This window comes from Mycolicibacterium novocastrense, from assembly GCF_001499835.1.
GTDB lineage: Bacteria > Actinomycetota > Actinomycetes > Mycobacteriales > Mycobacteriaceae > Mycobacterium > Mycobacterium novocastrense.
Genome location: NZ_LQIH01000006.1, coordinates 56,681 through 113,063, shown reverse-complemented (window position 1 = coordinate 113,063; position 56,383 = coordinate 56,681). Strand labels below are relative to the sequence as shown.

At 67.6% G+C, this 56,383-nt stretch carries 57 protein-coding genes and 2 pseudogenes (2 of these 59 cut by a window edge); 17 read left to right on the top strand and 42 right to left on the bottom strand.

Features of this window, described 5'->3' with window-relative positions; genetic code table 11:
• The 3 genes in view from AU072_RS06835 to AU072_RS06825 are tightly spaced (at most 19 nt apart) and all read right to left on the bottom strand, a layout consistent with a single transcriptional unit that may run on beyond the window.
• Window positions 1–359, bottom strand: the start of a protein-coding gene (locus AU072_RS06835) for an MMP endo-(1,4)-3-O-methyl-alpha-D-mannosidase (protein WP_064413122.1). 688 nt of this gene lie to the left of the window's left edge; only the first 359 of its 1,047 coding nucleotides appear in the window; the start codon lies at window positions 357–359; its stop codon lies beyond the left edge, outside the window.
• A 19-nt stretch (window positions 360–378) separates the two neighbouring features.
• Entirely contained in the window at window positions 379–1,110 is a 732-nt protein-coding gene (locus AU072_RS06830) for a class I SAM-dependent methyltransferase (protein ID WP_064413073.1), read from the bottom strand.
• Entirely contained in the window at window positions 1,104–2,339 is a 1,236-nt protein-coding gene (locus AU072_RS06825) for an MMP alpha-(1->4)-mannosyltransferase (protein ID WP_064413072.1), read from the bottom strand. The genes AU072_RS06830 and AU072_RS06825 overlap by 7 nt, the downstream gene beginning before the upstream one ends.
• 222 nt (window positions 2,340–2,561) lie before the next feature.
• Here AU072_RS06825 and AU072_RS06820 point away from each other — a divergent pair, with 222 nt between their 5' ends.
• From AU072_RS06820 to AU072_RS06800, 5 genes are all read left to right on the top strand, one after another.
• The gene (locus tag AU072_RS06820) at window positions 2,562–2,963 is read left to right on the top strand and encodes a DUF3224 domain-containing protein (protein WP_064413121.1); all 402 of its coding nucleotides are present in this window, start codon (window positions 2,562–2,564) and stop codon (window positions 2,961–2,963) included.
• Between the two features lie 199 nt (window positions 2,964–3,162).
• Window positions 3,163–4,521, top strand: a complete 1,359-nt coding sequence (gene mycP / locus AU072_RS06815) for a type VII secretion-associated serine protease mycosin (protein WP_064413071.1) — start codon at window positions 3,163–3,165, stop codon at window positions 4,519–4,521.
• Entirely contained in the window at window positions 4,518–5,915 is a 1,398-nt protein-coding gene (eccE, locus tag AU072_RS06810; protein ID WP_064413070.1) for a type VII secretion protein EccE, read from the top strand. Before mycP ends, eccE begins: the two co-directional genes overlap by 4 nt.
• A gap of 21 nt (window positions 5,916–5,936) precedes the next feature.
• Window positions 5,937–7,469 (top strand): PPE domain-containing protein, encoded by a 1,533-nt coding sequence (locus AU072_RS28760; protein ID WP_064413069.1) that lies wholly within the window; start codon window positions 5,937–5,939, stop codon window positions 7,467–7,469.
• Window positions 7,466–7,795 (top strand): YbaB/EbfC family nucleoid-associated protein, encoded by a 330-nt coding sequence (locus AU072_RS06800; RefSeq protein WP_120270965.1) that lies wholly within the window; start codon window positions 7,466–7,468, stop codon window positions 7,793–7,795. Before AU072_RS28760 ends, AU072_RS06800 begins: the two co-directional genes overlap by 4 nt.
• Here the strand turns inward: AU072_RS06800 and AU072_RS06795 are convergent.
• The 4 genes from AU072_RS06795 to AU072_RS06780 are packed head-to-tail and all read right to left on the bottom strand — an operon-like array spanning window position 7,792 to window position 10,900.
• Window positions 7,792–8,289, bottom strand: a complete 498-nt coding sequence (locus AU072_RS06795) for a TIGR04338 family metallohydrolase (protein ID WP_064413068.1) — start codon at window positions 8,287–8,289, stop codon at window positions 7,792–7,794. The genes AU072_RS06800 and AU072_RS06795 overlap by 4 nt on opposite strands.
• On the bottom strand, window positions 8,286–9,062 hold the full coding sequence (locus AU072_RS06790) for a DUF2786 domain-containing protein (protein WP_064413067.1): 777 nt from the start codon (window positions 9,060–9,062) through the stop codon (window positions 8,286–8,288). Before AU072_RS06790 ends, AU072_RS06795 begins: the two co-directional genes overlap by 4 nt.
• A gap of 9 nt (window positions 9,063–9,071) precedes the next feature.
• Window positions 9,072–10,025 (bottom strand): alpha/beta hydrolase, encoded by a 954-nt coding sequence (locus AU072_RS06785; RefSeq protein ID WP_407937589.1) that lies wholly within the window; start codon window positions 10,023–10,025, stop codon window positions 9,072–9,074.
• A 35-nt stretch (window positions 10,026–10,060) separates the two neighbouring features.
• A complete protein-coding gene (locus tag AU072_RS06780; protein WP_064413065.1) occupies window positions 10,061–10,900 on the bottom strand; it encodes an alpha/beta hydrolase in 840 nt (279 codons plus the stop codon).
• A 16-nt stretch (window positions 10,901–10,916) separates the two neighbouring features.
• Between AU072_RS06780 and AU072_RS06775 the strand changes: the two genes are divergently transcribed.
• Window positions 10,917–11,939 (top strand): sigma-70 family RNA polymerase sigma factor, encoded by a 1,023-nt coding sequence (locus tag AU072_RS06775; RefSeq protein ID WP_064413119.1) that lies wholly within the window; start codon window positions 10,917–10,919, stop codon window positions 11,937–11,939.
• Between the two features lies 1 nt (window position 11,940).
• Here AU072_RS06775 and AU072_RS06770 read toward each other — a convergent pair whose 3' ends face one another.
• On the bottom strand, window positions 11,941–12,861 hold the full coding sequence (locus AU072_RS06770) for a DUF8686 domain-containing protein (RefSeq protein WP_064413064.1): 921 nt from the start codon (window positions 12,859–12,861) through the stop codon (window positions 11,941–11,943).
• A gap of 153 nt (window positions 12,862–13,014) precedes the next feature.
• Between AU072_RS06770 and AU072_RS06765 the strand changes: the two genes are divergently transcribed.
• Window positions 13,015–14,139 carry an NDMA-dependent alcohol dehydrogenase gene (locus AU072_RS06765; RefSeq protein ID WP_064413063.1) on the top strand — a complete coding sequence of 375 codons (1,125 nt, stop codon included), beginning with the start codon at window positions 13,015–13,017 and terminating at the stop codon, window positions 14,137–14,139.
• Here the strand turns inward: AU072_RS06765 and AU072_RS06760 are convergent.
• The gene (locus tag AU072_RS06760; protein ID WP_064413062.1) at window positions 14,114–14,578 is read right to left on the bottom strand and encodes a MarR family winged helix-turn-helix transcriptional regulator; all 465 of its coding nucleotides are present in this window, start codon (window positions 14,576–14,578) and stop codon (window positions 14,114–14,116) included. The genes AU072_RS06765 and AU072_RS06760 overlap by 26 nt on opposite strands.
• Window positions 14,579–14,645: 67 nt before the next feature.
• Here AU072_RS06760 and AU072_RS06755 point away from each other — a divergent pair, with 67 nt between their 5' ends.
• Both AU072_RS06755 and AU072_RS06750 read left to right on the top strand, forming a co-directional pair.
• Window positions 14,646–15,407 (top strand): pirin family protein, encoded by a 762-nt coding sequence (locus AU072_RS06755; protein ID WP_064413061.1) that lies wholly within the window; start codon window positions 14,646–14,648, stop codon window positions 15,405–15,407.
• On the top strand, window positions 15,385–16,689 hold the full coding sequence (locus AU072_RS06750; protein ID WP_064413060.1) for a PQQ-dependent sugar dehydrogenase: 1,305 nt from the start codon (window positions 15,385–15,387) through the stop codon (window positions 16,687–16,689). Before AU072_RS06755 ends, AU072_RS06750 begins: the two co-directional genes overlap by 23 nt.
• On the opposite strand, the gene AU072_RS06745 is transcribed toward AU072_RS06750, so the two are convergent.
• Window positions 16,686–16,979 (bottom strand): GlsB/YeaQ/YmgE family stress response membrane protein, encoded by a 294-nt coding sequence (locus AU072_RS06745; protein WP_064413059.1) that lies wholly within the window; start codon window positions 16,977–16,979, stop codon window positions 16,686–16,688. The genes AU072_RS06750 and AU072_RS06745 overlap by 4 nt on opposite strands.
• A gap of 223 nt (window positions 16,980–17,202) precedes the next feature.
• Here AU072_RS06745 and AU072_RS06740 point away from each other — a divergent pair, with 223 nt between their 5' ends.
• Window positions 17,203–18,228, top strand: coding sequence for a phosphodiester glycosidase family protein (locus tag AU072_RS06740; RefSeq protein ID WP_235629965.1), 1,026 nt, complete (start codon window positions 17,203–17,205; stop codon window positions 18,226–18,228).
• On the opposite strand, the gene AU072_RS06735 is transcribed toward AU072_RS06740, so the two are convergent.
• From AU072_RS06735 to fadD5, 18 genes and pseudogenes are all read right to left on the bottom strand, one after another.
• Window positions 18,225–20,726 carry an alpha/beta hydrolase family protein gene (locus tag AU072_RS06735; protein WP_064413057.1) on the bottom strand — a complete coding sequence of 834 codons (2,502 nt, stop codon included), beginning with the start codon at window positions 20,724–20,726 and terminating at the stop codon, window positions 18,225–18,227. The two genes, AU072_RS06740 and AU072_RS06735, sit on opposite strands and share 4 nt — an antisense overlap.
• A gap of 143 nt (window positions 20,727–20,869) precedes the next feature.
• Window positions 20,870–21,634: a fructosamine kinase family protein gene (locus AU072_RS06730; protein WP_064413056.1), complete on the bottom strand. Its 765-nt coding sequence runs from the start codon at window positions 21,632–21,634 to the stop codon at window positions 20,870–20,872.
• Window positions 21,635–21,637: 3 nt separating this feature from the next.
• Window positions 21,638–22,468, bottom strand: coding sequence for an SDR family NAD(P)-dependent oxidoreductase (locus AU072_RS06725; protein ID WP_064413055.1), 831 nt, complete (start codon window positions 22,466–22,468; stop codon window positions 21,638–21,640).
• Window positions 22,469–22,477: 9 nt separating this feature from the next.
• A complete protein-coding gene (locus AU072_RS06720; RefSeq protein WP_064413054.1) occupies window positions 22,478–23,161 on the bottom strand; it encodes a YoaK family protein in 684 nt (227 codons plus the stop codon).
• Window positions 23,162–23,176: 15 nt separating this feature from the next.
• Window positions 23,177–24,037 carry a hypothetical protein gene (locus AU072_RS06715; protein ID WP_064413053.1) on the bottom strand — a complete coding sequence of 287 codons (861 nt, stop codon included), beginning with the start codon at window positions 24,035–24,037 and terminating at the stop codon, window positions 23,177–23,179.
• Entirely contained in the window at window positions 24,004–24,555 is a 552-nt protein-coding gene (locus AU072_RS06710) for an Rv1363c family protein (protein WP_064413052.1), read from the bottom strand. Before AU072_RS06710 ends, AU072_RS06715 begins: the two co-directional genes overlap by 34 nt.
• A complete protein-coding gene (locus AU072_RS06705) occupies window positions 24,552–25,526 on the bottom strand; it encodes an RDD family protein (protein WP_064413051.1) in 975 nt (324 codons plus the stop codon). Before AU072_RS06705 ends, AU072_RS06710 begins: the two co-directional genes overlap by 4 nt.
• On the bottom strand, window positions 25,523–26,164 hold the full coding sequence (locus tag AU072_RS06700) for an Rv1363c family protein (protein WP_064413050.1): 642 nt from the start codon (window positions 26,162–26,164) through the stop codon (window positions 25,523–25,525). The genes AU072_RS06705 and AU072_RS06700 overlap by 4 nt, the downstream gene beginning before the upstream one ends.
• Complete coding sequence (locus AU072_RS06695) at window positions 26,134–27,699, bottom strand: MCE family protein (protein ID WP_064413049.1); 1,566 nt, start codon at window positions 27,697–27,699, stop codon at window positions 26,134–26,136. The genes AU072_RS06700 and AU072_RS06695 overlap by 31 nt, the downstream gene beginning before the upstream one ends.
• 127 nt (window positions 27,700–27,826) lie before the next feature.
• Window positions 27,827–29,391 (bottom strand): annotated as a pseudogene (locus tag AU072_RS06690) (MCE family protein).
• A gap of 3 nt (window positions 29,392–29,394) precedes the next feature.
• Window positions 29,395–30,549, bottom strand: a complete 1,155-nt coding sequence (locus tag AU072_RS06685; protein ID WP_064413048.1) for a virulence factor Mce family protein — start codon at window positions 30,547–30,549, stop codon at window positions 29,395–29,397.
• Window positions 30,546–32,174, bottom strand: coding sequence for a virulence factor Mce family protein (locus tag AU072_RS06680; RefSeq protein ID WP_064413047.1), 1,629 nt, complete (start codon window positions 32,172–32,174; stop codon window positions 30,546–30,548). The genes AU072_RS06685 and AU072_RS06680 overlap by 4 nt, the downstream gene beginning before the upstream one ends.
• 11 nt (window positions 32,175–32,185) lie before the next feature.
• Complete coding sequence (locus AU072_RS06675) at window positions 32,186–33,754, bottom strand: virulence factor Mce family protein (protein WP_064413046.1); 1,569 nt, start codon at window positions 33,752–33,754, stop codon at window positions 32,186–32,188.
• Window positions 33,751–34,782, bottom strand: coding sequence for a virulence factor Mce family protein (locus AU072_RS06670; RefSeq protein WP_064413045.1), 1,032 nt, complete (start codon window positions 34,780–34,782; stop codon window positions 33,751–33,753). Before AU072_RS06670 ends, AU072_RS06675 begins: the two co-directional genes overlap by 4 nt.
• The gene (locus AU072_RS06665; RefSeq protein ID WP_064413044.1) at window positions 34,779–35,990 is read right to left on the bottom strand and encodes an MCE family protein; all 1,212 of its coding nucleotides are present in this window, start codon (window positions 35,988–35,990) and stop codon (window positions 34,779–34,781) included. The genes AU072_RS06670 and AU072_RS06665 overlap by 4 nt, the downstream gene beginning before the upstream one ends.
• Before the next feature lie 4 nt (window positions 35,991–35,994).
• Window positions 35,995–36,864 carry an MlaE family ABC transporter permease gene (locus AU072_RS06660; protein ID WP_064413043.1) on the bottom strand — a complete coding sequence of 290 codons (870 nt, stop codon included), beginning with the start codon at window positions 36,862–36,864 and terminating at the stop codon, window positions 35,995–35,997.
• A 1-nt stretch (window position 36,865) separates the two neighbouring features.
• Window positions 36,866–37,663, bottom strand: coding sequence for an MlaE family ABC transporter permease (locus AU072_RS06655; protein ID WP_064401098.1), 798 nt, complete (start codon window positions 37,661–37,663; stop codon window positions 36,866–36,868).
• Between the two features lie 212 nt (window positions 37,664–37,875).
• Window positions 37,876–39,447 carry a fatty-acid--CoA ligase FadD5 gene (fadD5, locus tag AU072_RS06650; RefSeq protein WP_407937590.1) on the bottom strand — a complete coding sequence of 524 codons (1,572 nt, stop codon included), beginning with the start codon at window positions 39,445–39,447 and terminating at the stop codon, window positions 37,876–37,878.
• 233 nt (window positions 39,448–39,680) lie between these two features.
• Between fadD5 and AU072_RS06645 the strand changes: the two genes are divergently transcribed.
• Complete coding sequence (locus AU072_RS06645; protein WP_234787620.1) at window positions 39,681–40,373, top strand: GntR family transcriptional regulator; 693 nt, start codon at window positions 39,681–39,683, stop codon at window positions 40,371–40,373.
• A 246-nt stretch (window positions 40,374–40,619) separates the two neighbouring features.
• Window positions 40,620–40,958 carry a hypothetical protein gene (locus AU072_RS06640; RefSeq protein ID WP_064413041.1) on the top strand — a complete coding sequence of 113 codons (339 nt, stop codon included), beginning with the start codon at window positions 40,620–40,622 and terminating at the stop codon, window positions 40,956–40,958.
• A 10-nt stretch (window positions 40,959–40,968) separates the two neighbouring features.
• Here the strand turns inward: AU072_RS06640 and AU072_RS06635 are convergent, their stop codons facing one another.
• From AU072_RS06635 to AU072_RS06620, 4 genes are all read right to left on the bottom strand, one after another.
• Window positions 40,969–41,409 (bottom strand): SRPBCC family protein, encoded by a 441-nt coding sequence (locus AU072_RS06635; protein WP_064413040.1) that lies wholly within the window; start codon window positions 41,407–41,409, stop codon window positions 40,969–40,971.
• A gap of 16 nt (window positions 41,410–41,425) precedes the next feature.
• Entirely contained in the window at window positions 41,426–41,866 is a 441-nt protein-coding gene (locus AU072_RS06630; RefSeq protein WP_064413039.1) for an acyl-CoA thioesterase, read from the bottom strand.
• Between the two features lie 52 nt (window positions 41,867–41,918).
• Window positions 41,919–42,608, bottom strand: coding sequence for a class I SAM-dependent methyltransferase (locus tag AU072_RS06625; RefSeq protein WP_064413038.1), 690 nt, complete (start codon window positions 42,606–42,608; stop codon window positions 41,919–41,921).
• 80 nt (window positions 42,609–42,688) lie between these two features.
• Window positions 42,689–43,732, bottom strand: a complete 1,044-nt coding sequence (locus AU072_RS06620; protein WP_064413037.1) for an alpha/beta fold hydrolase — start codon at window positions 43,730–43,732, stop codon at window positions 42,689–42,691.
• 57 nt (window positions 43,733–43,789) lie between these two features.
• Between AU072_RS06620 and AU072_RS06615 the strand changes: the two genes are divergently transcribed.
• Window positions 43,790–44,896 (top strand): alcohol dehydrogenase catalytic domain-containing protein, encoded by a 1,107-nt coding sequence (locus tag AU072_RS06615; protein WP_064413036.1) that lies wholly within the window; start codon window positions 43,790–43,792, stop codon window positions 44,894–44,896.
• A 3-nt stretch (window positions 44,897–44,899) separates the two neighbouring features.
• Here the strand turns inward: AU072_RS06615 and AU072_RS06610 are convergent, their stop codons facing one another.
• Together AU072_RS06610 and AU072_RS06605 are read right to left on the bottom strand one after the other, a co-directional pair.
• A complete protein-coding gene (locus AU072_RS06610) occupies window positions 44,900–46,696 on the bottom strand; it encodes an acyl-CoA dehydrogenase (protein ID WP_064413035.1) in 1,797 nt (598 codons plus the stop codon).
• Window positions 46,693–47,376 (bottom strand): TetR/AcrR family transcriptional regulator, encoded by a 684-nt coding sequence (locus AU072_RS06605; protein ID WP_064413034.1) that lies wholly within the window; start codon window positions 47,374–47,376, stop codon window positions 46,693–46,695. Before AU072_RS06605 ends, AU072_RS06610 begins: the two co-directional genes overlap by 4 nt.
• A 135-nt stretch (window positions 47,377–47,511) precedes the next feature.
• Here AU072_RS06605 and AU072_RS28440 point away from each other — a divergent pair.
• A pseudogene (locus AU072_RS28440) lies at window positions 47,512–47,625 on the top strand (CAP domain-containing protein); the annotation flags it as partial.
• On the opposite strand, the gene AU072_RS06600 reads toward AU072_RS28440, so the two are convergent.
• Genes AU072_RS06600 through AU072_RS06580 form a run of 5 tightly spaced genes read right to left on the bottom strand, consistent with a single transcriptional unit; the run spans window position 47,622 to window position 51,722 of the window.
• A complete protein-coding gene (locus AU072_RS06600; RefSeq protein WP_064413033.1) occupies window positions 47,622–48,149 on the bottom strand; it encodes a DUF2231 domain-containing protein in 528 nt (175 codons plus the stop codon). The pseudogene AU072_RS28440 and the gene AU072_RS06600 overlap by 4 nt on opposite strands.
• Window positions 48,150–48,192: 43 nt before the next feature.
• On the bottom strand, window positions 48,193–48,810 hold the full coding sequence (locus AU072_RS06595) for a DUF3159 domain-containing protein (RefSeq protein ID WP_064413032.1): 618 nt from the start codon (window positions 48,808–48,810) through the stop codon (window positions 48,193–48,195).
• Between the two features lie 28 nt (window positions 48,811–48,838).
• Window positions 48,839–50,272 carry an NAD(P)(+) transhydrogenase (Re/Si-specific) subunit beta gene (locus tag AU072_RS06590; RefSeq protein WP_064413031.1) on the bottom strand — a complete coding sequence of 478 codons (1,434 nt, stop codon included), beginning with the start codon at window positions 50,270–50,272 and terminating at the stop codon, window positions 48,839–48,841.
• A complete protein-coding gene (locus AU072_RS06585; RefSeq protein WP_064348579.1) occupies window positions 50,269–50,607 on the bottom strand; it encodes an NAD(P) transhydrogenase subunit alpha part 2 in 339 nt (112 codons plus the stop codon). Before AU072_RS06585 ends, AU072_RS06590 begins: the two co-directional genes overlap by 4 nt.
• Window positions 50,607–51,722, bottom strand: coding sequence for a Re/Si-specific NAD(P)(+) transhydrogenase subunit alpha (locus AU072_RS06580; RefSeq protein WP_064413030.1), 1,116 nt, complete (start codon window positions 51,720–51,722; stop codon window positions 50,607–50,609). Before AU072_RS06580 ends, AU072_RS06585 begins: the two co-directional genes overlap by 1 nt.
• 114 nt (window positions 51,723–51,836) lie before the next feature.
• Here AU072_RS06580 and AU072_RS06575 point away from each other — a divergent pair, with 114 nt between their 5' ends.
• Window positions 51,837–52,787 carry a DUF4436 domain-containing protein gene (locus tag AU072_RS06575; RefSeq protein WP_082681026.1) on the top strand — a complete coding sequence of 317 codons (951 nt, stop codon included), beginning with the start codon at window positions 51,837–51,839 and terminating at the stop codon, window positions 52,785–52,787.
• A 69-nt stretch (window positions 52,788–52,856) separates the two neighbouring features.
• On the top strand, window positions 52,857–53,996 hold the full coding sequence (locus AU072_RS06570; protein WP_064413029.1) for an acyl-CoA dehydrogenase family protein: 1,140 nt from the start codon (window positions 52,857–52,859) through the stop codon (window positions 53,994–53,996).
• Here AU072_RS06570 and AU072_RS06565 read toward each other — a convergent pair.
• Both AU072_RS06565 and AU072_RS06560 read right to left on the bottom strand, forming a co-directional pair.
• Entirely contained in the window at window positions 53,993–55,174 is a 1,182-nt protein-coding gene (locus AU072_RS06565) for a sensor histidine kinase (RefSeq protein WP_064413028.1), read from the bottom strand. The genes AU072_RS06570 and AU072_RS06565 overlap by 4 nt on opposite strands.
• Window positions 55,175–55,184: 10 nt before the next feature.
• Window positions 55,185–55,835 (bottom strand): response regulator, encoded by a 651-nt coding sequence (locus AU072_RS06560; RefSeq protein ID WP_120270969.1) that lies wholly within the window; start codon window positions 55,833–55,835, stop codon window positions 55,185–55,187.
• Window positions 55,836–56,017: 182 nt separating this feature from the next.
• On the opposite strand from AU072_RS06560, the gene AU072_RS06555 reads away from it, so the two are divergent.
• Entirely contained in the window at window positions 56,018–56,260 is a 243-nt protein-coding gene (locus AU072_RS06555) for a hypothetical protein (protein ID WP_064413027.1), read from the top strand.
• Window positions 56,261–56,314: 54 nt separating this feature from the next.
• Here AU072_RS06555 and ahpD read toward each other — a convergent pair whose 3' ends face one another.
• A protein-coding gene (gene ahpD / locus AU072_RS06550; protein ID WP_064413026.1) for an alkyl hydroperoxide reductase AhpD crosses the window boundary here: on the bottom strand, window positions 56,315–56,383 show its 3' end. Its footprint extends 465 nt past the window's final position; the window shows 69 of its 534 coding nt (coding positions 466–534); its start codon lies beyond the right edge, outside the window; its stop codon occupies window positions 56,315–56,317.

Genomic DNA, 56,383 nt, shown 5'->3' with positions numbered 1-56,383 from the left:
GTGACCACCGGCCACATCGTCTCCGCGAACCGCCGGTCACCGGTGACCAGTACGTGGTGCCAGACGCCGGTGGCGATGTAGGCGCAGAAGTTGCTGTCGCTGTTGGCGTCTTCGATCACGCCGTTGCGCAACTGAATGGGCCATGATCCGTCGGGGCGCTGGTGGGTGCGCGACCACTCGAACGCCGCGCGGGCGGGTTCCAGCAATCCGGCGACGGTCAGCGCCATCGCGTTCTCGATGTGATCCCACGGATCGGTGTGGCCACCGTCGAACCAGGGCAGCGCACCCGAGGACTCCTGGGTAGCGGCAATCGATTTCGCGGTCTGGCGGCACTGTTCGGGTGTCAGCACCCCGGGGATACCCGGGACGCCTTGGAGCTCAGGCGTTCGCACCGGCGCCCACCGGTTTGGTGAAGTACAACGCGACGCTCTTACCGATCAGCGGGTTGAGCAGCGACTCGGCCGTCCTGGTCAGCCACGGACGGCTCATCATGTCCCACACCAGCATCCGGTGGTACGCCTTTACCGCCAGGTGATCCGAATTCTCGGTTCCCACCGCGCATTTGAGCCACCAGTACGGGGAGTGCAGTGCGTGCGCATGATGCGTGTGCTCGAGCCGCAGGCCATGGGCGAGCACCTTGTCGCGCAGCCGGTCGGCGTGATAAATCCGCACGTGGCCGCCCTCGTTGGCGTGATATTCGTCGGACAACACCCAGCAGAGCTTCTCGGGCAGCCACCGCGGCACCGTGACGGCGAGGGTTCCGCCGGGCTTGAGCACCCGGACCAGCTCGGCGATCGCCTTCTCGTCCTCGGGCACGTGCTCGAGGATCTCCGAGGCGATCACGCAGTCGAAAGTGCCGTCGGCATAAGGCAGATCGAGCGCGTCACCCTTGACCGCCTCGGCCTTGGCCGTCACCGGCACCTCGCCCTGTTCGCGCATGGCGGTCAGGATCTCGTCGACGTCGTTGAGGTCGGCGGCGCTCTGGTCGAACGCGACCACGTCCGCGCCGCGCCGGAAGGCCTCGAAGCTGTGCCGGCCCGCGCCGCAGCCCACGTCGATCACCTTCGTGCCCGCGCCGACACCGAGCAGGTCGAAGTCGACCGTCAGCATGCGCCCACCCGTTCACGCGCCTTCTCGTAGACCGCAACCGTCTGCGCCGCAACCGATTGCCAGCTGAACACCTCCACCGCGCGCTTGCGGCCGTTCGCACCGAGGCGGGCCAGCTCACGCGGCGAGTCGAGCAGTTCGCCGAGCACCGCGGTCAATTCGTCGACGTCGGCGGGCTTGACCAGCCGGGCGCAGTCCCCGTCGGCGCCCACCACCTCGGGCAGGGCGCCGGCGCGGCTGGCCACGATGGGCGTGCCGCTGGCCATGGCCTCCACCGCAGGCAACGAGAAACCTTCGTAAAGCGAAGGGATGCAAGCCACTTCGGCCGAGGCCAACAGGTCGGCCAGTTCGCTGTCGGACAACCCGCTCGAGCTGTGCACGATATCGGAGATGCCGAGCTCGGCGATCAGCTTCTCGGTGGGACCGTTCGGTTCGAGCTTGGCGACCAGTTGCAGTTCGAGATCGCGTTCCACGCGCAGCCGGGCCACCGCGTGCAGCAGGTGCCGAACGCCCTTGAGCGGAACGTCGGCGCTGGCGATCGCGATGATGCGGTTGCGCACCCGCCGCTCGGCGGGCTTGAACATCGCGGTGTCCACCCCCAGCGGCACGACGTGCAGTTGGCTGGGCGCGACACCGAAGTCCTCGGCGATGTCGGCCGCCGAGGTCGACGACACGGTCAGCAGTTCGGGGATCTCTCGGGCGACTTCCTTCTGCATCTCGGCGAAGCCGTACCACCGTCGGACCAGCGGTTTGCGCCACCACTTGGCGGCGGCTACGTCGACCACCTTGTCGCGGGTGATCGGGTGATGCACGGTGGCGACCACCGGAAGGCCGAGCCCGGCGATCTTGCGCAGCCCGGTTCCCAGGCACTGGTTGTCGTGCACGACGTCGAACTCGTGGCGACGCTCGGCGAGCACCCGGGCGGCGCGCAGGCTGAAGGTGCGCGGTTCGGGGAAGCCCGCCGTCCAGGTGGTCAGCAGCTCGAGCAGATCGATCGACGTCTTGATCTCGTTGGGCCACGGGACCCGGAACGGGTCGGGTTCGCGGTAGAGGTCCAGGCTGGGCACCTCGGTCAGCCGGACGCGCGGATCGAGTTCCTCGGGATAGGGCTGACCCGAGAACACCTCGACCTCGTGGCCCAGATCCGCGAGGCCGCGGGACAGGTAGCGGACGTAGACGCCTTGCCCACCACAGTGGGTCTTGCTCCGGTACGACAGAAGGGCGATGCGCATGTTCAACTCAAGACGACGCGCAGAAGCGGCTGAATCCAGGGCCGGTGAGCTGGACAAATCGAGTCACGCAACAACTCCGAACCTTCTGGACATGTGTCCAGACTATAGTTTGACGTGCTAGCGGACGCAACGCGGCCGTGATGCCTTGACTATCACAGTGGCCGGGGGTGCTGCCCGTCGGCCTCTCGGTTCCCCGGTCCGGTGACCGGGTATCCGCCCGTCATGAGCAGACACATCGAGGCGACCTTCCAGATCGCCAGCTGGGATGAGACGCCGTTCGAGGACGGCGACGAGGCCACCAAGCTCACCGAGGCCCTGGTCACCAAACGCTACGAGGGCGACATCCAGGGCACGTCGACGACCAAGTGGCTGTTGGCCTACGCGCCGGACAAGAGCGCGTTGTTCGTCGGCATCGAGCACGTCACCGGGACCATCGCGGGCGCAACCGGCGGCCTGGTGTTGCTGCACGACGGCGCCTACCGGGACGGCGTGGCCAGTGGGGAGGTGCGGATCGCATCGGGCACCGGCGGGCTGGCCGAGGCGGCGGGCAGCGGGAAGTTCCGCGCCGACCCGGCCGGGGCGCTCACCCTCGACGTCGACGGTCTGGACATCGCGGTCACCTAGGAAATCACCCTCCTGATGACGGGCACCGGACACCGATTAGTGGAATGACTCCCCCGAGCGGCCCCTTAAGATTGGCTGCGTGCAATCGGCCCATCGGCGTGACGTGAGCGTTTGCCCTGCGCAATGGGCCAAACTGAGTTTGCTGCCGGTGTTCCAGCACACCGCCGACCAGTCCGGCCGCCGGGGAGGTGGGTAGCGCGTGCGGCGCTTTTTCGGACGCGTGAGCGTGCTGACCGCGGTGCTGCTGCTCACAGTGATCGCCGCCCCTCCGGCGACGGCGATCGAGCCGCCGACGATCGATCCCGCTGCGGTGCCGCCGGATGAGACCGGGCCCGATCAGCCGATGGAGCAGCGCCGGGTCTGTTCGGCGCCCACGGTGTTTCCCAATGCGAACTTCGCCGACCGTCCGTGGGCGAACGACTACCTGCGGTTGTCCGAGGCGCAGAAGTTCGCAACGGGCGCGGGCGTGACCGTCGCGGTGATCGACACCGGTGTCGTCGGCTCACCGCGGGTGCCCGCCGAACCGGGCGGAGACTTCGTCGACCAGGCCGGCAACGGTATGTCGGACTGCGACGCGCACGGCACGTTGACCGCGTCGATCATCGCCGGACGTCCCGCCCCGAACGACGGCTTCGTCGGCGTCGCGCCCGACGCCCGCATCCTGTCGCTGCGGCAGACCTCCGAGGCGTTCCAGACGGTGGGCACACGCCAGGACCCCAACGACCCGAACGCCACGCAGACCGCCGGATCGCTGCGCAGCCTCGCGCGCGCGGTGGTGCACGCAGCCAATCTCGGCGCTCAGGTCATCAACATCAGCGAGGCGGCCTGCTACAAGATCACCCGCCCTATCAACGAGACCAGCCTGGGTGCCGCGATCAACTACGCGGTCAACGTCAAGGGCGCCGTCATCATCGTCGCCGCAGGCAACACCGGCCAGGATTGCGCGCAGAACCCGCCCGCCGATCCCGCGGTGCCGACCGATCCGCGCGGTTGGAAGCAGGTGCAGACGATCGTCAGCCCGGCCTGGTATTCACCGCTGGTGCTGACGGTCGGCGGGATCGCCCAGAACGGCCAGCCGAGCACGTTCTCGATGTCGGGTCCGTGGTTGGGCGCCGCGGCGCCTGCCGAGAACCTCGTCGCGCTCGGCTACGACGGCAATCCGGTCAACGCGCTGCAGGGCCAGGACGGCCCGATCCCCATCAGCGGAACGTCGTTCGCCGCGGCCTATGTCTCCGGACTGGCGGCGCTGCTCAAGCAGCGCTTCCCCGCGCTCACGCCGGCCCAGATCATGAACCGGATCACCGCGACGGCGCGTCATCCGGGCGGTGGTGTCGACAACTATGTCGGTGCGGGGGCCGTCGACCCGGTCGCCGCGTTGACGTGGGACGTGCCCGCCGGCCCGGAGCGGGTGCAGTACCGCGTCAAGGAGGTGCCGCCCCCGGTGTTCACCCCGCCGCCGGACCGCGGGCCGATCACCGCCGTGGTCGTCGCCGGAGCGGGGCTCGCGGCCGCGCTCGGGCTCGGCGCGCTGGCCCGCCGCGCACTGAGGCGCCGATGACCAGGATTCTCGGCATGTTCGGCCTGCGTTTCACGACGGGCCACGCGATCTGGGCGGCGGCGTTGATCCCCGCGACCATCCTGGTGTTCGCCGAACTGAACTTGCTGTGGCTCGGGATCACGATCGCCGTGCTGATCGGGCTGGGCTCGGTGGTGACCATCCGCGGGTTGCGGATCACCGGTTGGGTGGCCGCGGTGTTCGCGTGGCGGCGCAGGCATCGCGACGTTCCGCAGCAGCCGTCGGAACCCGCGGTGGGCGCCACCGTGATGCCGGGCGATCACGTCGCCGTGCGCTGGCAGGACGAGCACCTGGTGGCGGCCGTCGAGCTGGTGCCGCGTCCGTTCACCCCGACGGTGATCGTCAACGGGGCCGCGTTCACCGACGACGTCGTCGACACCCGGCTCGTCGAACAACTCGTCGCCGCGCACTGCCCCGACCTCGAGGCCGACGTGGTGTCATCGGGGTATCGCGTGGGCAAAACCGCTCCCGCCACGCTGATTTCGCTTTACGAACAGGTCGTCGGGCCGTATCCGGCTCCTGCGAACCGGCGCACCTGGATCGTGTTGCGCGCCGATCCGGAGTCCACCCGTAAATCGTCGCAGCGCCGCGAGTCCGGGGTCGCCGGGCTGGCGCGATACCTGGTGGCTTCGGCGACACGGATCGCGGATCAGTTGGCGGGCAACGGAATCGACGCCCGCCCCGCGCGCAGTTTCGACGATCTCGACCGGGCCACCGAGATCAGTTACGAGCGCGAGACGTGGTCGGCGATCAAGGGCCGCAGCACGTTCACCGCGGCCTACACCGCGCCGGGCGGGCCGGACGTGTGGTGGTCGGCGCGCGCCGACCACACGATCACCAGGGTCCGCATCCGGCCAGGTGAGGCCCCCCGCTCAACAGTGCTGCTGACCACGTTGGCCAATCCGGCTACACCGCGCGGCTTTTCGTGTCTGTTCGGCGGGCAGCGGGCGGCCCTGCACGGCATCAGCCCGGTCGGCGACCGCCACTACGAACTGCCGATCGGCTCGGCGGGGGTGCTGGTCGGGGAGACCGCCGACCGCTACCCCGTCTACATGCCGTTCGACGACGTCGACGCGAGCATCAACCTCGGCGACTCCCGACTGTTCACCCAGTTCATCGTCCGGTCCGCCGCCGCCGGTGCCGTCGTCACCCTGACGCCGCAGTTCACCGAGTTCGCCGGATACGTCAACGCCAGGATCGGGCGCGAGGTGAAGGTGGCGTGGCCGCATGCGACCACGTACCTGAGCCCGCATCCGGGTATCGGCCGGGTTACGTTGCGCACCAACTACATCGAGACTCCCCGTCATCGTCAACTACCGATACGGCTGATCAATCCGCGCGAGGAGAGCCGCTATCAGATGGTCCTCGAGGGCTGACATGCGGGCGCAGGGGTAGCGATGGGCGAGATCCAGCGGGTCGAACCGGCGGAGCTCACCAAGCTGGCCGCAGAGATGCGCGGGACGCAGTGGCACAACCCCGTCGCCGAAGCGGTGGTGCCGCCGGATGCGCTGCCGTCCTCGGCGGCCGCGGTCGCCAATCTGAACGCGAATGCGCAGTCGCTGCTCGAGTTTCAGCGGTGGGCCGAGGCCGAGAATCAACGGATCGCCGAGATGCTGCAGATCGCCGCCGACGCCTACACCGAGGTCGACGAGACCTGTGGCCAAGCCATCGAGAACCCTTCTCGCCAGGCGGCAATCGAAGCGATCGCGGTGCCCGCCCCGGCGACACCACCGCCAGCACTTCCTCATCCGGTCGGCGCACCGCGGCCCCTCGATGCGGCCGGCTACAGCGACGTGCACAAGACGCAGGCCGACCTGGTCGCGGGGGACAACGGTGCGTCGCTGAAAATGGCCATGCTGCAGTGGGGCCTGGCCAGCACCCGGGTCGCCGACAACGCGCCGCGGCCGCCCAGCGGCGACTGGGAGGGCCGGGCCGCCGACGCCGCGTACGCCCGGATGGCCGAGTTCGGCGGTTGGCTTCAACAACTGGCCGAGGGGTGGCACGATCTCGCGGAGGCGGCCGCCAAAATCGTTGCCGCACACGACACCGCGAAGGCCGAGCATGCCGGCATCCACACCGAGTATGTGGCGCTGGAGACGCAGTTGCGCGAGCTCGCGGCGCGGACGACTGTGGGTAACTCCGTCGCGACCTCTCGTGAGATGGCGCAGATCCAGCAGCGGTTGGCTGAGCTGCAGCACCGGTCCGACGAGGTACGCCAGGACTATGCGGCCGACGCGACCTTCTCACCCGTCCGACCCGCGATGCCGTCCAGCCCGGACACCGCCGGCTCCGCCGTCGTCGGCGGTCCCGGCGGTACCGGCGCGCAGCCCGGCGGTGAGCTGCCGTCGTACGGGGCATCGCCGGAGGGGGCCGATGGCGCGACGCGCTCCGATGCCGCCCCGGCCGGAGGTGGTGCACCGTCGGGTGGTGGTGCACCGTCGGGCGGTGGCGCTCCCACCGGCGGTGGTGCTTCGTCGGGCGGTGGTGCGCCGTCGGCGGGCAGCGGTACCCCGGGTGGGGGTGCGGCGGTCGGCCGGACGTCGGCGACCGATCCGCGGGTACGCCCCGCCGCGCTCGGCGGTGCCGGAGCGGGCGGCGGGAGAGGCGGCAGTGGTGCTGGAGGCGGTGGGAGGCCGGCGACGCCGATGTCGGCACCGGTGACCGCGGAGACGGTCGCGCCCGCACCGACCGGGCCGGGCGCGGCGGGCGCCGCACCGGGATCCTCGACGGACGCCCGCGCGGGTACGGCGATGGCCGGCGGTATGGCGCCGATGGCGCACGGTGCGGGCGCCCAGCAGGGGAAGGAGAAGCGGCGCGATCCCCGGCTGGCTCCCGATGAAGATCTCTACACCGAGGACCGGCCGTGGACCGAGGCGGTGGTCGGCAACCGCAGGCGCAGGGCGGACCGCGAGAGTCGAGACGGCACGTGACCGAGGAGATGCATCCCGACGTCGCCGCCGTGCTGCAGCAGGCGCGGCAGTTGCAGTCGCTCATGGACGATCAGCTGCACCGGATGAACTCGCAAACCTTCACGGGCACAGATGAATCCGAGACGGTGCGGGTGACGCTGGACGGTCATCACAACGTGACGGGCGTGGTCATCGAGGACGGCCTGCTGGGTCTGGGAGTCGAGGAGGTCCAGAAGCGGCTCAACGAGGCGCTGAGCGAGGCGACGGCCGCGGCCGGCGCGTCGCTGGATGCCGACCGGGACCGCATCGACGCCGCCGTCGCCGACATCACCGATCAAAACCGCTAGCGCACACCCTCTTTGGCGTACACCACGCGGAGCACGTGGGCCACCTCCGGACCCATCACCGTGTCGGCGAGCTCACAGAAGGTGGCCACGAATCCCGGCCCGTGCGGCGGCGCCACCTCACACAGGTGGTGTGCGATCTCGTGCAGCACCACCAATTCGCGCAGCGCCCAACGGGTCTGGACCTCGGGCACCGCGATGACCGCACCGCCGTCGTCGTCGACCTCGTAGTGGGCGGCGCCGGCTCCGCGCCTGGGCCGCACACCCAGCGGAGCCACCCGTGGCCACCGTCCCCGCACGGCGGGCAGCGCCAGCACGTTGTCGACGTATCGCTGCACCGACTCCACCGAGGCGAACCGCGCCTCGGGCGGCAGCGTCAACGAAGTCCCGAAGAAGTCGATGACACGGTTGCCGTGCTCGGCGGCCCTGTCGAACAACGTCCGGACGAACTCCTCGGCGGCGTACACCTTCGCCCGTTGAGTGTCGCGCGGCGTCACGTCTCCCCGGAGGGGCGGCGCCAGTTGCCAGGCAACGCCGAACGGGCACTCGCGAGTTCGGGGCTGGGCCCCAGCCTGGCCTTGCGGCCCGCGCGGTCACCCGCGCGGCGGGCGGCCGAGGAGTAGCCGGCCGTCGCGCTGGTCGCCCGCCACGTCCCCCGGGCCTCCGACGTCTCACGGTAGAAGTCGCGCAGCTCGAGGTCCTTGTCGCGCAACGCGATCGCGGTGCCCGGCTGGCTGTCGCGGCTGTTGGTGGCCTCGCGGCGTGCCTCCTCACGCGCCTCGACCAGCCGCTGGCCGATGCGGGCGCCGAACGCCAACTGGAAGTTGATCCGCGCCGTGATGGTGGGCGTGGGGCGGTGAGCGCCCGATTCGATGTAGGCCTGCGAGGCCCTGACCATCTGCGTGACCAGGCTGGCGTAGAGCGCATGGCTGGCATCGATGTCCTCGGGAAAGCCGTAGGCGTAGACGAACGTCGAGTTCGACGCGACGTCGCATTTGACGTCGTTGGCGTGTGCGATCACGGTGAACAACTGCACATACGTGCGCAGCCCTCGGCTGCCGGCGTTGCCGATCGTGATCGTGCGCTGCACCGGCATCTGCGCCTTGGTGCGCTGATCGGAGTGCGACCGGGCGACGGCCAGATCGATGGAGGTGGCCGTGGCCAACCGCTGCGCCGCGGCCATGAACGCATCCGCCTCATGCGGGTTGTCGGTGCCCTCGGCCTGCCGGAGTAGGGCGGCGATGCGGGCCAGCATCTTGTCGTCGCTCATGGCGCCAGGTTAGGTCTGCTCGGCGACGAAGCGGTCTAGGGCTTCGACAACCTGTGGAGAAAGCGGGTCTTGGGAGGCGTAGTTGGCGACGTTGTCGCTCGGGTCGTCGCGCAGCACGTGGTTGACACCCTCGAGTTCGACGACCGTCAGCGCGGTGTGCCGCAGTGCGTCGGCCAGGGGCCTGATCGAGTCGCACGACGCCTGCGCGTCGGAGTCCGAACAGGTCAGCAGGACCTTCGTGCCTGCGGGCACCTCGGCCGCCAACCTCAGCGGGTCGATCTTGTCGGCTTCGACGACGGCGTTGACATTGCCCGGGTTCAGCATCGCGCCGAGGCCCTCGGGCAGGTTCGCGGGCACCGTCCCCGTGGTACGGACCTGCTCGACGGCCGCCAGCCACGCGGACAGCGCCTCGGGAGCGGCGTTGGCGCGCACCCGGTTGGTGATGATGTCGAGATAGCGTCCGGGCAGGGGCTGAAGAAGGCCCAGCGCGTGGATCTTCGGGGCCTCGGCGTCGGTGTCGCCGGCCAGTGTCAGCGCGTGGATGGTGCCTTCGCCCACCGCGTAGACGGAGATGCGGGAGTCGTCGGTGCTCGGCTGGTCGGCCAGGTAGCGCACCGCGGCTTTCGCGCCCGTGGTGTACACCGAGCTGACCACCTCGGTGGGGCGTTGGGCGTAGGGGCCGAGGCCGGTCTGGCCGGTGCCCACCTTGTCGTACCGCAGGCTGGCCACGTCGCGGTCCGACAGCAGTTCGGCCAGTTGTCGCATGTTGCCGACCGGCCCGGCGACCTGGTTGTCGCCGTTGCGGTCGGTGGCACCGCTCTCGGAGATCAGCAGCGCGGCGGGCCCCGCCGCCTCGCCGGTCTCGTGCCGATAAGTGCCGTGGACGGTCAACCCGTCGGCGGTGAAGGTGACGTTCTCGTCGACCCATTGCACATCGCCCGACGTCGAACATGCCGACAGCACGACAATCAGTGAAACCGCCCCGGCGACAACCGCTTTCAAAGCTTGGCCTCGATCCACGAGGTGACGTCGTCGAGCACGAGGTCACGCTCGGGCTCGTTGAACACCTCGTGGTAGAGCCCGGGATAGACCTTCAGGTGCGCGTCGGTCGATGCGACACACGACAACAGGTGGCGGCTGCCGGCGACGGGGATCAGCTTGTCCTGCTCACCGTGTACCACCAGCAGCGGCGCGGATAGCGCGGACGCTCGTTGCGGCATCGTCTCGCCGACCTTGATCAGCGCCTTGGCGACCCCGGCGGGGAGCTTGCCGTGGTGCACCATCGGGTCGGCCATGTAGGCGGCCACCACGTCGGGGTCCCGCGACACCGCTTCGGTGGGCAGTTGCTCGACGGGCAGCCCGGGCAGGAGGCCGCCGAGGACCTTGGCGACCGTGATCATCACCGGCGACACCCCGTCCTGGGCGTAGATGGCCGGCCCCGACAGCACCATCGCGGTGTAGTCGTCGGGGTGCTCGACGCCGTAGGTGAAGACGACGCCGCCGCCCATGCTGTGGCCGAGGACGATGCGCGGCAGCCGGGGATGCTCGTCGGCGGCGATCCTCACCAGGGTTCCGAAGTCGCCGGTGTACTCGCCGATGTTGCGCAGACGAACCCGTTTGCCACCGGAGCGGCCGTGGCCGCGCAGGTCGAGCGCGTAGGTGAGCAGGCCGGCGTCGCCGAACCGCTGCGCGACGTGGTCGTACCGGCGGGCGTGCTCGGCGTATCCGTGGCACAGCACGACCGCGCCGCGCGGATCCCCCTCGGGAGTCCAGACGTCGTAGACGATGCGCACACCGCCGATACCGTCGAAGCTGTGTTCGCTGCGGTTCGTGGCCACGCAGGGAGACTATCCGGTGTCGGACCCACTGATTAAGCTCGGCGGCGTGACGGTCCTGGCCCACGATGTGGACGACAGCAGCGCCGAGGATGCCTTCCTGGCCGATGCCCAGCGGTATCGCCGTGAACTGCTCGCACACTGCTACCGGATGACCGGTTCCCTGCACGACGCCGAGGATCTGGTGCAGGAAACCTATCTGCGGGCGTGGAAGTCGTACAAAGGCTTCGAAGGCAAATCGTCGGTGCGCACGTGGCTGTACCGGATCGCCACCAACACCTGCCTGACGGCGCTGGAGAGCAGGCAGCGCAGGCCGCTGCCGACGGGTCTCGGAGCCCCGAGTTCGGATCCGCTCGACGACATCGTCGCGCGGGAGGAGGTGCCGTGGCTCGAACCGCTGCCCGATCAAGCGGTTGACCCGGCTGACCCCTCGGTCATCGTGGGCTCTCGCGAATCGGTTCGGCTGGCGTTCGTCGCGGCACTTCAGCACCTTTCACCGCGGCAGCGCGCCGTTCTGGTGATGCGCGACGTGCTGCAGTGGAAAGCCTCGGAGGTCGCCGATGCGGTCGGCGCGTCGACGGCGGCGGTGAACAGCCTGTTGCAACGGGCGCGCGCGCAGCTGGACGCCATCGGCCCGAGTGAGGACGACGAACTGCGCCCACCGGAGTCCCCGGAGGCCCAGGACCTGCTGACGCGCTACATCGCCGCGTTCGAGAGCTACGACATCGACAAGCTGGTCGAGTTGTTCACCGCGGATGCCGTGTGGGAGATGCCGCCGTTCGACGGCTGGTACCAGGGCCCGGAGAACATCGTGACTCTGTCGAAGACGCACTGCCCGGCCGAGGGTCCCGGCGATATGCGGTTCATCCCGACCACGGCCAACGGCCAGCCCGCCGCGGCGTTGTACATGCTCAACCGGGAGACCGGGCTGCACGAGGCTTTCCAGCTGCACGTGCTCGACGTGACTGAGAGCGGCATCGCCCATGTCGTGGCATTCCACGCCACGACCTTCGCCCCGTACGGGCTGGCCGACACCGTCTGATCTACGGTTTGCGGCCCAGCGCGAATTCGTCGATGCTCAGGCCCGCCTTGGCCGCTTCGGCCCGCTCGTATGCGATGTCGTGTCGGTAGCCGAGCACGACGCTGGTGATCAACGCGATCGAGATGACGCCCTCGGCGATGAAGAACGCCGCGAAGTCGATGAGTGAGCCGATCGGCGGGCCGCCGGGCACGGCGTTGCGAAGTGGGATCAGTGCGAACAGGATCGCGGCCATCATCGAGCAGGCCGGCAGCACAAGGCCTCTGCGCCACCGCAGCGCGTAATAGGAGGCCGTGACGGCCGCCGCGGCCAGCCCGAGCATGAGGACCATCACGAATATGGCGAACACCATCGTCGGGGTGCTGCGGTGCAGGAAGAGATCCGCGTCGACGCTGTCGCCCTCGACGTCCGGGTCGGGTGCCAGCCCGACGCGGAAGAACGAGTCGTTGTTGAACACGGTGAGCGTCGTGGGCAGCGCGGTGTCGTCGTCGGCCGCGATGTTGAGTCCGAGGAAGGCGCTGTAGCGATCGAAGGGGTAGTCGGTCGGAATCCCCACCATCCCGAACTTCTGCTCGATGACGGGCACGCTCTCTCCACTCGGCAGGTTGACCGTGGGGTTGGTGAAGGAGTTGCTCAGCAGCTTGGTGTCCATGCGCAGATGACCGTCCGCATCGGCGTACTTCCCGTTGGCCTCGATGTCGGTGATCGTCGCCGCCACGGTCGTCGTTTCGGTGTCGACCCGATTCACCCACACGGTGAGGTCGATCCGGTCGGGCTTGTCGAAGTCGCCGAGCTGCAGACCGTCCTCGGCCCAGTGCCTGCTGGATGCATACAGCGCGAGGTTGCCCGCCATCAGCAGCACCAACGCCACAGCGAAGACGGCAATCGCTCGCACAGCGCGCCATCGCGGCGAAGGTGTGCTCATCGCGGGCAGCGTATTACGACGGGGACGCCCGAGATGCGCTCGACGCGCGTGTTGCCCGGCGACAGCTGTCCCGGTGACGGGCCGAAGCCCCCATCTGCGCAGTTCACGATGGAGTTGGCACCTGTTCTGGAACGTGTTCTATAGTCAGCGGCCATGAAGACCAAGGGCGCGCTGCTGTGGGAACTGAACTCGCCGTTCCGCATCGACGAGATCGAGATCGGTGACCCTGTCGCCGACGAGGTTCAGATCCGCCTGCACGCCGCGGGCATGTGTCATTCGGACTATCACCTAACCACCGGCGCCACCCCGATCGGCCTGCCCGCGCTCGGCGGGCACGAGGGCGCCGGCGTCATCACCAAGGTCGGTAAGAACGTGACCGGGTTCGAGGAGGGCGACCACGTCATCCTGGCGTTCATCCCGGCGTGCGGCGAATGCGCACCATGCCTCAAGGGCTACCGCTCGCTGTGCGACCGGGGCGCGGTACTGCTCGGGGGCAAGGCGATCGCCGACGGCACGTCCCGCGTGCATGCCGGCAGCACCGAGGTTTCGCCGATGAACCTGCTCGGCACGTTCGCGCCCTACATGACCGTGCACAAGGATTCCGTCGTCAAGATCGACAAGGACATTCCGTTCGAGTCGGCGGCCCTGCTGGGTTGCGCGGTGCCGACGGGCTTCGGGTCGGCCACCAACGTCGCCGAGGTGAAGCCCGGCGAGACCGTCGTGATCGTCGGAGTCGGCGGCATCGGCATGAGCGCACTGCAGGGCGCGGTGATCGCCGGCGCCCGCAACGTCGTCGCAATCGACCCGAACGAGTGGAAGCGCGAACAGGCGATCAAGTTCGGCGCCACGCACGTCTACCCCTCGATGGCCGAGGCGATCGCGCCCGTCATCGACCTCACCCACGGCGTCATGGCCGACAAGACGATCATCGCCGTCGGGGACATGAAAGGCGAGTACATCGAAGAGGCCCTGACGCTGACCACCAAGACCGGCACCTGCGTCGTGACGGGCATGGGCTCGATGATGGACGTCGACGTCAAACTCAACCTGTTCCTGTTCACGATGTTGCAGAAGACGTTGAAGGGCAACATCTTCGGCGGCGGCAGCTCGCACATCGAGACCCCGAAGCTGGTCGGCCTGTACAAGTCGGGCCTGCTGAACATCGACGACATGGTCACCAGGACCTACCGCCTCGAGGACATCAACTCCGGCTATGCGGACATGCTCGACGGCAGAAACATCCGCGGCGTCGTCACCTACGACGAGGCGGACTGGTAACCAGGCGGTCCAGCACCGCCGCCAGCACCTCGTCGAACGCCCGCATCTGTTGTGGTGTCAACCCCTCGAACACCGTGCTGCGTACGAGTTCTGCGTGTCCGGGTGCGGCCCGCTCGAGCGCGGTGAGCCCACCGTCGGTGATCGAGACGCTGGCGCCGCGCCGGTCGTCGTCGCTGCCATGCCGCTCGAGCAGTGCGCGCCCGCGCATCCGTCGCAGCTGGTGTGAGAGCCTGCTCTGCTCCCACCCGAGCACCTCGGCCAGGTCGTTCATGCGCTGCGGTCCGCGTTCGTTGAGCGCGACGAGGACCTCGTAATCCGCCAGCGACAGTTCACAGTCGCGTTGCAGTTGCCGGTGCATGGCGGTCTGCAATCGGCTCGTGACCGTCAGGTACTTCCGCCAGACCTCTTGTTCGCGCCTCGTCAGCCACACGGAATACATGACACATCATTCATGTTGTCGCGTCCAGTAGCCCCACCTAGGCTGGGCGCCGAGCGAGAGGTAAGCCATGACCGCCCCCACCGTCGACATCCGCCGCGCGGACGACCGCGCGAAGACCACGATCTCCTGGCTGGACTCCAAGCATTCGTTCTCCTTCGGCAGCCACTACGAGCCGGAGAACACCCATCACGGCCTGCTACTCGTCAACAACGACGACATCGTGAAACCGGGTGCCGGATTCGACACCCATCCGCACCGGGACATGGAGATCGTCACCTGGGTGTTGCGCGGATCGCTGGTGCACCAGGACTCCACCGGACACTCCGGCGTGATCTATCCCGGCCTGGCACAACGGATGTCGGCCGGCCGCGGCATCCTGCACTCGGAGAAGAACGACTCGTGGACCCTGACGGGCGCCGAAACCCATAGCGAGCCGGTGCATTTCGTCCAGATGTGGGTCGTGCCCGACGAAGCGGGGATCGACCCCGGCTACCAGCAACTCGAAATCGATGACGAACTGCTGCGTGGCGGCCTGATCACGATCGCCAGCGGTATGCCCGAGCACCGCGACCAGACCGCGATCTTCATCCGCAACTCCTATGCCGCCCTGCACGGCGCGCGTATGCGGGCCGGCGACAGCGTCGAACTGCCGCACGCCCCGTATCTGCACCTGTTCGTGCCCCGCGGCGAGGTCACGCTCGAGGGCGCGGGCGCCTTGGGTGAGGGCGACGCCGTTCGCTTCACGGGTACCGGTGGCCAGCGGGTCACGGCCACCACGTCCGCCGAGATCCTGGTCTGGGAGATGCATGCGAGTCTGGCTGCGGCGTAACGCGATTGCCTGCATTGCCAGCGCGATGGTGGCGACGGGCTGCGCGTCGGATCCCGGGAGCGCGCCGGCGCCGGACCCATCCCCGAGTGAACCCCCGGCCACCGCGGAAGCGACACAGGGCTTGGCCCCGGTGACCGTCGCCGTCGACCCGGCCCTGGCGCAGGCGCCGTTCGACGAGCCACGCCAGGCGCTTGTCCCCGCCGGGTGGTCGATGTCGGTGTGGGCGCGCGTCCCGAAGGCGAGGCTGGCCGCGTGGGCGCCCGACGGCGCGCTGCTGGTGTCGCAGCCGAGCACGGGCGAGGTGCTGCGGCTGGCGCCCACCGATGCGCGACCTCGCCAGTCGAGGATGCTCGCCGGACTCGACCAGCCGCACGGGCTGGCATTCGCGGGCGACACGCTCTACGTCGCCGAAAGCGACCAGGTCGATGCCTACACCTACGCCGAAGGCACGGCGACCGATCCGCGCACGATCGCTCCGAACCTGCCCGACGCGCAGAGTGCGGACCTGCAGGGCGCATACGCCCACGCGCTCAAATCCGTCGCGATCGGCCCCGACGGCAGCGTCTACTTCTCGATCGGCTCGACCGGCAACATCACGGCCGCCGATCGCGACGCCGATCCACCGCGCGCCACCATCATGCGGGTCCCGCCCGGAGGCGGCCCCGCCGAACCGTTCGCGACCGGCGTGCGCAACGGGACCGGCCTGGCGGTCGCGCCGGACGGGGCGGTGTGGACCGCGGTCAACAACCGCGACAACGTCGCCGATCCGCAGACCGGGGAGGTCCGCCAGGAATACGTCAGCCTGCATCCGCCCGAATCGGTGGCGCGGTTGACGCCTGGCCGCGAACTGGGCTGGCCCTTCTGCAATCCCGACGGCGGGCCGGCGCGCCTGCCGTTGATCCGCGACGTGCAGACCAACGCCGACGGCAGCCGCCTCGACTGTGCGGCCCTGCCGCCCATCGAGCAGAGCCTCGGCGCGCACGCCGCCCCGCTGGGGATGAGCTTCACCGACGGCGCGTTACCGGCCCCGTATTCCAGCGGCGCCCTCGTCGGGGTGCACGGGTCGTGGAACCGGGAGCCGCCGTACGCGCCCGAGGTGGCATTCTTCGGCTGGAACAACGGAGAACTCGCCGACAAGCAGACGCTGGTCGGCGGGTTCCAGTCCGAAGAGGGCTCGCGATGGGGCCGTCCGGTCGCCGCGGTGGTCGGGCCCGACGGCGCGGTGTACGTCACCGACGATTACGCCGACGCGGTCTACCGGTTGGCCCCTCCGGGGCGTTAGCGGACCGCGGTGCCGCGGGTGGTCCCCGAGCGCCGGCCGGTGATGCCGACGTAGATCGCGATCAACACGATCGCCACGATGATGCCCACGAGGAACGGGATGACCTCCCAGCCGCCATTGGAATTGGAGTATCCGAGCTGGTAGGTCAGCCAGGACCCGATGAATGAGCCGAGGGCGCCCAGAACGATCGTCATGATCACGCCGATGTTCTGCTTGCCCGGCATGATGAGCCGCGCGAGCGCGCCCACGATCAGACCGACGACCAGTGCGCTGAGGATGGTTCCGATCATTTCTGCTCCCTGTCTGTTGTCTGTCGCTGCCGGGTTACCCGTTAACCCCGTTTTCACGCGCCACGAAGGATGAGACGCGATCGTGATGCCGCTGTGACGCAAGTAGACGGTGTTCACGGTGAGATTGATGATGTCACCGTTTCATCGTCGAAGTTGGGAGACTCACGTGTCGGCACGATCAGCAAACATCCGGCGTTTCGCGGCATCGGCCGCGGCGCTGTTGATGTGCGCGGCGTTGTCGACGACCGGGGGTGCGCCCGCCGCGAACGCGGCCGGCGCCCGGGAGATGCTCGCCAACGCCATCGCCAACACCCGAGGGTCCTACCTCGTCTACAACTTCGGCGGTGGCCATCCCGCTCCGATGCTCAACGCGGGCGGCGGCTGGTACGAGACCACCAGCGGCGGGCGTCTGATGATCATCAAGGCGGCGTCCACGCGGCTCGCGCCGCGTCTGCTCGTCGACTCACATAGGGGCTATCAAGCGCGTTGTGAACGCGATCCGCGCGCCCGCACCGGGGAGGGGTTGGTGCAGGCGTCGGAGATCTTCACTCCACTGCAGGCCTGGCAGGCGCTCGGGCAGCCGACTATCGCGATCAACGCCAACTTCTTCGATGTACGCGGCCAGCGAGGCGGTTCGTGGAAGTCGACCGGATGCAGTTCACCGTTGGGCGCCTACGTCGACAACACCCGCGGCCAGGGCAGAGCGAACGTCGCGGTGACCGGCACCGTGCCCTATGCGGGTAAGCAGGGGTTGTCCGGCGGCAACGAACACTGGAAAGCGTTGTCCACCATGATTATTCCGGTGGGCGGAGCGCCGTACGTGGTGCCGCCTGCCGGCCCCGACGATTACGACGCCGCGTCACCGGTGGTGCAGCGCCTGGTGGACGAGGGTGTGCGGTTCGTCGCGGTCGCCGGTATCGGCCTGCTCGCGCCCGGCGACACGGGTCAGCTCAACGACGGCGGGCCGAGCGCGGCGCGCACCGCACTGGCTTACGCCAAGGACAAGGACGAGATGTACGTCTTCCAGGGCGGGAGCTACACCCCTGACCAGATCCAGGACCTGTTCCGCGGGTTGGGTAGTGACACCGCGATCCTGCTCGACGGGGGCGGTTCGTCGTCGATCGTGCTGCGTCGCGACACCGGCGGCATGTGGACCGGCGCGGGCGTGCCCCGCGGATCGTGTGACACCCGGCAGGTGCTGTGCGATTCGCGCGAACGCGGATTGCCGAGCTGGCTCGCGTTCAACTAGGCCGCGGCGCTGGCGGACCCTTCGCCGGACGTTCCGCTGCCGGCGTCGCCGGCGCCGGTGGTGCCGGCGGCCGGGGAGTCGTTGTCCGGTTTGGCATGTCGCGGTGACGATCCTTGTATCGCCCGGACCGGCTCGCCGTTGTCGGGCTTGGCGTGCTTGGGGCCGGACTTGGCGCCGGTGTTGGGGCTGAACTTGTTGCCCGGCTTGTAGCCCGTCTTCGACGTGTCAGCGTCCTTGTCGGCGCCGGTCTTGGTTTCTCCGGTCTTGGTTTCTCCGGTCTTGGTTTCTCCGGTCCTGGTCTCGGTCGTCTTGCTCTCGGCGGTCTTGGTCTCGGTGGTCTCGGTGCCGCCGGTCTTGGTGTCACCGGGCTTCGTCCCGGCGGACTCCGCCTGGTTCTCCGTGGCGTCGCCGTCCTCGTCGGCCTTCACGTCCTCGACCGTCGTCTTTTCCGTGACGATCGTCTGCTCCACAGGCGTCTGAGCGACGGTTTGGTTCGCCAGTTCGTTCTCGACGATGTCGTCTGCGGGCTCGCCTGCGACGACTTCCGCGACGACGCCGTCGCTGATCTCGTCGGTGGGCACCTGCTCGCCCTCCGACTCGTCGGTGACGAGGCTGAGCATCCGCGCACCGGAATCGGGCAGGTCCGTCGGCGACGGAAGTTCGCTCTCCTCCTGCGCGGCATCCGGCACGACATCCTCGATGGCCTGCTCCACGGCATCATCGACAAGGTTCGTCAACACACTGGTAGGCGTTGTGCCCCACAGGGATCCGCCGGTGAGGAACCGGAGCAGACTGGTCAGGACGTTCGGTGTGCCGATGGTCGGGTTGCCGCTGAAGAACTCCTTGAAGATGCCCTGGACCAACTGGGTGAAGATGACGCCCGGCACCTGGGCCCAGTCGACGCTCGGGAACGACATGAACGGCGTCGGGTCGCCGGCCTCGGTGAGCGTGCGCTCGTACCCACCCGTCTCAGGGTTGTAGTAGACGTCGGTGTAGCCGAGGTTCACCAGGCTGGTCAGCGCCGGGGCCAGTGCGTTGGCCACCATGCTGAACGGGTTGTAACGCGCGATCGCTCCGAGCGTGACGACGTTGAGCACGTCCGCGGCCAGATACAGCGGCTCGAGCAGCGGCAGGGTCGCCGAGCGCAGCGTGAGATAGAGGTTGACCGCGAGCGGATCGCCGCTTGCGATGCGGTCTGCGAGGTCGTCGAGCTGCGCCAGCTGCTCGGGGTCGAGTGTGACGCCGCGAAGCATGTAGGTCGGGAGCAGCCCCGCAAAAAGGTTGTTGGCCAACGAGAACGGGTTCGGCCATGCGGCGAAGTCGCTCAGCATGTCGTACTGTACCGTCGCGTCGATCTTGATGGGAATGAGGTTCGCGCCGCCGACGGAGAGTCCGGTGCCGGGCACCGGCAGACCCCCGCTGTAGGAGGCTTCGGTTTCTGGGGTGACCGTCTTGATGCCCGCAAGCCCGAAGAGGGGATAGAAGCGGGCGAACATTCCGCCGTTGGCTCGTCCGGGATTGCGCAGCAGGATCATCGGGAGAATCGTGATGCTGCCCAGGAGCGGATGCTCGTCGGCGTTCTCTCCGCCCGGTTGGTTCACCAGATCGGCGACGATTCGCTCGTAGGCCGCCCCGGCGGAGAAGGCGCCGAGGCCCATGCTCAGGACCACGGGGACCCGGACCTCGACGGCGTCTATGTCGGGGATGGGCGGCAGCAGGTCCCGCAGCAGGTCCGGAATGGGCAGCTTGTCGAGCACCGAACTCAGGCTGACTTCCGCGTCGAGGTACGGGGTCTTGTTGACCTCTTCGGCGATGGCGTTGGGTAGGCCCGGCACCCAGCCGAGGTCGACGCCCAGCAGTTTGAGCACCGTGAACACCGGGCCCGCGGTGATCACGTTGACCGGGCCGGGCAGGTTCGACAGGTTGAACGGATCGCTGAGGTCGAGGCCGAGCAGACCCAGCAGGCCATTGAGCGTTCCTGGGAGCGAGTCGGCCAACAGTTCGCTGAGCTGTTCTTCGACGCCGGGGGTGAGAATTCCGAGGGGGTCGATGAGCGCACCGGCAACACCGAGTACATCGATCGGGATCGCGCCGATCACGTCTTTGAGCAAACCTGGCGGGATCTCCCCCAACACCCCGCCGAGCAGATTGTTGAGCACCGATTCGGGATCGGCGCCGGCCGCCTGCGCGAGCACGGCCAGGTTGAAGTTCTCGACCACCAGCCGGATCAGCACCTCGGCGGCCACCTGACCGAGGTCGTACACCGCCGGGCCGAGGCCGAACGTGAGGTCAGGGATCTCATCCGGCCCGGGCCACTGATTCACCGCCGCGGCCAGGTTGACGTCGGTATCTACCACCGTTTTCGAGCCGTCATCCGGATCGGGCAGGGGTGCGGCACCGATGGTGAGCGCGGTGGCCGTCGCGGTGGCGGCACCTATCGCGGTGATCTTCTTGGAGCTCCGGCTGCGCCTGCGATGCTTGCCGTGTCTGCCAGCCACTGATCCGGTCCTTTCGAACGAAACAGCTATTTACGTGACCGTAACAGGCAGGCTCTCACGCTGGAACGATTTGAGCAAATCCCTTTGCTTGGTAAATAAGTACACTTATTACAGCCGGAGCCTAAAGGCAGCGGAGTAGGCGTTCAACCGGTGAGGACGCTGCGCGCCGCCGCCGATGTTTGCCGTGCATATCCACCACCGAACAGCACGACGTGCGCCAACAGCGGATAGAGCTGATGCAGTCCGACCCGGCCGCGCCATCCCCTGCGCAACGCCCGCACCGATTGGTAGCCCTCGATCACCTCGTCGAAGTAGGGACAGCCGAACAGGGCAAGCATCGCCAGATCGGTCTCGCGGTGACCGCCGTGGGCGGCGGGGTCGATCAGCACCACACCGTCCGGTGTCCACATCACGTTGCCGCTCCACAGATCGCCGTGCAGGCGGACTGGTGAATCGTCGTCGTCGAAATCGCCGGCTTCGCACATGGCCGTCACCGCGTGGACGGCCGCGCTGCACTGCGCGTCCAGTCGGTCGGCCGCGGCGCGTGCCATCGGGGCCAGCCTCTCGCGTGCATAGAACGCGCCCCAGCGCCCGTGTCCGGTCAACGACATGGGCAGCGGGTCGTGCATCGGTCCGAAGAACCCGGGCCCTTCCCATCCGTCCGGCGGGGCTCCGAAAGCGGCGGCTCCCGCGTCGTGGGTGCGTGCGAGTCGGCACCCGAACTGCCGCGCCGCGGATCGGCTGGGGCCACTGCTGCGCAGCCGTTCCAGGGTGAGGCTGGTGTCGTCGTATCCGAGCACCGCGGCGCACGGCACTCCGCCGTCGGCGGCCGAAAGCCATTGCAGCCCAGCGGCTTCGCATGCAAAGAAACCCGCTGGCGCAGAGGTATTGTGCTTGACGAAATCCACGGGTCAGGGTTGACCGGACACCCGGCGCAACACGGCGTCGCGCACGCGGGTCGGCAATTTCGGAATCACGGCGACCTGCAATTTGGGCCCCAGACCCACCACATAACGCGCTCGCGGGCGGCGCGCGGTGAGCGCCTCCTCGACCACGGCGGAGACCTTCGCGGTCGGAACGGCCATTCGCTGGGCCACCGGCACCATCTTCTTCATGCCCGCGATGTGCTCGGCGTACAGCGCACGGTGCTCCGGGGAAAGGGCGGCCTCGGCTTCTTCCACCATGGTGTCGGCGGTACGCCACATGTCGGTGTCGGTCTGTGCCGGCTCGACGATGACAACCGGTATCCGCCACGGCCGCAACTCCATCCGCAACGCATCGGCCGCTGCTTCGAGCGCGAACTTGCTCGCGGCGTACGCTCCGACCAACGGCATCGAGAGCCTGCCGTTGACGCTGGAGATGAACGCGATCCGGCCACGGGACTCCCGCAGCCGCGGGAGTACCGCGCGAGTGACAGCCAGCTGACCGATCACGTTGATCTCCAACTGCTTTCGCCATTCATCGGAGGTCACCGTCTCCATCGGGCCGCTGACCACCACACCGGCGTTGTTGACCACCGCGTCCAGTTGCGGAGGCAGGACGTCGGCCAGGGCGGCGATGTGGCCGGCGTCGGTGACGTCGAGGAGTACCGGCGAGATCCGGTGCGGATTCGGCGCGGTGACAGCTTCGGCATCCGACTCCGTGCGGACACCGGCGAACACCTGCCATCCACGCGCAGCCAGGTGCTCGGCGATCGCCCTGCCGATTCCCCGTGACGCACCGGTGACCAATACCGAAGGCATACGGCAAGACTAGCCTCGGCCCCGCCTGTCCCCGACCCAGAACAGGACTCCGCTGAGCGCCACCAGTGCCGCGGCAAGCCCGATGATCGGCGCGACCGTGAAACGGGTCATCGTGGCGCCCACGACCGCCCCGGCGCACATCGTCAGAACCACGCTGTAGCGCAACTTCTCCCGTTCACCGGTGCCACCGGCCAAGCGGCTGTCGAAACCGATCCGCACGATGGTCGTCGTCAACACCGTCGTCGACAACTCCTGGATGCCGAACTGCTGGGCGCTGGAGTTCTGGACGCCGAACGCCGCGGCGAGGCCGGCGATGAGGAGCAGTTTCGTGTTGTCCTCATAGTCGAGCACGCCGATCCCGGCGAGCACCGACAGGACCGCGAGCAGCGCGACCTCGAACGTCATCGTGATCGCCAGCCACCGTCGGACATCGGTGCCCAGGTGTCGGGTGAGCCGGCCGCTGACCACCGCGCCCGCGACGAAGCCGGCGAACGCGACCAGTGCGGCGGTGACGTCCACTCCGGAATGCGGCACCAGCCAGAATCCCAGGAAGATCACGTTGCCGGTCATGTTCGCCACGAACACGTGGCCGAGCTTCAGCACGCTGACCGCGTCGACCAGGCCGGTCGCGAATGTCAGCAACAGCAGACAGGCGATCGTCAACCGTTGTGAGACAGGGGATTCGACCGCCACGCGTCAGCTTCCCGACTACAGCTGCGGTGTCAGATCCAGCGACGTGATGGTCGACATGTTCGTGATCAGCCACTTGCCATCGCGGCGATCCATCGTCAACCGGTAGGACAGGTAGCGAAGCGACGGGATGTTCTTGCTCATCGGGCTGGTCGCCACCGAGTTGGTGTAGACGATTGCGGTGGCCTCGTCGGGGGTCAGGGTCTCCACCGCCGCGCCGAGCACCTGCGTGGTGTTGGTGACCTGCGCTTGTTTGTTCGTCGCGACGATGGCGTCGATGTACTTGCGGTACTCGTAGGCGAAGTCGCCGCCGAGGAAGGCCGCCGACCGGTCCGGCAACGTCTCCATGTTGTCCGGCGTATAGGTCCACAGCGTGGAGATCGCGCTGGCCGCGGTGCGAGCCACGTCGAGTTTGGTGGCGATCTCGGCTCGCTCCGACAAGTAGGGCTGCAGGGTCGACGCGGCGAACGCGGCGGCACCGACGAACAGCACGGCGGCCGCCACCATCGCCGCGATGAGTCGCTTGCCCGCGGGCCGGTGGGGTACGAATCGCACCTTCTGCGGCACGACGGCGGACTCGTCCGCGGGCTCGGACCCAACAGTCTCGTCGTCCGTCGGGTCGTGCTCGTCCGCGGTGTCGGGCTCGACGGTGTCGTCGTCCTCGACGGGTGTCGCGGCCCGACGTTTCGCCTTGCCGACCGGGCGAGGTGCGGGTGCATCCGCGACGGGCGCCGCCTCCTGCGTCTGCGCCGCAGCCGAATCGGTCGTTTCCTTCTGCCGACGCCGAAGCAAGGACCACCGACTCCGGCGCGGTGCCGGGGTGGATTCCGCAGAGGGTCCGGTGGTCAGATCACCTGGATCAGCTGGCTGATCTTCCACTGCTGTCCTTCCTTGATAGCCGTTGCAATCCAACGACTTCCGCTCTCGACTGTCGATTTGCCGTCCGGGCCTTTGGCGGAGACCTTGGTCGCGACCAGGACGTCGGCGCTGCCGTTGTCGTTCCACCGCTGCACGCCCGCTGCCAGTACGGATCCGTTGGTGGGCTCCGCCTGCGCGACCTGGATCAGGATTTCGTTCTGCTTCTCCTTGAACGTCTTGGCGAAGTCGCCCGTACCCTGCGCCAGGATGCGTTCCACATAGGCGTTGGCGTTGAAGGGGTCCAACGACGTGTAGTCGGTCATGAACTCGCTGACGTACACCAGAGCGGCGTGGTCGTTGGCGACCGTGCGGCGATTCTTCTCGTGGCTGACCAGCATCAGAGATCCCGCCGCGATCGCGCCAATCATCAGAAGTGACGCCACGGCGGCGATGATCGGCAGCCCCCAGCGGCGCGGTGGCTGCGGTTCCACCTCGAAGAAGTCCCGCTCGTCGGCGTCGACTCTGCGCCGCGGACTCATCGGCCCTGCGCAGTCATCTGCGGCCGCTTGAGCACGGTGAGGTTGCTGACGCGCCACTGGCCGTCACCGGATTTGGCGAACTCGGCCTGCACGGTGGCGGTGATGAACTTCAGCTCATTGGGGTTATCGCCCCGCTGGCCCTGCAGCGCCAGCAGCATCTCTGCGGTGTCGGGTGTCGCTTCGAGCACCGCGCTGCTGACCGCCCAGTACTCGTTGGAGGTGACACCTGCGCTCTGTCCGGCCTTCTGCTGCTCGATCAACTGCTGCCGGTAACCGTCGGTGGTCAGCGATTGTGCCCGCTCGAAGTCCTGCTGCATGGTGTCGCTCTTGAAGCTCAGCATCTGCTCGACGATCCGCGGGCCCTGTTCGGCGATCTGCTGTCTGGTCTGCTCGACCGCGCGCTCGTGTCGGTACACCACGAAGTAGTTCACTGCGACGGCCGTCGCGCAGGCCAGCGTGGCGGCAATCAGCACGACAGCGGTGAGCTTGCGGACATTGCGCTCCGGCGGCGGCACCGGACGCACCTCGGTGCGCAGCAGAAGGTCGGCGAAGGTGCGGCGGCGCCGATCCCACAGCGGCCACAGCCACCCGATGAACAATGCTGCGGTATCGAACAGGTGTGCGACGTCGCGCAGCAGCAGGCGCCACACTCCCGGCGGCGAACCGTCGTGCTTCCTGACCGCGATACCGAAGACGGCACGCCCCAGCGAGAAACCCACGACGGTCGGCAGCACGAGGCGATTGACCGCCATCGCCAGCACGACCATCCCCATCGCCACCAGATATCCCCACCACAGCGGGCTGCGCTGCGGTGCGGTGAGCGACACCAGCGCCAGCGTCGTCACCACGGCGAGCCCGATGAGGACGTCGACGGCGAACGCGCCGACCCTCGCCGACCAGGGCGCTGTCGGCTCGTCGACGGCCACGTCGGTGCCAGTCGAGTCCGGAGGCGCTTCGATCAGGGACGTCACGAGGTGACCTGGTCGAGTTTGGCGATCTTGTAGGAGCCCTCGTCGTCGGGCGCCATCTTCACCCGGAGTCGGTAACCCTGCTCCTGATCGGCGACGTCGGAGTTGGTCACCTTGACCCGCACCGCGACCAGGACGTCGAACGTTCCGTCGTCGTTGTGCTTCTCCACGGCGGCACGCATGTCCGACACCTGCACCTGGACCTGAGCCGCCTGATAGGCCTCGGCCAGCACGCCGGCGTACAGCGAGGACTGCACGGCGAAGTCACCCGTCGAGCATTCGATGATCTTGGACTGGGCGGCCGTCATGGCCGCGGTGTCGGGAGCGTGCGTCGCCGACACACAATCCTTTGCCGCCTGCACAGCGGCGGCCTCGGCACGGTCGGCGGCCGCAACCTCCTGGTCGTTTTGGAACAGCAGGTATCCCGCAACACCGCCTGCGGCGGCCAACAGCAGCAGGGCCGCGCAGATGCCGATGGCCATCCCGCGCCCGATCCTGGACGGGCGGCGAGGTGCGTCGTCACGTTCTGCGGTGTCCGGTTCCTGCGCGGGTGCGCTGTCTGCAGATACTGCTAACGGCTCCTCTGGCGTCTCATCAGCATCGGTGGGGTTCAGCCGGCGGGTGCCAGCATCTCCTTCCATCCGTCATCTCCTGGGTTGCTCGAGTTGCTGACGTTGTACCTCACGCCGTCGGGTCCGACCACCTGCCCGCCGGCTGGGCTGTAGACCGCTGAGGAACCGGGTGGCCCTGGTGCCGGAGTGTAGATGCACGGGTTGGGTTGCTGTCCACTGCAGGTCACGCTGCCCTGTCCCGGCGGGGACAACGGGTCGCTGACCGGCGCTGTGACCCGGGGCGGCGGCAGGTCGCCAGCCGGTGCCGGGTTCATGCCGTTGTTGATCGAGGGGGCTTGGATCACCCCGCGCCCGGGGTTCACCCCCTGGTCGCAACGCGCCCCCGGCGCCGGGCACGACAAAACCTGGTTGGGGTCGCCGTACCACGGGTTGGTCCCCAGCGGCACGTACGGTTCGTCGCTGCGGCACTCCTGCGGGGTGGCCGCTCGCTTACCAGGCACGTCGACGCACGGATAGTTGCGTGCGCCGCGAACCACGTTGGCCTGGTAGTCCTTCGGAATCTTGCAGTACGTGCCCTTGGGCAGCGGCGCCATCGAGACGTCGGCCGGTGCGCGCCATTCGGAGGCGGGCAGAAAGCCGGTCAGACACGGCGGGGGCTGGTTGATCGACAACGCCAGCGGCAACTGGCCGACGTCTTCGAACAGCAGACCCGCCTGGTTCATCGCCGCGCCCTGGGGCCAGACGACCAGGACCTGTTCGACGCCCTTGTTGTAGCGCTTGAGCATGTCGATGACGATCGTCAGGTTCGCCAACGTCTGCGGAAGCGACTCGCGGACCCCGCCGAAGACCGCGTTGACCTGATCCAGCGTCGGCGCGGCCTGCTGCAGCCCACTGCGCAACGCCGGATCCTGCTCGGCGGCCTGCGCGGCGATCACATTCAGATTGCGCGACCACTGCTCGATGTTGTCACCGGACTGCACCTGGCTGTCCAGGATCGGCCCGGCGTTCTCGATGATGTCGTTGACCTGCGGCAGATTCTGCTGAAAACCCTCCGCGATATGGGTTGTCGAATCCACCAGCCGCTGCAGCGCCGGACCCAAGCCGCCGACCGCCTCCGAGGTTTCGGTCAGCAGCCTGTCGATCTTCTCCTTCGGCAACACCGCAAGACCCCGGTTCGCCGCATCCAGGGCCGGGCCCACCTCGCTGGGCACCGTGCTCTCGGTGATCGTCGAACCCGGCGCCAAATATTGCCCCGGGCTCCCCGTGGAGACCAGGTCCAGATACTGCTCACCGATCGCCGACACCGAATGCACGTTCGCCGTCGCATCGGCGGGAATCTTGTAGCGGTCCTCGATCATCATCACGGCCACCGCACCGTCTTCGGTCGGCTCCACCGAGGTGACCTTGCCGATCTGGGTGCCGCGATATGTGACGTTGGCCGTCGCATACAGACCACCCGAACGCGGCAGCTCAGCCCGCAGCTCGTACTGCCCGATGCCCATCAGCGACGGGATGCGCAGGTAGTACCACCCCAGCACCACCACCGCGACCACGGTCAGGATCACGAACAACACCAACTGAATCTTGATGAACCTGGTCAGCATGACGCATCACCACATCCCACCCTCGAGCCGTCGCAGCGGCGATCGCCGTGCGCACACACCGTCCCCGAGACGTCGATCCTCGCCCGGTCACGCCGACCAGTGTTGGCGCTCGGACGACTCGCCATCGTCAGCTGGCGGGAGCCAGCATCTCCTTCCACCCGTCATTCCTGGGTGTGCCCGTGTTGTTGACGTTGTATCTCACGCCATCCGGGCCGACGACTTGGCCGCTGGTCGGACTGTAGATCGCTGCGGAACCCGGCGGACCCGGCGCCGGGGTGTAGACGCACGGGTTCGGCTGCTGCCCACTGCATGTCACGCTGCCCTGCCCAGGCGGTGTGAGCGGATCACTCACCGGCGCACTGGAAACCGGCGGCGGCAGGTCGCTCGCCGGTGCCGGGTTTGTGCCGCTGTTGACCGAAGGGGCCTGCATCACCCCGCGCCCGGGGTTCACCCCCTGGTCACAACGCGCTCCCGGCGCCGGGCACGACAGGACCTGGTTCGGGTCGCCGTACCACGGGTTGGTCCCCAACGGCACATACGGTTCCTCGCTGCGGCACTCCTCCGGCGTGGCCGCACGCTTACCCGGCACGTCGACGCACGGATAGTTGCGTGCACCGCGAACCACGTTGGCCTGGTAGTCCTTCGGGATCTTGCAGTACGTGCCCTTGGGCAGCGGCGCCGGGCTGGTGTCGGCCGGTGAACGCCATTCGGAGGCGGGCAGAAAGCCGGTCAGACACGGCGGGGGCTGGTTGATCGACAACGCCAGCGGCAACTGGCCGAGGTCTTCGAACAGCGTGCCGGCCTGATTCATCGCCGCGCCCTGGGGCCAGACGACAAGGACCTGTTCGACGCCCTTGTTGTAGCGCTTGAGCATGTCGATGACGATCGTCAGGTTCGCCAACGTCTGCGGAAGCGACTCGCGGACCCCGCCGAAGACCGCGTTGACCTGATCCAGCGTCGGCGCGGCCTGCTGCAGCCCACTGCGCAACGCCGGATCCTGCTCGGCGGCCTGCGCGGCGATCACATTCAGATTGCGCGACCACTGCTCGATGTTGTCACCGGACTGCACCTGGCTGTCCAGGATCGGCCCGGCGTTCTCGATGATGTCGTTGACCTGCGGCAGATTCTGCTGAAAACCCTCCGCGATATGGGTTGTCGAATCCACCAACCGCTGCAGAGCCGGACCCAAACCACCGACCGCCTCCGAGGTTTCGGTCAGCAGCCTGTCGATCTTCTCCTTCGGCAACACCGCAAGACCCCGGTTCGCCGCATCCAGGGCCGGCCCCACCTCGCTGGGCACCGTGCTCTCGGTGATCGTCGACCCGGGTCCGAGTGTTGATCGGGATTGCCGGTCGACACCAGGTCCAGATACTGCTCACCGATCGCCGACACCGAATGCACGTTCGCCGTCGCATCGGCGGGAATCTTGTAGCGGTCCTCGATTCTCATCACGGCCACCGCACCGTCTTCGGTCGGCTCCACCGAGGTGACCTTGCCGATCTGGGTGCCGCGGTATGTGACGTTGGCCGTCGCATACAGACCACCTGAACGCGGCAGCTCAGCCCGCAGCTCGTACTGCCCGATCCCCACCAGCGACGGGATGCGCAGGTAGTACCACCCCAGCACCACCAACGCGATCACGGTCAGGATGGCGAACAGCACCAATTGGAACTTGACGAATCTGGTCAGCACAGGTCATTCACCACGTTCCACCAACGGACCGTTCGGAGCGTTGTGCGGGTTCGGCGTGAACCTCACATCCGGGATCATCGTCGCCGGATCACGACCCCAGGCCTGCTCGAGTGCACGCAGCATGCCCGAGACTCCGGTGCCGGACAGGATGCCGTTATCGAGCGCGGACAGTGTCAGGTCCACCATCAGCGACACGTTGAGGTAGTCGCCACGCACGACCTTCGGCACGTTCTCGATCGAGAACGGCGCGGTGAGCATCAACTTGAGCGCTCCGATCAGGTACGGCGAAGCCCGGCCCAGCTGTTTGAGCGGTCGCTGCAGCGCGGCCAGGTTTCTGTTCAGGTCGTCGCTTGCCGCTCCCAGGTAGTCGTTGGTCGCGCGGCTGATCCGCCCGAGCGCCTCGACGGCGTCGGCGAACAGGTCGCGGGTATCCGCGAAATGCTTGATCAGCGGCGGGAACTCGGTCAGGACGCGGTCGAGGGTGTCGTTGCGCTGCGCGACGACCGACAGCAACCGGTCGGTGGAATCGATCGCGCGGGTGATGTCCTGGCGCTGCTTGTTCAGTTCGTCGGTGAACGTGTCCAGCTTGTTCAGGAACTCGCGGATCTGATCGGCCCGACCGTTGAGCACGTTGAAGATCTCGGTCTGGATGACCTCGAGGTTCTGCACTCCGCCGCCCTGCAGGATGGACGCGATGCTGGCGAGCACGCGTTCAGTGGAGGGAAAGGCCGACGCGTTCGCGAGCGGGATGGTGTCGCCGTCGCGCAACGGTTCCGGTGACGGGTTCGGCGGCGGTTCCAACTCGACGTGCTGTGTACCCAAGAGGCTGGTTTGGCCGATGCGGGCCAGTGCGTTCTTGGGCAGCCGGATGTCGGACTGCAGATCCAGGGTCAACGTCGCGACCCAGTTCTTCAGTTCGATGGCGCGGACGCGGCCGACATAGACGTCGGCCACGCGCACGCGGCTGTTGACGTTGAGCGCCAACGTGTCCGGCATCTGCACATAGATGGTCGTGCTGTCCGAGCCGGTGCCCGGGCCGCCCGGCAGCGGCACGTTGGCGATGCCCTTCCAGGAACCGCACGAACTGAGCACCAGTGCGACCGCGCTCAGCGCGACGGCACGACGGGCGAACCTTCTCCACCTGTGCGCGATCATCATCTACCTGCCTCTGCTGGTAGCGGTGGTCCCGCGGGTGCTGGGGCGGGTGCGGGTGCCGGCCCGGCCAATGGTGACCCACCCGGATCACCCGGTATCACGCCGGGCGCCGGCGCTGGCGGCGGACCCGGCTGCGGGTACCACGGCGGGGGCAGCGGGTTGTTCTGGTCGAACGCGTTCGGCGGGCCGGGCAGGTTGCCGTCGCGGGTGGTGCCGAATGCGGGTGGCGCGGCCGGGACGGCGCAGTCGGGACCGCCCAGCAATTCGGCGAGGCACTCCGGGGTCATCATGTTGGCCGTGAAGGGTTGCACGTCGACGCCCTGCATGCCCGGTGCGGCGACCCAACCCGGTTCGTGATTGCCGTGCGAGAACAAGGTGTCACGCGACCAGATGCCCGGGACCGTGGTGTCCTTGTATCCCGGCTGCGGCTGCAGCCGCGGCTCCGAGTACGCGATGTGCTTGGGCAGCGTCAACGCCGAGGCGAACTGGTTGACGCCGAACGGCGGGAAGTTGAACTTGATCGCGTCGAGGATCGGCGCCAGGTACTGCGCACACATCTCCGCGGATTCCTGGTAGCCCAGCCGGCTACCCGCCTGGATCGAACTGCAGACGAACTGCAGCGGGTTGGCGAAGTTGTTGATGACGGGGATGCCCATGACACCACCGGTGACCGGCGAGACGATGTTCATCAGGTTCGCCCCGAGGTTGGGGAACACGTGCAGGGCGGTCTCCAAGCCGTTGCGCGGCTCGGGTTGGAGGATCGCGTTGGTCACGTCGGCCAGATTGTTGATGTCGTGGGTCAGCACCTCGGCGTTCTCGTCGAGGAACGCCCGCGTGGTGGTCAACAGCTGGTTGAGGTCGGCCAGCGCGTTGGCGACCTCGCGGTCGGTGTTGGTGAACGCGTTGGTGAACTGGGCCAGGTCGTTGTTCAGCGCGACGAACTGTTGATCGCTCTGGTGCAGCGCGTTGACGAACAGCGCCAGGCTCTTGACGACGCCGAAGAAGTCGTCCCGGCCCTCGTTCAGCGCGAACAGCGCCTCGGAGAGGTTGTTCAGCGTCGCATTGAGTTGTTTGCCCTTCCCGGCGAAGCCGTCGGCGGCCGACTCGATGATGTCGCCGAACGGTCCCTTCGGTTGCTCCGGCGTCGGACCCAGATCGGTCAGGATGCGGCTGATCGAGTCACGCAGTTCGTCGTACTCGACCGGCACCTGGGTGCGCTCGATCGGGATGGTCGCCCCGTCTTCCAGCACGGGCCCGCCGGTGTAGGGCGGGGACAACTGGATGTTGCGCGACGCCACCAGGCTGGGGTTCAGGATGGACGCGGTCGCGTTGGCGGGCACCTTGAACTTGTTCTCGTAGTTGAAGGTGACCTTCATCCGGTCGCCGGCGGGCTGGATCGAATCGATCTGACCGACCTGCACCCCCATGATCGTCACCTTGTCGCCGGGATACAGCGCAAGGGTGTCGCTGAAATAGGCGACGACCGTGTTGTGCGTCAGCTTCTTGTACAGGTTGTAGCCGACGAAGGCGGCCACCAGCGCCAGCACCACGATCAGCGTGCCGATGATGACGGCAGCACGGGAAACCGCGGGCAGCTTCAGGTTTCGGACGTTGAAGATCGTCGACATCTGCTAACCCCCTAACCCTGCTGCGATCCCGGCGGAAGGAACGGTGGATTCCCTGGAAGCGGCGGCTGGCCCGCGGGTGCCAACTGCTGCCCGGGTCCCGGCACCGCGGGCGCGGGCAGCGCCGGTGGCAGCGGAGCGATACCGGGCGTGAAGTCCGGCGGCTGCGGGGGCATCGGCCCGACGGGCACGGTGCGCGCACCCGGCGGTGCGGGCGGAAGCTGCCCATGGGCACCGGGCACGTTCGGCGGGATCTGGCCCGGAATGGCCGCGGCGGGCACACCCGGCGACGGCTGCGGACCGTGCACGTTCGGATCCGAGGTCACCACGTTGGGCGGACCGTACGCGGGTCCACCGAACGGACCCACGGACAGGTCCGCGCACGGCAGCGGGTCGCCGGGCCGCGGAAGACCGTCGGCCGGTGGCGTGTACGAGCACGGGGATCCCTTCAGCACACCGGGTCCCGGGTTCTCCGGGGTGCCCTCGAGGACGGCGGGTCCGGGCGGCGGGGCGCCGTTCTCGAAGCCCTGCGCGTTCGGATCCGGGAACCGCCATGCGGGCAGGCCCGCGTCACGCCAGAACTTCTCCGGGTCGATCCCGCGCTTCTTGAAGGCGGCGTCCACGAACGGCTGCAGGATCTGGCCCGGCAGCAGGTTGACGAGCATCACCTTGAAGTACGGACCCGACGCGACCGCCTCACCCAGCGACGCCACGAAGCTGGCGGTGGTGACGAGCGTGTCCATCAGGTCGATCCGGCGCTCCCGCAGGACGTCGCTGACGACCCGCAGCTGTTCGAGCACCCTGTTGAGGTTCGGGTTGTCGTCGATGAAGCCCTTGACCTGTTCGGAGAACGCACCGACCCGCTCGAGCAGCATGTTGACCGCGTACTGGCGTTCGTTGATGGCGCCGAGCAGCGACTGGGCGTTGACCAGCAGCCGGTTGATCTGTTCGCTGCGGCTACCGAGGATGCCGGCGATCTTGTTGGCGTTGGCGAGCAGCTTCTTGATGTCCTCGTCGCGCTTGCCGATGGTGTCGGAGAACCGGGCCACCCCGTCGAGCGCGGCGCTCAGGTGCGGATAGGTCTGATCGATGGTCTCCGAGAGCACATTCAGCGAGTCGCGCACCGTCTCGGTGTCCCACTCTGAAGCGGCCTTCGTGACGTCGAAGAAGGCATCGTAGATCTGGTACGGCGTCGTGGTCTGGCCGAGCGGGAGCACGCCGTTGGCACGGAGCACCTCGGATCCGCGGGGCTCGATCTCGATGTTGCGGCGGCCCAGGATGGTGTCGGTGCGGATCGCGGCGCGGCTGGCCGTGCCGATCTGCGTACCGTCGAGCGAGAACCCGATCCTGACCCTGTCGCCTTCGATCTCCATGTCGCGCACCAGGCCGACGTCGACGCCCGCGATGCGCACCTTGTCGCCCTTGGTGATGCCGCCGGTGTCGGAGAACTGCGCGTAATAAGTAGGTGTCGCGTACAGCATCGGCACGCTGGCGAAGCTCTGGCCCACGCCGATGACGATGATCAGGATGACGATGCCCATCAACCCGTTTCGGACCCTGTTCGACCCTTCGAGCGTCCTCATTGCGGCGTGCACCTACCCGACGGCTGGCTGAACAGTTTGACGGTCCGGACGGGACCACCCGGCTGGAGCCCGTTGAGGCGAAGCGAGATGTCGCAGGCGTAGAAGTTGAAGAAGTCGCCGTAGATGCCGCCGGCCCGGCCGATGATCTTGAACGCCGTCGGCAGCCTGACGAGGATGTCGTTCAGCTGCTCCCGCTGGTCCACCAGCGGTTGCTGCACTGCCTCGAGATGACCGACGGTGCTCTGCAGCAGCGGCCGGTTGTCAGCGAGCAGATCGGCGACGGTTCCCGCCGCGTCGCTGATGTCGGCCACCGAGCTGGCGACCGGATCCTGACGGTTCTTGAAGCCGGTGATCAGCTTCTCGAAGTCCTGCACGGTCTGGTCGAACTCGGCCTGGTGCCTGACCGTCGTGTCCAGCACGGTGTTGAGGTTCCTGATGACCTCGCCGATCGCCTGGTCGCGGTCGGCCAGCGCCGCGGTCAGCGAGGCGGTCTGGTCGAGGATGTCGTTGATGGTGCCGCCCTGTCCCTGGAAGACGGTGATGATCGACTGGGCGATCTCGTTGACCTTGTCGGGATCCAGTGCCCGGAACACCGGCCGGAATCCGCCGATCAGCGCGTCGAGGTCCAGTGCGGGTTGGGTGCGCTCGATCGGGATCGTGGCGCCGGCGGCCATCCGCTTGTCGCTGTCGCCCCGCTTGAGTTCCAGGTACCGGTCGCCGATCAGGTTCAGATAGCGCACCGAGGCGGTGGTGCCCTCGAACAACGGCAGTGACCGGTCGACGTCGAACTCGACCTTCGCCTGCGTACCGCCGTTGGTCAGCTCGACCTTGGACACCTTGCCGACCTCTACACCGGAAGCGCGGACGAACTGTCCGGAGCGAAGGCCGCTGGCGCTCGAGAAGATCGCGGTGTAGCCGGTGGTGCGGTCGAAGCGCACCTGGCCGAACACCACCACGATGATCGCGGTGAACAGCAGCAGCACCAGTGAGAAGGCGCCGAGCTTGATGGCGGTACCGGTGATTTTCATGGGTTGATCGTGTTCTCCCCGATTTGGCGACCCCAGACGTACTCGATCAGGATCGGTTGGCCCAACTCGAAGTGGTTGTACGGAGCGATCGACGCACCGGTGTCCATGACCAGGTACGGCGCCGGCCAGAGATCACGGGTGATCGGCTGCCAGCAGCCGGGCCGGCCTTCCGGGCCGCCCTTGGCGTTCACCCGGGGCAGGTTGTCCGGATACACCCAGGGGTTGCCGGCGCCCATCAGCTCCGACAACGTCCTCAGCGAGTAACCGTTGCCGCCGAGCGACGCGGCGACCTTGGGCTCGGCGTCGTGGTAGTTGCGGATCATGCAGTACAGCGCGGGGCTGTACTCGTCGAGCAGTTCGGAGGTGATGACGAGGTCCTCGGCGCCTCGCAGCAGGTACGGGCCGCCGCGCTCGAAGACGTCGCCGCCGGTGTTGCCGAACCCGACGGCCGCCATCAGCGCCTGGTCGATGTTGCCCTGCTGCTCGTTGAGCGTGCGGGCGGTGGTGACCGCGTTCTCCAAACCGTCGAACAGGTCGGGCGCCGCGTCCGCGTACACCTCGCCGAGGTCGGCCAGCAGCCGGTTGTCCCGCCGCAGCTCGGGCATCCTGGCGTTGACGTCGGTGAGGATCTCGTTGCCGTCGATGATCGACTGGCCGAAGCGATCGCCCAGCCCGTCGAGGGCCTCGGCCGTCGCGCTCAGAGTCTGGTTCAGCTTGATCGGGTCGACCTGCTCGGAGAGCGACACGACCGTCTCGAACAAGGTGTTGAACTCCGTCGTCACCGTGGTCACGTCGATCACGTCCGACGATGTGATGCGTTGCGGCGTCGGGTTTTCCGGCGACGAGAAGTTGATGTACTTGTTGCCGAAGACGGTGGTCGCATCGATGCTGGCGTCGACGTTCTTCGGGATCAGCTCGAGGTACTTCGGGTCCACGTCGAGCAGGATCTTGGCCCTGGGCTCACCGCCGACGTTGACCGCTTCCACATTCGCCACCCGGCCGATCTCGACGCCGTTGTAGGTGACCTTGGCGCCGGGATCCATCGACAGACCCGATCGCGCGGAGATCAGCGTGAGCTGTTCGCGCGGCAGGAATTCGCCGCGGAACTGCATGTACACCAGCACAAGCGCGACGACCGCGAGCAGGCTCAGGACCAGGCCGGCCAGCTTGTACGGCGGGGTGCGGGGGTTGTTGAGTGGGGCGGTCATGGCGCTACACCGTCAGGTTGAAGTTCGGGTCGACGCCGTAGAGCGCCAACGAGGCGAACAGGACCACACAGACGATCGCCACCAGCGAGGCGCGCATCGAGCGACCGACGGCCTCGCCGACGCCGACCGGGCCGCCGCTGGCGAAGTAGCCGTAGTAGCAGTGGTTGAGCATCACGATGACCGAGATGATCACCGCTTGGATGAACGACCAGAACACGTCGTCGGGACGCAGGAACGTCCGGAAGTAGTGCTCGTAGGTGCCGATCGACTGGCCGTAGAAGATCGTGGTGGTCACCTGGGCGGACAGGAAGCTCATGATGATCGCCATCGCGTACAGCGGGATGATCACGATGAAGCCGGCCATGATTCGGGTCGACACCAGGTATGAGATCGACTTGATGCCCATCACCTCGAGGGCGTCGATCTCCTCGCTGATGCGCATGGCGCCCAACTCCGCCGTCGCGCCCGCGCCGACCGTGGCGGCCAGCGCCTGGCCCGCGACGACCGGCGCCGCGATGCGCACGTTGATCAGTGCGGCGAAGAAGCCGGTGAACGCTTCGACACCGATGTTGCCGAGCGAGGCGAAGCCCTGGATCGCGACCAGCGACGAACCGGACAGCGTCACGAAGCCGACGATCGCGACCGTGCCGCCGATCACGGCCATCGCGCCCGTGCCCATGCCGATCTCGGCGATCAGCCGCAGCGTCTCCCTGCGGTAGTAGCGCAGTGCGTGGCCGATCGACCCGACCGCGGTGATGACGAACCATGCGACGTGCCCGACGCTGTCGAGGAACCGGGCCGGCGCGCTGGCCACACCCTTGGTGCGCTCGTACGCCCGCGGAAACCGAGAACGCAGGACCGTTGTCGTCGACACTTCAGCTCCCTGTTCCGAACCGGACACCGATCGTGGTCAGGACCACGTTGACCGCGAACAGCGCGATGACGCAGAGCACCAGCGTCTCGTTGACCGCGGTACCGACGCCCTTCGCGCCGCCGGCGACGGTCAGGCCGCGGTAGCAGCCGACCAGGCCGGCGATCAGGCCGAACGTCATGGCCTTGATGATCGAGATGACGACCTCGGGCAGCCCGGTGATCAGGGTCAGCGTCGAGACGTAGGCGCCCGCGGAGACGTTCTGCAGGTAGACGCCGAAGATGAAGCCGCCGACCAGGCCGACCGTGATCACCGCGCCGTTGAGCAGCAGAGCGACGAAGGTGGAGGCGACGACGCGGGGCACCACCAGCCGGTGGATCGGGTCGATTCCGAGGACCTCGAGCGCGTCGATCTCCTCGCGGATGGTGCGTGCTCCCAGGTCTGCGCAGATGGCGGTCGAGCCGGCCCCGGCGACCACGAGCACCGTCACCAGAGGCCCGAGCTGCGTGACGGCGCCGATCGCCGCCCCGGCGCCGGAGACGTCGGCGGCGCCGAACTCGGCGAGCAGGATGTTGAGCGTGAAGATGAGGAGCACCGTCAGCGGGATGGAGACCGCCAGCGTCGGCAGGAACGCCACCCGCATCAGGAACCAGCTCTGCAGGATGAACTCGCGCCACTGGAACGGCGGCTTGAACAGTGCTTTACCGACGAGAACGCACATGCGTACGAAGCCGCCGACCGCTTCCAGGCCAGGTCTGACCTGATCGCGTACGTAACCGACAACGCCGGTCGACGCCGTCACCAGTGTGCTCCCGTGGCGCAACGGCGACTGTCGCGGTGCACCGGCAGCCCCTGTCGCACGGCCCCTCCTTGCCCCGACCTGATTGTTGTTATCGCCGTCTCGCTACCAGTCGGTAGTAAGACAGACCACAGGAATGTACCCGATGCGATTCCCGCCGTGCAGGGCATCGGCCGGATTGTGCCTGGAACCGTTAGCAAACCCGATTCCGTTCTCTAATTCGGCTGTGGCGCAGTAGAAACCGTCCCTTCGGAGCTACTTTGCGCGGCGTCAACCGGCTTCGCGGCCCCAAACCGTGCTCGCAGTTCGGTTTTCAGGACTTTGCCGGCAGGGTTGCGCGGCAACGCATCAACGACCTCGACCGCCTTCGGGTGCTTGTACCGGGCGAGCCGTTCGTCGAGGAACGCGTCGAGCTCGCGCAGGTCGAGATGGGTCTGCTCGGCCGCGCTGAGAGCGGCATCCAGCGCGACAACGGCCACGGGGACCTCGCCCCACTTCTCATCCGGGCGGCCGATGACGGCGACCTCCGCGATCGCGGGGTGCGCGGCGAGCGCGTTCTCCACCTCGGCACAGTAGATGTTCTCTCCGCCCGAGATGATCATGTCCTTCTTGCGGTCGACCACCCAGACATAGCCCTCCTCGTCCTGACGGACGAGATCGCCGGAGTGGAACCAGCCGCCGGCGAACGCTTCCGCGGTGGCCTGGGGATTGTTCCAGTAGCCGGCCATGAGAGTCGGTGCACGATAGACGATCTCGCCGACCTGACCGACCGGAACATCGTTCATGTCCTCGTCGACGACACGCGCCGCCACCGTCGGGATCACCTTGCCGACCGATCCGAGTTTGCGGATCGCATCCTCACCCAACAGCATGCAGGTCACCGGCGACATCTCCGTCTGGCCGAACGCGGCCAGGATCTGCGTGCCGGGGAAGGTCTCGGCCATCTGGCGCAGCAGGGTGTCCGACGCCGGCGCGGCGCCCCAGGACAGCACCCGCAGCCGCAGCTGACGGGGCCGTGCCCGCTGGGCGGCGCACACCGCCTGCCACTGTGCGGGCACCAAAAAGATCCCGGTCACCTGCTCGGCTTCGAGGACGTCGAGCAGCTCGTCCGGGTTGAACGCGCCCAACGGGTAGATGACCGTCGGTCTGCCCAGCAGCAGGCCCGGGATCATGTTGCCGATGCCGGCGATGTGGAACATCGGCACGCCGATGAACCCGACGTCGTGGTTGATGTCGGCGCCGTTGGTGAACAGGAACGTCAGCGCCTGCCCGGCGATGTTGGTGTGGGTGAGCACCGCGCCCTTGGGCCGACCCGTGGTGCCGGAGGTGTACATGATCAGCGCCGGGGAGTCGTTGGGGATATCGACGACCGGCGCCGGCGCACCGGACTCGGCGATCAGGTCGTCGTAGCCGATCACGTCGTTCTCGGTGGCGCCGCCGGCGACGATGACGGTGGTCAGCGTCGAGTCGATGTCTCGCACCGCGGTGGCGACGTTGGCCAACACCGCCTCGGTGATGACGACCTTGGCCTGGCAGTCACCGACCAGGAACGCGATCTCCGGCGGGGTCATGCGGAAGTTGACCGGAACCGCGACCGCGCCGAGCTTGTTGACCGCCAGGAAGGCCTCGACGTACTCGGTGCGGTTGAGCATCAGGATCAGCACCCGGTCACCGAAGCTCACCCCGCGGCGACTCAACGCGCCGGCCAGCGCATTCACCCGCTCGTCGAGCTCACGCCAGGTCGTGGTCTTGCCGAGGTGGCGCAGCGCGGTGGCGTCCGGCTGCATCAACGCGTGGCGGGCCAGCTGATTCGTCCAGTTCTGCCTGCGAGCGAGGTACGGCTGCGTGGTGGGGTCGGGGTCCGGCGGCGGGAGGGAACTCAACTGCTGCTTGCTCCAGATCTCGGGGTTGCGCGCGTTTGACATTTGATCAAACATGGTGTTGCCCCGGTCACACTATGGCCTCGGCCGCTCGGGTACAAGCCCTCGTCAACCATGGCCAGATCGCACCGGAGAACACAGTGAACGCACCGACCGCACGGCCCACGAGGCCGCGGCGGAGGGTACGGCGTGAACAACTGTCCGACGAGGTCGCGGCGCGTCTGCGTGCCGACATCATGACCGGCGTGCTGCGGCCGGGCACCTTCATCAGGCTCGATGAGACCGCCGCCGCGCTCGGGGTGAGCATCACCCCGGTACGCGAGGCGCTGCGCACGCTGCGGGGCGAAGGCATGGTTGCGCTCGAACCGCACCGCGGTCACGTGGTGGTGCCGCTGTCACGTTCCGACGTCGAGGACATTTTTTGGCTGCAGGCGACCATCGCGCGGGAGCTGGCGGCCACGGCCGCAGAGCGCATCACCATCGACGAGATCGACGAGTTGGACCGGCTCAACGACGAGTTGGAGCTGGCGGTCGCGCGCCACGACGTCGAGGAGATCGCCGCCGCGGAGTTCGTCTTCCACCGTGCCTTCAACCGGGCGACCGGCCGGATCAAGCTGGCCTGGTTTCTTCTCCACGTCGCGCGCTATCTGCCCGGAAAGATCTACGCGGGCGATCCGCAGTGGGGAGTTTCGGCGGTGGCGACCCACCGCGAGCTCACTGCGGCGCTACGCCGACGCGACGTCGATACCGTCGTCGCGCTGACCGCCGGCGAGTTCACCGACGGGGCCCAGCGGCTGATCGCGCGGCTCGACGAGACGGGGTTGTGGAGCTGAGGCTTCCGCCCCCTGGCGCCGGGCACCCGTCCGTTAATACGGCCCGCTGCCCACCACTTCGTCGAGCTGCTGCCTACCACTTCATCCAGTGCCCGGCTATCAGCGAATAATTCGCTGCCAGCGAGTTTTTCGCTGTGAGGTGGGCACCTTCGCGAATGGTCGGTGGGCGCAAACGCCCGTGACTGCCTGGGGATGATGTGACGCGGTGGACGGAAACTGTCGGTCGCCCGCGGCACATTCGTCGCCATGACCAGGAAACGGCACATCTACGGCGTCGAACTGCGGTACGTGCTGACGTTCTATCTGTCCCAGCACGGCCCGACGACCATCACGGACCTGATCGACGCGATCGACTACTACAACTTCGCGCTACCCGGACCGGCTCCCAAGTGGGTCTCCGATGCCTTGCGCTGGGAGATTGCCCACGGCCGGGTGCGGCGGCTGCGGCGCGGACTCTACGGCCCGGGCCACACGCCGCGCTCGACCGCGGACCGGATTCGCAAACGAGTGATGGATCTGCGGGCGGAAGCCGACATGCTCGCCGGCCGCGACTTCGAGAAGTGGCTGGATGCGCTGCCCGATTGACGAACCGGCCCTACGTGGAGGCCAGCTGTTCGGCGCGGGCCTTGAGGTTGTCGGCCAGGTAGTCCAGCGTGTCCCCGATCGCCTTCTTCACCATCGGCTTCGGAATGGGCAGCTTGGTCTCGACGTCGAGGTCGACGGTCAGCAGCGATGTCGCCCCGAGGGCTACGACCGAGAACTTCTGCTCCTGCTTCTCGAAGTGATCGCCCTGCTGCAGGACGGTGAAGATCTGGTTCTCGCCCGGGTAGTAGACCGCGGTGATGAAGGTGCCCGCCTGTCCCTGCACGACGACGTCGAGACGCAATTGGCTGGGCCGGCCGTCGTTGTACCGGGCCAGCACCCAGCACCCTTTGATCTCTTCGTTCCACTGGGGGTAGGCCTCGAAGTCGGCGACGATCCCCATGATCGCGTCGGCGGAGGCCGCCACCTCGACGGTTTTGCTCACGAGCGGCATCCGACGAGCATATCGACTACGCCTGATGGTCCACGCGCGCCGATTCCAGCAGTTCGCGGATCGGCCCCGGGATCGGTACCGGCCGCCGATTGTCCCGGTCGACATAGACATGGACCCAGTGCCCCACCGCGGCGGTCGGGCCGTCGTGCTGCCAGAGCCCCAACCGGTAGGTGACGCTGCTGGTGCCCAGACGACTGACCGCAAGGCCGACCGTGAGCGGTTCGGGGAACCGCAGCTCCGCCAGATATCGGCACCCCGATTCGGCGACCACACCCAACCACGGCACGGTCAGTGGGTCGATCCCGACGCTGGTGTTGATCCAGCCGTTGATCGCCGAGTCGAACAACGCGTAGTACACCGCGTTGTTGAGATGCCCGAACATGTCGTTGTCGGCCCACCTGGTGGTCACCGGCCAGTGCACCGGAAAGTCGGCACCGGTGTGCGCCTGTTCGGCCATGCCACCAGTCTTGCAGGGCCGCTACTTGCAGGGTGCGCTCGCAAACGCATCCCTATTCCTGGACGAGATCGGTTCGTGTCGCACGTCCCATGGCCAGGGGGTGGACGATCGCCGGCATGGCGCGCCAGACGGCGTGTTGGGCCGACACCGTGAAGCCGCAGGCGCGTAGGTGCCCGACGGTGTCGCGGTTGCAACGGCAGCCACCGGCGAAGTGACGCCACGGTTCGGCGAGTCTGTCCTGGCACGCGGCCAGAAATCGCGAGCTTGCGCGCACGTGCTCGATGAACAGCAGCTGCCCGTCGGGCCGGAGCACGCGTGCAATCTCGCGCAACACACGCTCAGGCTCATCGACCGTGCACAGGGCGAGCGTGGAGACGACGGTGTCCACCGACGCGTCGGCGAATGGTAGGTGCTCTGCTTTGGCGTCGACAACCCTTGTGGCAGAACCGCGCCGGCGTATACGACGCGAGAGCTTCCTGCGCATTCCCGGCTCGGGTTCGGTGAGCACCAGCTCGGTGACCGCCGCCGGATAGTGCGCAACGTTCAGTCCGGTTCCGGCGCCGATCTCGACGACGCGGCCGTAGGCATCGGCCAGCAGCGCGGCGCGCCTGCGACGCATGCCTGCGGTCTCACCCAGCCACAGCAAGGGGTCGTACGCCAGAGCGAAGATCCGCAGCCACGCGGCGGATTGCGGCTTTCCGCGGAGTTCGCTACTCGACTTGATATCGGCGACTTCGGTCATGGCGCAAACGTAGGAGTGGGGACGTCACGCACGCATCGCCCGATGCGGCCATCTTCTGCAGATGGCCCCTTTCGGCTACCTCACAGCAGTCCCAGTCGCGCGGCTTCCGCGACGGCGGCAGTGCGTGAGGTGCGGCCCAGCTTGCGACGGATGTTTGCGACGTGGCGGTGCACGGTGTGCGGGCTCAGGACGAGGTCTTCGGCGATCTCGCGGTCACTGAGACCACGCGCGATGCAAGCCAGAATCTCTCGCTCGCGAGACGACAACACCTGCTCCTGGCTACTCGCGTGACGCGCTGGCGGATGCGGTGTCGTGCCCAGTGTTTCGCGGCACGCGCGAACGACGGATTCGGCATCCCCGTGCCACGGGAAGTGCGCGCTTCCTTTGAGCGGGATGAATGTGGCACCCGGAATCGCGGCGGCCACCTCGCGCCCGAGTCGGTAGGGCACGGCACGGTCGTCTCGGCGATGCACCACCAGCGTTGGCGCGCGGACACGCGCGAGATGGGCTCTAACATCGAGGCGATAGACGAGGGCCAACACGGCAGCGGCGGTTTCGGCCGTCGCCGCCTCGCGCTGTAGCCGGACGAAACGCTCGTGCTCGTCAGCGTCGGCCCTGCCGAGGAAGATGTCACCCAGAAGACGCGATCCCAGGCCCCAATGTGCCTGTATCGCAGCCAATATCGCCTCACCGACGCCCGGCGCCGCGAGTTGCGTTCCATCCGAATACGACCCGTACAACACCAACCGCTCGACGCACTCGGGGAACGTCGCGGCAAACGCGATTGCCGTGCAACTCCCCGATGAGCCCCCGATGAGCGAAACGTGCTCGAGCCCCAGCTCGTCGCTGAGTGAGCGCAGCGTCGCGACCTCGTTGTCGAGATTCAGATCGGCATCGTGCAACGTGCGGTCGGACATGCCGACTCCGAGCCGGTCGTAGCGGATCAACGTGTACCCGTCGGCGATTCCCTCCCAGAAGCGACGAAAGTCGCTGTTCTGCCAGTCGAGTTCGAGATGGCTGACCCACCACGCCGGAGCGATCAGCGGTGGGCCACTGCCGCGCACTTCGTAGGCGATGCGGCGTTCGCCCACGGGCAGAAACCGGATCTCGGACCGTGCCAGCACTCGAGCAGCGTAATCCGAATCGGCTCGGGGATCGTCGGCTCGCGGCAGACTGCATCCATGAGGATCCGCGGTGCCGTTCTGGAAGAGATCGGCCGTCCGCGGCCGTACGCCGCGTCCAAACCCTTGACGGTCGGCGAACTCGACCTAGCCGCGCCCGGACCGGGCGAACTGCTGGTGCGGGTGGAGGCCGCGGGTCTGTGCCACTCCGACCTGTCGGTCGTCGACGGCAACCGCGTGCGGCCCGTGCCCATGCTCCTCGGCCACGAGGCGGCCGGCGTCGTCGAAGAGATCGGCGCGGGCGGATCCGACGTCGCAACCGGGACACGGGTGGTGATGACCTTCCTGCCCCGGTGCGGTGAATGTCGGGCCTGCGCGACGGACGGTCTGACCCCCTGCGAGCCGGGCTCGGCAGCGAACGGGGCAGGCACGCTGATGACCGGCCAGCGCCGGTTGTCGCGGGACGGCGAACCGGTCCACCACCACCTCGGCGTCTCCGGTTTCGCGACTCACGCGGTCGTCGACCGGCGTTCGGTGGTGCCGGTGCCCGACGACGTTCCCGCGGTGGTGGCGTCGCTGTTGGGCTGTGCGGTGCTCACCGGCGGCGGAGCGGTGATCAACGCCGGCCGGCCACGCCCGGGCGACACCGTGGCCATCGTCGGGCTCGGCGGTGTCGGGATGGCCGCTGCGCTGACCGCACTGGCCGCCGAGGACGTCCGCGTGGTGGGCATCGACCAGCTACCCGACAAACTCGAGCGGGCCCGCGGCCTCGGGGTGCACGACGCCTACACCCCGCAAGAGGCCCGGGAAAGCGGGTTCAAAGCCGCCGTCGTGATCGAGGCCGTCGGTCATCCGAGCGCCCTGGAGACCGCGGTGGAGCTCACCGCGCCGGGCGGGCGCACGGTGACGGTCGGCCTGCCTCGGCCGGATGCACGGGTGTCGTTGTCGCCGTTGGGTTTCGTCGCCGAGGGACGCTCGCTGATCGGCAGCTACCTCGGTTCAGCGGTGCCCGCCCGAGAGATCCCCCACTTCGTCGAGCTGTGGCGCGCGCGACGGTTGCCGGTGGAGTCTTTGGTGTCGTCGACGATCGCACTCGACGAAATCAATTCCGGCATGGACGAACTGGCCGACGGCCGAGCCGTGCGTCAGGTCATCCGCTTCGATTGAACGTCAGAACCACCTGTCGCGCATGTCCATCGTGGTGCGGTCGAGGCTGGCGAGCAGGTCGAGTTGTGGTGCGGTCTTGGGCAGTTCGTACCGGAAGAAGTAGCGGCCGGCTTGGCGCTTGCCCTCATAGAAGTCCCCGCTGCGTCCGTGCGCGGCGATCTCCTGCTGCAGCCAGATCCAGGCGACGACGATGTGGCCGAACGCCTCGAGGTAGATCACGCTGTTGGCCATCGCGGCCTCGACGTCCCCGGAGCCGAACATCTCGGCGGTGACCGCGGTGAGGCGCTGCCATGCCGCGTCCAGCAGTCCTGCGTGTTCGGCGATCCGGCCGCCCAGCGGGCCGGCCTCGGCGACGGTGCGCCCGATCGCCGCACCCAAAGCCGCCAACCCCGCACCACCGCGCGCGGGGACCTTGCGGCCCAACAGGTCCAGGCTCTGGATGCCGTGCGTCCCCTCGTGGATCGGATTGAGCCGGTTGTCGCGGTAATGCTGCTCGACGTCGTATTCGCGGGTGTAGCCGTACCCGCCGTGCACCTGGATCGCCAGGCTGTTGGCCTCCAGACACCATTGCGACGGCCAGCTCTTGCCGACCGGTGTCAGCATCTCGAGAAGCAGGGTGACGCTGTCCCGCTCCTCATCGGAGGCCGAGCTGTGCTGGAGGTCGACGAGCTTGGCGCAGTACAACAGCAGCGCAAGCCCACCTTCGGCATAGGCCTTCTGCGCCAACAACATCCGCTTGACATCGGCGTGTTCGATGATCGGCACCTGAGGCGTCGACGGGTCCTTGCCGCTGATCGGGCGCCCCTGTGGGCGCTCCCGGGCGTACTGCACCGACTTCAGATAGCCGGTGTAACCGAGCGCCACCGCACCCATCCCCACGCCGAGGCGCGCCTCGTTCATCATCGTGAACATGTAGGCGATGCCGCGGTGCGGTTCACCGACCAGGTATCCGACCGCGCCCGGCTTCCCGCCGGGTGTGTACGCGCCCTCGCCGAGGTTCAGCACCGTGTTCGTGATGCCGCGTTGGCCCATCTTGTGGTTCAGCCCGGCCAGTACGACGTCGTTGCGCTCACCGACCGCACCGTCGCCGGTGGGCAGGTACTTGGGCACGATGAACAACGAGATGCCCTTGGTTCCCGGTGGTCCGCCGGGAATCTTGGCGAGCACCAGGTTGACGATGTTGTCGGTCAGTTCGTGTTCGGCGCCCGAAATCCACATCTTGGACCCGAACAGCCGGAAGGTGCCGTCCTCCTGCGGTTCGGCGCGGGTGACGATGTCGGCCAGCGACGAACCCGCCTGAGTCTCCGACAACGCCATGGTGCCCGAGAAGCGGCCTGCGAGCATCGGTTTGACGAACCGCTCGACCTGCTCGCCGGTCCCGAACCGGGCCAGCAGGTTGGCGTTGGCCATCGTCAGCATGAGATAACCAGTCGTACTGAGGTTGGCCGCCGAGAACCAGGCGAAGGCGGCCTGCGCCACGGTCGCGGCTAGCTGCGCGCCGCCGAGCCGGTGCTCCATCGACATCGCGATCAGGTCGGCCTCGGCGAACGCGTCCCAGGCCTCCTTGACCTCGGGGATGACGGTGACCTTCTCACCATCGAAGGTGGGTTCGTTGGCGTCGCTCTTCTTGTTGTGCGGAGCGAAGTACCGCGTCGCCAATTGCTCACACAGCTCCAGCACCGCGTCGAAGGTCTCGCGGGAGTGCTCGGCGAACCGCTCGCGCTCGGTCAGCTCCTCGACCCGCAACCACTCGTAGAGCAGGAAATCGAGGTCGCGACGCGACAGCAGTAGCGATTTCACGGTGCGGTGGCGGTGTCGGGTTCACCGGGCAGCGCATCGACCTCGATACCCAATGGCGACTCCGCCCGCACCGACTCGTCGCGGATCAGGCCGCGCAACAGCGCCGTGCTGAACTCGACCGCGATCTCCTGTGCGGTGCGCCTGCCGTGCGGCCGCAGCCAGCGGTAGGCACCCAACGTCATGCCGATGTAGCCGAGGGCGAGCACGTGCGAATCGCAGTCGTAGAACTCGCCGCTGGCGATGCCGCGGTCGATGACGTCGCGCACGTGTTCGTAGACCTGCGCCTCCTTCTCCCGGATATAGGCCACCTGGTCCTCGGTGAACCACTCACCGATGTAGGGGCCCTCCTGGAAGTAGACGGCCGCGCGTTCGATGTCGCTGGCGATGCCGACCAGCAGCCGGCGGGTGAAGTGATAGATCGTCTCGCGGGCCGACGCCGAGGGGTCGTCGTGCAGCGCATCGACGGTGAAGTCGGCCGCGCCCTTGTAGATGTCGTAGAGGATCAGCGACTTGCTGGCGTAGTAGTGGTAAACCGTCGCCTTGTTCAGGCCGACCGCATCGGCGACATCGTCCATCCGGGTGCCGTGGTAGCCGCGCGCGGCGAAGAGCTTGGTCGCGACGGCCAGCAATTCGTCGCGACGGGTCCTCCCGTTCGTGGTGGCGGCGTCCGAAGAGGGCATGGCGACTCACTATATGCAGGCCGGAACCTCGTCCGGGTGTCAATCAACTGGTTGGCAGTGTAGGTGTTGGGGGTGTCGCCGGCCGCAAGGCGGGTCTAGACTTCCCTCATAACCGGCCCGTACTCGAGAGGTGACCCCATGGATCCGAATCCGGACTATGACGCGAGCGACGAGCTGGAGTACGGAGCGAACTGGTTCGCCTGGATTCTTCGCGGCGTCTACCCCCCACCGGCCTACCCTCCGGTTTAAGCCGTCAACTGCCAGCGGTGCACACCCGCACCCTGGGCGTAGGACAGATGTCCGCCGAGCGCGCCGCCCACTGAGACCGCGGTCAACCCCAGCACGCTGAACGCGCGCGCCGCACCCACCTTGCCTCGCTTGTACTTCCGATAGGCCACCCAGAACGACACCGCCGCGACCGTGTTGCCCGCCGCGTGCAGGAGTCCGACCCGTCGCTGCCGCTTGCCCAGCGTCGGGAACTCCGCGAGCCCGGCCAGCACAGCGGGCGGCGTGGCGGCCAACCCGATCGCGATGAGCTGCCGCGCGGCGTCGCGGTCCTTGAACACCAGATCCAGCACCATCGACGACATCCACGCGCCGATGGGCAGGGTGATCATCAGCGGATGTGTGGGGTGGCCCAGCCACGAACCGCGCAGTCCCTGTGCCAACGCGCCGTCGCCGAGCACCCGGTCGACGGCATCGGCCGTCCGGTCCGCGACCGCGTCGAGAGAGTCGGCCGATTCGGGGATCTGAAGAAGGGCGTGCATGTCCATGCCGTCCGGATTACCCGCGCGTCGCCGGCTGAACCGATCGGCGTCAAGCGGCGCGCGACAGCGTACGCAGCGCCGTACGGATCGCGAGGTAGATCACCGAGGAGGTGACCACGAAGATCGGCCAACCCATCGCGACGCGCGCCACCGCGAGCAGTCCCTCCCGGTCGTTGTCGTAGAGGTAGAACTGCACCGCGAAGCGCGACCACGAGGCGGCGGCCATCACCGCGGTGGCGATGTCGAAGGCCAGGCGCACGCGCCGCACCCGCCGCCAGGCGCCGTCACGTCCGGTGATCCACGCCCACACCACTCCCACCAGCGGACGCCGCACCACCAGCGACGTCGTGAACGCGATCGCCAGGCCCAGGTACATCCAGATGCCCGGAAGATAGAAGTCCTTGGCGCGGCCGGTCATCAATGCCAGGGCGGCGCAGACTGCCACCCCGGCGAAGCCGAACAGGGCGGGCCGTATCGAACCTCGTTGCAGCAGTTGCCAAGCCGCTATGAGCGCCGCGGCGCCCACGGCGGCCCCGGTGGCCACCGGCAGGCCGAGCGTCGGCGACGACACGGCGAACACCGCGACCGGCAACGCGGAGTAGATCAGCCCGCGGACGCCACCCGCACGGGCCAGCAAGACCTCGACCGGCGAACGTCCCTGCGTCACCCGCCCGAGCTTACGGCCGGCCGGTCGACTAGAGCGCCTTGAGTTCCTCGATCACCGAGGTGACCGACTTCTTGGCGTCCCCGAACAGCATCGAGGTCTGGTCGAGGAAGAACAGCGGGTTCTCGATGCCCGCGTAGCCCGCGTTCATCGACCGCTTGAGCACGATCACCGACCGGGACTCGTCGACGTTGAGGATCGGCATGCCGTGAATCGGGCTCGAGGGGTCGTTGCGCGCGGCCGGATTGGTGACGTCGTTGGCGCCGATGACCAAAGTGACGTCGGTGCGGCCGAATTCACCGTTGATGTCGTCCATCTCCTTCATCGAGTCGTACTCGACGTCGGCCTCGGCCAGCAGCACGTTCATGTGCCCCGGCATGCGGCCGGCGACGGGATGGATGGCGTACTTCACCTCGACGCCTTTGCTCTCCAGCAGGTCGGCCATCTCCTTGACGGTGTGCTGGGCCTGCGCGACAGCCAGCCCATAACCGGGGACGACGATCACCTGGTTGGCATACGCCATCTGAATCGCCGCGTCCGCGGCCGAGGTCGCCTTCACGGTGCCCTGGTCGCCCCCCGGACCCGCCACCGCGTCGGCGCCGCCGCCGAAGGAACCGAACACGATCGCCGGGATCGACCGGTTCATCGCCACGGCCATCAGGTTGGTCAGGATCGAACCGGATGCGCCGACGATCATGCCCGCGACGATCATCGCGGTGTTGTCCAACGCCAGACCCGCTGCGGCAGCCGACAATCCGGTCAGCGCGTTGAGCAAGGAGATGACGACCGGCATGTCCGCGCCGCCGATCGGGAACACCACGAACAGGCCCATCAGGCCGGCGAACACGAGGACAAGCGCGATCGTCCAGCCCGGGCTGCCGGTTCCCGCGTTGAGCCCGATGTAGATGGCTGCGGCGGTCGCACCGAGCAGCAGCAGCACATTGGCGGCCTGAAACAGCTTCGCCGAGGCGACAAGTCGCTTCTCGACGTTCTTCGGGATCGACTCCTGCAGTTTGAGGAAGGCCACCAGCGAACCCCAGAACGACACCGAGCCGATGATCGCGGCGAGCAGCGACCCGCCCACCAGCGCCACCGTCGGATGCTGGTCGGGCGTGAAATGCGCGAAGCCGTCGGTCTCGATGAACTCCGCCCACGCGATCAACGCAACGGTGCCGCCGCCGACGCCGTTGAACAGCGCCACCAACTGCGGCATCGCCGTCATCTTGGTCTTCTTGGCCGGCGGCACACCGAGAATCACGCCGAGCGCCAATCCGGCCACGATCAGCACCCAGTTGATCGGCGCGGTGTCGCGCACCTTGATCAGCGTGGCGATCACGGCGATGGCCATACCGGTGGCGGCGATCCAGTTGCCCCGCACCGCGGTCTTGGGCCCGGTCAGCCCGGACAGGCCGAGAATGAACAGTGAGAACGCGACGATATAGAGGACTGTGACGAGATAGTTCACTTGTCAGCCGCCGCTTCCGTCGTCTCGACTGCCTTGGGATCGGGCCTTCGCCCCTTGAACATCCCCAGCATCCGGTCGGTGACCAGGAAGCCGCCGATCACGTTGAGCGTGCCGAAGATCAACGCCACGAACGCGATGGTGCGCACACCCCAGGGCGCGTCGGCGGGCAGATCGCCCAGCACGATCAGCGCACCGAGCACCACGATGCCGTGGATGGCGTTGGTGCCCGACATCAACGGTGTGTGCAAGGTGTTGGGCACCTTGGAGATCACGGCGAACCCGACGAACCCGGCGAGCACCAAGATCGCGAGGTTGGCCAGCAGATTGTCGTACATCAGTTCTCTCCCCGGGTGACGCAGGAGGCCGCCACCACCTCGTCGTCGAAATCGGGCATCAGCTTGCCGTCGCTGATCAGCAGGTCCAGCAGCGAGGTGAGGTTCTTGGAATACAGCTCGCTGGCGTGTTCGGGCATGGTGGCGGGAAGGTTCAGCGGTGAGGCGATCGTGACGCCGTGGCGGACCACGGTCTGCCCCGGCTCGGTGAGCTCGCAGTTGCCGCCCGTCTCGCCGGCGAGGTCGACGACCACGCTGCCCGGCTTCATCCCCTCGACCGCGGCCGCGGTCACCAACCGGGGCGCCGGCCGACCGGGCACCAGCGCGGTGGTGATCACGACGTCGAAGCCGGTGATCGCCTGCTCGAGTTCCTTCTGCTGTTGCGCGCGTTCCTCTTCGGACAGCTCGCGGGCGTAGCCGCCCTCACCGGCGGCCTCGATACCCAGCTCGAGCCACTGCGCGCCGACCGAGCGGACCTGATCGGCCACCTCGGGGCGCACGTCGTAGCCGGTGGTGCGCGCGCCGAGCCGCTTGGCGGTGGCCAGCGCCTGCAGACCGGCCACACCGACGCCCAGCACGAGTACGGACGCCGGCTTCACGGTGCCGGCGGCGGTGGTGAGCATCGGGAAGAACCGCGTCGACTCCGAGGCCGCCAGCAGCACGGCCTTGTAGCCCGCGACGTTGGCTTGTGACGACAGCGCGTCCATCACCTGGGCGCGCGAGATGCGCGGGATCGCCTCGACGGCGAAGGCCTGCACACCCGCCGACTTCAGGGCGGTGATCTGGTTGTCGTCATTGCGCGGGGCGAGGAAGCCGATCAACGTCTGGCCGCTCGTGAGCCGGGCGACCTCCGCGGCGGTCGGCGGCGCGACCTTGACCACGACGTCGGCGGCCCAGGCGTCACCGATCGTCGCGCCCGCGCCGGTGTAGAGGTCGTCGGGCAGGAGCGCCCGCTCGCCCGCGCCGGATTCCACGACGACGGCGACACCACTTTTCACCAGCGACGCGACGGCCTTGGGCACCAGCGCGACGCGGCGCTCGTCGGCTCCTGATTCGCGCACCACCCCGACCGTCGGGCCCGTCCCCTCGGCGACATCAGCATGCGTCTGCTCTGTCATGACGGAACACCTTAACCGCTACCGCTGGTCACATCTAAATCGGTACGGCCCGTCGCGGATTTCCACCGGCACGGCGCACCGGAAACGGCGCCCGCGCGAACTAGCATCCCGAAGGTGCCGGAAGACTCGAAGGTGCCCGAAGCCTCGACGGTGCCCGAAGCCTCGACCGGGCCAGCAGACCGAGCGCCGAGGTCCCCCAGTCGCAGACGCACACGGATCAACGACATCGCCACCGTGCTGATCATCCTGGTCGTCTACATCGCGTCGCTCGTCGGCTATCACTATCTCTCCGGCGAGCCCGTATCCCTGGGGCCTCCCGATCTCGGCACCAGTGACGACAACATCGTCCAGGTCACCCTGTCGGAACTGCACACGGTGGCCAACGAGGTCGACGTCAAGGTCGTCGTCTTCCCGTCCGACGACCACATGAACAACGACCTCAACGTGGTCAACACCGATATCGCGGTGCGGCTGTTCATCAACGAGGTCAACATCGACATCCAAGACCTTCAGACGCCGAAGGGTCAGTTGCCCGCCGAGATCAGTGCCACGCTGTCGGCCAAGGGCGACCCGGACAAGTGGCCGTTCGACTCGTACACCGTCGGGGCTCTGGGAGCCGACGTGCTCATCGGAAGCGGTGACGACCGCACGTTCGAGCCCGCACGGGTCGTGGTGACCGGCGGGCTCGACGGGTGGGACATCTCCAGCACGCGAAGCGGGCCGGCCACCCAGTCGGCGGCCGACGGCGACTACGAGACGGTGACGTTGAAGCGGGCGAAGGGACCGCTCGCCTTCGATGTCGGCCTGTGCCTGGTCTTGATCACCCTGCCCGCGCTGGCCCTCTTCGTGTCGATCGAGATGCTGCGGGGACGGCGTAACTTCCTGCCGCCGTTCGGCACCTGGTACGCCGCGTCGCTGTTCGCGATCATCCCGATCCGCAACTTCATGCCCGGTGCTCCTCCGCCGGGCGCGTGGATCGATCAGGTCCTGGTGTTGTGGGTGCTGCTGGCGCTGACCGGCGCGATGGTGCTTTACTTCGCCGCCTGGTGGAGACGCAGCGATTGACGTCGCGTCTGCCACGTGACGGGGTCCGCCTATCGTTGTGTCGATTCCGCACAACCAGGAGGCCATCGGATGGCTGTCGACCGGCTGCTGCCCACCCCGGACGCCGAAGATCTCATCGCGCTGACCCGCGACATCGCCGACAAGGTGCTCGACCCGATCGTCGATGATCACGAGAAGGCCGAGCGCTATCCCGAAGGCGTGATGGCACAGCTGGGTGCGGCCGGGCTGCTGAGCCTGCCCCAGCCCGAGGAGTGGGGTGGTGGGGGCCAGCCCTACGAGGTCTACCTCCAGGTGCTCGAGGAGTTGGCGGCGCGGTGGGCGGCCGTCGCGGTGGCGGTCAGCGTGCACAGCCTGTCGTCGCATCCCCTGTTGATGTTCGGCTCCGACGAGCAGCGGCGTCGCTGGCTGCCCGGCATGCTGTCGGGTGAGCAGATCGGCGCCTACAGCCTGTCGGAGCCGCAGGCCGGTTCGGACGCGGCGGCACTGCGCTGCGCGGCCACCAAAACGGCTGACGGGTACGTCCTCAACGGCTCCAAGTCGTGGATCACCCACGGCGGGCGTGCCGACTTCTACACGTTGTTCGCGCGGACCGGCGAAGGGTCACGGGGCATTTCGTGCTTCCTGGTCCCCGGTGACCTGCCCGGGCTGAGCTTCGGCCAGCCCGAGGAGAAGATGGGCCTGCACGCGATCCCGACCACGTCGGCGTTCTACTCCGACGCCCCCATCGATTCCGAACGGCTGATCGGGGCCGAGGGCCAAGGCCTGCAGATCGCGTTCTCCGCACTGGATTCCGGGCGGTTGGGCATCGCCGCGGTCGCCACCGGGCTGGCCCAGGCCGCGCTCGACGAGGCCGTCGCCTACGCCAACGAGCGAACGACGTTCGGGCGCAAGATCATCGACCATCAGGGCCTCGGGTTCCTGTTGGCCGACATGGCCGCCGCGGTCGCCAGCGCGCGGGCGACCTACGTCGATGCGGCGCGGCGGCGCGATCAGGGGCGGCCGTACTCGCAGCAGGCCAGCGTTGCCAAGCTGATCGCCACCGACGCCGCGATGAAGGTGACCACCGACGCGGTGCAGGTCTTCGGCGGTGCCGGCTACACCCGCGACTACCGCGTCGAGCGCTACATGCGCGAAGCCAAGATCACCCAGATCTTCGAGGGCACCAACCAGATTCAGCGCCTGGTCATCGCCCGCGGGCTCACCGCTTAGTCGGCGGGTGGTTCGGGCGGTGAGGTGACCGTGACCTGCGTGCCGTAACCCTCCGCCGAATTCACCTGAAGCGACCCGCCCATCGCGTCGAACCGGGCCAGCAGTGAGCCCAGGCCGATATGACCGTCGGCGACGTACTGCTCGACGATCGCCGGGTCGAAGCCCTTGCCGTCGTCGGAGACCGTCAGCACGACCCGGTCCCCTCGGCGCGCCAAACCGACCCGCACGGTTGTCGCGTCGGCGTGCTTGTGGATGTTGGCGAGCAGTTCCCGGGCCGCCCGGTAGAGCAACTGCTGCGATTCGGGTTTACCGACGTCGTCGAGATCCGCCTCGATTTCATAGTGACCGCGGGATTCGAACTGCCGCAACAGCTCTCGTATCGCCGGGGTGAGGCCCAGTTGGGCCAGCACCTGAGGGTGCAGCTGGGTCACCGTCGAGCGCAGCGCCGCCGCGGTCTGTTGTAACGCGTCGCGGACCGCCTCCAGCGCGGGATCGTCGTTGTTCTCCTGCAGTTCGTCGAGGTCGAGACGCGCCGCGAGCAGCGTCTGCAGCGGACCGTCGTGCAGATTCTCGGCGACCTCCCGGTTGTGGCGCTCGTCGGCCTGCATCGCCTCGGAAACCAGTTGCCGCCGTACCGCCTGCAGCTTCGCCACCCGGGCCTGGCGACGGACCAGCACCACGCACAGTGCGGTCATCGCCAGCGACCCCCACAGCAGGAAGCCGAAATGAGTGTAGACGACGTTCGGCAACCCGACCGTGTCGTCGCGTTTCGAGTACACCACCCACGCACCGAGATAGGCCGTCGCCGTGCCGATTCCGAGCAGCGCGGTCAGCAGCGGCCGGTCCTGGAACGCCACCGCGATGGGCAGGAGGAAGAAGACCGGGAGCAGGGCGGCGGTGGCGCCACCCGACACCAGACACAGCACCAGGATCATCAGGACGTCGACGCCGGTGGAGGCCCAGCCGCCCCACCAGGGCACCGGGCCGCGCAGGACCGCGACAAGCCAGACCACCGCCGCGACCGCCCATATCCCGAGCACCGCCGCGTACAGCCCCGGCAGCCAGTGGTCGACCTCCCAGATCGCCACCAGCACACCGATCAGCGCGAGCAGCGGCAGCCTCAGCACCGCCGAAACGCGCACGGGTTCCTCGGCGAAGAAGCTCGCGATCCGGTCCATCACGACGGCGTCAGTCCAGCAGCTTGCGGCGCATCGCCTCGGCGACGGCGGCGCCGCGGTCGTTGACCCCGAGCTTCTCGTAGAGCCGCTGCACGTGGGTCTTCACCGTCGACGGCGCGAGGAACAACTGCTTGGCCATCGCCGGGATGCTGGTCCCGGACGCGATCAGCCTGAGCACCTCGCGTTCCCTCGGGCTCAGGGTCGGCCCGCTGGGTTCGGAGCGCTTGCGAATCTCACCGGCCAGGCCGGCGGCCAGGCTGGGTGCGACGACATCTCGGCCCTTGGCGCAGTCGAGCACCGCATTGACGAGTTCCGATCGAGTGGACTCCTTGGGCAGGAATCCCGCCGCGCCGCTCTGCAGCGCCTGGTAGACGATCGCGGACTCGTCGTGCGCCGAGATCAGCAACACCCGGGTGGGCAGTTCGTCCCGGATGACCGCGGCCGCCACCTCCGACCCGTCCATGCCCGGCATGCGATAGTCCAGCAGCGCCACCTGCGGGGTATGCGAGCGGATCGCTTCGAGCGCGGCGACGCCGTCGTCTGCTTCGGCCACCACCTCAATCTGCCCGCTGGAGACCAGCGCGCGGACCACCCCGTCGCGAAACATCGGATGGTCGTCGCCCACCACCACCCGGACCTTCTCACCGGCCGTGCCGCTCACCACGGGTGTCAGCTTGGCACAGCGGGCCGACCGCCTCCTCCATTTGGAGGACATGAGATTCAACCCGTCCGAGGGCCGGTCGCCCCACATACAGCGAGCTGGTGTTGCAGCACTCTTGAGTCATCGCCGGAACATCCCGGTGGTCAAGAACACAGAAGACCAGGAATCAAAGGAGATTCGAAATGACCACCAACACCAATCGCCGCCTCGCCGGTTTCGTCGCGCTGCCGGTCCTCGCAGCCGGGATCCTCGGCGGGGCACTCGGTTTCGCCGGAGCCGCCAGCGCAGGGACCTACACCCCCGACAACACCCCGCGACCGGGCATCGTCGCGACGCCCAACGTCCACGCTCCGTCGGTTCAGTCGGGGACCCACGGCCACCGCATCGACCACATCCACGTCGAGGAGCCGGGCTACTACCGCTGAGTCCAGACACAAGAGCGGGGGCACCGATTCGGTGCCCCCGCTTCATGTATGCGATCAGACCGAGGTCAGCACCTCGGCGGTCTGCAACGCCTGGCCGACGCCGGAGACGATCGAGGCCAACCG

Excerpts from the sequence above, each read along its gene's own strand:
- AU072_RS06830 (WP_064413073.1), bottom strand. The coding sequence starts at position 1,110 with ATGCTGACGGTCGACTTCGACCTGCTCGGTGTCGGCGCGGGCACGAAG.
- AU072_RS06825 (WP_064413072.1), bottom strand. The coding sequence starts at position 2,339 with ATGCGCATCGCCCTTCTGTCGTACCGGAGCAAGACCCACTGTGGTGGG.
- AU072_RS06820 (WP_064413121.1), top strand. The coding sequence starts at position 2,562 with ATGAGCAGACACATCGAGGCGACCTTCCAGATCGCCAGCTGGGATGAG.
- eccE (WP_064413070.1), top strand. The coding sequence starts at position 4,518 with ATGACCAGGATTCTCGGCATGTTCGGCCTGCGTTTCACGACGGGCCAC.
- AU072_RS28760 (WP_064413069.1), top strand. The coding sequence starts at position 5,937 with ATGGGCGAGATCCAGCGGGTCGAACCGGCGGAGCTCACCAAGCTGGCC.
- AU072_RS06790 (WP_064413067.1), bottom strand. The coding sequence starts at position 9,062 with ATGAGCGACGACAAGATGCTGGCCCGCATCGCCGCCCTACTCCGGCAG.
- AU072_RS06770 (WP_064413064.1), bottom strand. The coding sequence starts at position 12,861 with ATGAGCACACCTTCGCCGCGATGGCGCGCTGTGCGAGCGATTGCCGTC.
- AU072_RS06765 (WP_064413063.1), top strand. The coding sequence starts at position 13,015 with ATGAAGACCAAGGGCGCGCTGCTGTGGGAACTGAACTCGCCGTTCCGC.
- AU072_RS06760 (WP_064413062.1), bottom strand. The coding sequence starts at position 14,578 with ATGTATTCCGTGTGGCTGACGAGGCGCGAACAAGAGGTCTGGCGGAAG.
- AU072_RS06755 (WP_064413061.1), top strand. The coding sequence starts at position 14,646 with ATGACCGCCCCCACCGTCGACATCCGCCGCGCGGACGACCGCGCGAAG.
- AU072_RS06750 (WP_064413060.1), top strand. The coding sequence starts at position 15,385 with ATGCGAGTCTGGCTGCGGCGTAACGCGATTGCCTGCATTGCCAGCGCG.
- AU072_RS06745 (WP_064413059.1), bottom strand. The coding sequence starts at position 16,979 with ATGATCGGAACCATCCTCAGCGCACTGGTCGTCGGTCTGATCGTGGGC.
- AU072_RS06740 (WP_235629965.1), top strand. The coding sequence starts at position 17,203 with ATGTGCGCGGCGTTGTCGACGACCGGGGGTGCGCCCGCCGCGAACGCG.
- AU072_RS06725 (WP_064413055.1), bottom strand. The coding sequence starts at position 22,468 with ATGCCTTCGGTATTGGTCACCGGTGCGTCACGGGGAATCGGCAGGGCG.
- AU072_RS06710 (WP_064413052.1), bottom strand. The coding sequence starts at position 24,555 with ATGAGTCCGCGGCGCAGAGTCGACGCCGACGAGCGGGACTTCTTCGAG.
- AU072_RS06700 (WP_064413050.1), bottom strand. The coding sequence starts at position 26,164 with ATGGAAGGAGATGCTGGCACCCGCCGGCTGAACCCCACCGATGCTGAT.
- AU072_RS06695 (WP_064413049.1), bottom strand. The coding sequence starts at position 27,699 with ATGCTGACCAGGTTCATCAAGATTCAGTTGGTGTTGTTCGTGATCCTG.
- AU072_RS06685 (WP_064413048.1), bottom strand. The coding sequence starts at position 30,549 with ATGATGATCGCGCACAGGTGGAGAAGGTTCGCCCGTCGTGCCGTCGCG.
- AU072_RS06680 (WP_064413047.1), bottom strand. The coding sequence starts at position 32,174 with ATGTCGACGATCTTCAACGTCCGAAACCTGAAGCTGCCCGCGGTTTCC.
- AU072_RS06675 (WP_064413046.1), bottom strand. The coding sequence starts at position 33,754 with ATGAGGACGCTCGAAGGGTCGAACAGGGTCCGAAACGGGTTGATGGGC.
- AU072_RS06670 (WP_064413045.1), bottom strand. The coding sequence starts at position 34,782 with ATGAAAATCACCGGTACCGCCATCAAGCTCGGCGCCTTCTCACTGGTG.
- AU072_RS06665 (WP_064413044.1), bottom strand. The coding sequence starts at position 35,990 with ATGACCGCCCCACTCAACAACCCCCGCACCCCGCCGTACAAGCTGGCC.
- fadD5 (WP_407937590.1), bottom strand. The coding sequence starts at position 39,447 with ATGCAGCCGGACGCCACCGCGCTGCGCCACCTCGGCAAGACCACGACC.
- AU072_RS06640 (WP_064413041.1), top strand. The coding sequence starts at position 40,620 with ATGACCAGGAAACGGCACATCTACGGCGTCGAACTGCGGTACGTGCTG.
- AU072_RS06635 (WP_064413040.1), bottom strand. The coding sequence starts at position 41,409 with ATGCCGCTCGTGAGCAAAACCGTCGAGGTGGCGGCCTCCGCCGACGCG.
- AU072_RS06630 (WP_064413039.1), bottom strand. The coding sequence starts at position 41,866 with ATGGCCGAACAGGCGCACACCGGTGCCGACTTTCCGGTGCACTGGCCG.
- AU072_RS06625 (WP_064413038.1), bottom strand. The coding sequence starts at position 42,608 with ATGACCGAAGTCGCCGATATCAAGTCGAGTAGCGAACTCCGCGGAAAG.
- AU072_RS06615 (WP_064413036.1), top strand. The coding sequence starts at position 43,790 with ATGAGGATCCGCGGTGCCGTTCTGGAAGAGATCGGCCGTCCGCGGCCG.
- AU072_RS06605 (WP_064413034.1), bottom strand. The coding sequence starts at position 47,376 with ATGCCCTCTTCGGACGCCGCCACCACGAACGGGAGGACCCGTCGCGAC.
- AU072_RS06600 (WP_064413033.1), bottom strand. The coding sequence starts at position 48,149 with ATGGACATGCACGCCCTTCTTCAGATCCCCGAATCGGCCGACTCTCTC.
- AU072_RS06585 (WP_064348579.1), bottom strand. The coding sequence starts at position 50,607 with ATGTACGACAATCTGCTGGCCAACCTCGCGATCTTGGTGCTCGCCGGG.
- AU072_RS06580 (WP_064413030.1), bottom strand. The coding sequence starts at position 51,722 with ATGACAGAGCAGACGCATGCTGATGTCGCCGAGGGGACGGGCCCGACG.
- AU072_RS06570 (WP_064413029.1), top strand. The coding sequence starts at position 52,857 with ATGGCTGTCGACCGGCTGCTGCCCACCCCGGACGCCGAAGATCTCATC.
- AU072_RS06565 (WP_064413028.1), bottom strand. The coding sequence starts at position 55,174 with ATGGACCGGATCGCGAGCTTCTTCGCCGAGGAACCCGTGCGCGTTTCG.
- AU072_RS06555 (WP_064413027.1), top strand. The coding sequence starts at position 56,018 with ATGACCACCAACACCAATCGCCGCCTCGCCGGTTTCGTCGCGCTGCCG.